At 70.9% G+C, this 56,989-nt stretch carries 49 protein-coding genes and 1 pseudogene (1 of these 50 cut by a window edge); 27 read left to right on the forward strand and 23 right to left on the reverse strand.

Annotation, left to right across the window (positions count from 1 at the left end; genetic code table 11):
* The first annotated feature begins 131 nt into the window (after nucleotides 1-131).
* Together ACLQ2S_RS17100 and groEL are read left to right on the forward strand one after the other, a co-directional pair.
* Nucleotides 132-479: a hypothetical protein gene (locus ACLQ2S_RS17100; protein ID WP_155218782.1), complete on the forward strand. Its 348-nt coding sequence runs from the start codon at nucleotides 132-134 to the stop codon at nucleotides 477-479.
* 4 nt (nucleotides 480-483) lie between these two features.
* A complete protein-coding gene (gene groEL / locus ACLQ2S_RS17105) occupies nucleotides 484-2,772 on the forward strand; it encodes a chaperonin GroEL (RefSeq protein ID WP_425702029.1) in 2,289 nt (762 codons plus the stop codon).
* A gap of 19 nt (nucleotides 2,773-2,791) precedes the next feature.
* On the opposite strand, the gene ACLQ2S_RS17110 is transcribed toward groEL, so the two are convergent.
* Genes ACLQ2S_RS17110 through ACLQ2S_RS17125 form a run of 4 tightly spaced genes read right to left on the reverse strand, consistent with a single transcriptional unit; the run spans nucleotide 2,792 to nucleotide 8,049 of the window.
* On the reverse strand, nucleotides 2,792-3,553 hold the full coding sequence (locus tag ACLQ2S_RS17110; RefSeq protein ID WP_155218785.1) for an ABC transporter permease: 762 nt from the start codon (nucleotides 3,551-3,553) through the stop codon (nucleotides 2,792-2,794).
* Nucleotides 3,537-4,544, reverse strand: a complete 1,008-nt coding sequence (locus ACLQ2S_RS17115) for an ATP-binding cassette domain-containing protein (RefSeq protein ID WP_309223398.1) — start codon at nucleotides 4,542-4,544, stop codon at nucleotides 3,537-3,539. The genes ACLQ2S_RS17110 and ACLQ2S_RS17115 overlap by 17 nt, the downstream gene beginning before the upstream one ends.
* 2 nt (nucleotides 4,545-4,546) lie before the next feature.
* The gene (locus ACLQ2S_RS17120) at nucleotides 4,547-6,280 is read right to left on the reverse strand and encodes a condensation domain-containing protein (protein WP_155218789.1); all 1,734 of its coding nucleotides are present in this window, start codon (nucleotides 6,278-6,280) and stop codon (nucleotides 4,547-4,549) included.
* Nucleotides 6,277-8,049 (reverse strand): condensation domain-containing protein, encoded by a 1,773-nt coding sequence (locus ACLQ2S_RS17125; protein ID WP_425702030.1) that lies wholly within the window; start codon nucleotides 8,047-8,049, stop codon nucleotides 6,277-6,279. Before ACLQ2S_RS17125 ends, ACLQ2S_RS17120 begins: the two co-directional genes overlap by 4 nt.
* 330 nt (nucleotides 8,050-8,379) lie before the next feature.
* On the opposite strand from ACLQ2S_RS17125, the gene ACLQ2S_RS17130 reads away from it, so the two are divergent.
* The 9 genes from ACLQ2S_RS17130 (at nucleotide 8,380) to ACLQ2S_RS17170 (ending at nucleotide 18,679) form a co-directional block, all read left to right on the forward strand.
* Nucleotides 8,380-9,339: a 3-oxoacyl-[acyl-carrier-protein] synthase III C-terminal domain-containing protein gene (locus tag ACLQ2S_RS17130; RefSeq protein ID WP_155218793.1), complete on the forward strand. Its 960-nt coding sequence runs from the start codon at nucleotides 8,380-8,382 to the stop codon at nucleotides 9,337-9,339.
* An 11-nt stretch (nucleotides 9,340-9,350) separates the two neighbouring features.
* Entirely contained in the window at nucleotides 9,351-10,742 is a 1,392-nt protein-coding gene (locus tag ACLQ2S_RS17135; RefSeq protein ID WP_155218795.1) for an ATP-grasp domain-containing protein, read from the forward strand.
* The gene (locus ACLQ2S_RS17140) at nucleotides 10,735-12,159 is read left to right on the forward strand and encodes an alanine racemase (RefSeq protein ID WP_425702031.1); all 1,425 of its coding nucleotides are present in this window, start codon (nucleotides 10,735-10,737) and stop codon (nucleotides 12,157-12,159) included. Before ACLQ2S_RS17135 ends, ACLQ2S_RS17140 begins: the two co-directional genes overlap by 8 nt.
* Before the next feature lie 95 nt (nucleotides 12,160-12,254).
* Nucleotides 12,255-12,512, forward strand: a complete 258-nt coding sequence (locus tag ACLQ2S_RS17145) for an acyl carrier protein (protein ID WP_099845203.1) — start codon at nucleotides 12,255-12,257, stop codon at nucleotides 12,510-12,512.
* A 38-nt stretch (nucleotides 12,513-12,550) separates the two neighbouring features.
* Complete coding sequence (locus ACLQ2S_RS17150) at nucleotides 12,551-13,453, forward strand: hypothetical protein (protein WP_425702032.1); 903 nt, start codon at nucleotides 12,551-12,553, stop codon at nucleotides 13,451-13,453.
* On the forward strand, nucleotides 13,450-14,052 hold the full coding sequence (locus ACLQ2S_RS17155) for a hypothetical protein (protein WP_155218800.1): 603 nt from the start codon (nucleotides 13,450-13,452) through the stop codon (nucleotides 14,050-14,052). Before ACLQ2S_RS17150 ends, ACLQ2S_RS17155 begins: the two co-directional genes overlap by 4 nt.
* A complete protein-coding gene (locus ACLQ2S_RS17160) occupies nucleotides 14,045-15,277 on the forward strand; it encodes an acyl-CoA dehydrogenase family protein (protein WP_230462649.1) in 1,233 nt (410 codons plus the stop codon). The genes ACLQ2S_RS17155 and ACLQ2S_RS17160 overlap by 8 nt, the downstream gene beginning before the upstream one ends.
* Entirely contained in the window at nucleotides 15,261-15,629 is a 369-nt protein-coding gene (locus ACLQ2S_RS17165) for a holo-ACP synthase (RefSeq protein ID WP_309223371.1), read from the forward strand. The genes ACLQ2S_RS17160 and ACLQ2S_RS17165 overlap by 17 nt, the downstream gene beginning before the upstream one ends.
* A 185-nt stretch (nucleotides 15,630-15,814) precedes the next feature.
* Nucleotides 15,815-18,679: a helix-turn-helix transcriptional regulator gene (locus ACLQ2S_RS17170; protein WP_425702149.1), complete on the forward strand. Its 2,865-nt coding sequence runs from the start codon at nucleotides 15,815-15,817 to the stop codon at nucleotides 18,677-18,679.
* Here the strand turns inward: ACLQ2S_RS17170 and ACLQ2S_RS17175 are convergent.
* Nucleotides 18,667-18,870 (reverse strand): annotated as a pseudogene (locus ACLQ2S_RS17175) (alpha/beta fold hydrolase); the annotation flags it as partial. The gene ACLQ2S_RS17170 and the pseudogene ACLQ2S_RS17175 sit on opposite strands and share 13 nt — an antisense overlap.
* A gap of 66 nt (nucleotides 18,871-18,936) precedes the next feature.
* On the opposite strand from ACLQ2S_RS17175, the gene ACLQ2S_RS17180 reads away from it, so the two are divergent.
* Nucleotides 18,937-22,200, forward strand: a complete 3,264-nt coding sequence (locus tag ACLQ2S_RS17180) for a hypothetical protein (protein WP_425702150.1) — start codon at nucleotides 18,937-18,939, stop codon at nucleotides 22,198-22,200.
* A gap of 27 nt (nucleotides 22,201-22,227) precedes the next feature.
* On the opposite strand, the gene ACLQ2S_RS17185 is transcribed toward ACLQ2S_RS17180, so the two are convergent.
* On the reverse strand, nucleotides 22,228-22,629 hold the full coding sequence (locus tag ACLQ2S_RS17185) for a squamosa promoter-binding protein 15 (RefSeq protein ID WP_425702033.1): 402 nt from the start codon (nucleotides 22,627-22,629) through the stop codon (nucleotides 22,228-22,230).
* 121 nt (nucleotides 22,630-22,750) lie between these two features.
* Here ACLQ2S_RS17185 and ACLQ2S_RS17190 point away from each other — a divergent pair, with 121 nt between their 5' ends.
* Nucleotides 22,751-23,629, forward strand: a complete 879-nt coding sequence (locus ACLQ2S_RS17190; protein WP_425702034.1) for a hypothetical protein — start codon at nucleotides 22,751-22,753, stop codon at nucleotides 23,627-23,629.
* Between the two features lie 193 nt (nucleotides 23,630-23,822).
* Entirely contained in the window at nucleotides 23,823-24,560 is a 738-nt protein-coding gene (locus ACLQ2S_RS17195; protein WP_155218804.1) for a phosphotransferase family protein, read from the forward strand.
* 42 nt (nucleotides 24,561-24,602) lie between these two features.
* Here ACLQ2S_RS17195 and ACLQ2S_RS17200 read toward each other — a convergent pair whose 3' ends face one another.
* Nucleotides 24,603-25,508 carry a helix-turn-helix transcriptional regulator gene (locus ACLQ2S_RS17200; RefSeq protein WP_155218806.1) on the reverse strand — a complete coding sequence of 302 codons (906 nt, stop codon included), beginning with the start codon at nucleotides 25,506-25,508 and terminating at the stop codon, nucleotides 24,603-24,605.
* A gap of 132 nt (nucleotides 25,509-25,640) precedes the next feature.
* Between ACLQ2S_RS17200 and ACLQ2S_RS17205 the strand changes: the two genes are divergently transcribed.
* The 5 genes from ACLQ2S_RS17205 to ACLQ2S_RS17225 all read left to right on the forward strand — a co-directional run bounded on the left by ACLQ2S_RS17205 (nucleotide 25,641) and on the right by ACLQ2S_RS17225 (nucleotide 31,027).
* A complete protein-coding gene (locus ACLQ2S_RS17205; RefSeq protein ID WP_155218808.1) occupies nucleotides 25,641-26,546 on the forward strand; it encodes an oxidoreductase in 906 nt (301 codons plus the stop codon).
* A 100-nt stretch (nucleotides 26,547-26,646) separates the two neighbouring features.
* Nucleotides 26,647-27,189 carry a PadR family transcriptional regulator gene (locus ACLQ2S_RS17210; RefSeq protein ID WP_425702035.1) on the forward strand — a complete coding sequence of 181 codons (543 nt, stop codon included), beginning with the start codon at nucleotides 26,647-26,649 and terminating at the stop codon, nucleotides 27,187-27,189.
* Nucleotides 27,186-27,911 (forward strand): ABC transporter ATP-binding protein, encoded by a 726-nt coding sequence (locus ACLQ2S_RS17215; RefSeq protein ID WP_425702036.1) that lies wholly within the window; start codon nucleotides 27,186-27,188, stop codon nucleotides 27,909-27,911. Before ACLQ2S_RS17210 ends, ACLQ2S_RS17215 begins: the two co-directional genes overlap by 4 nt.
* A gap of 1 nt (nucleotide 27,912) precedes the next feature.
* A complete protein-coding gene (locus ACLQ2S_RS17220; RefSeq protein ID WP_425702037.1) occupies nucleotides 27,913-29,676 on the forward strand; it encodes an FtsX-like permease family protein in 1,764 nt (587 codons plus the stop codon).
* Between the two features lie 301 nt (nucleotides 29,677-29,977).
* Nucleotides 29,978-31,027: a hypothetical protein gene (locus tag ACLQ2S_RS17225; protein WP_155218815.1), complete on the forward strand. Its 1,050-nt coding sequence runs from the start codon at nucleotides 29,978-29,980 to the stop codon at nucleotides 31,025-31,027.
* A gap of 14 nt (nucleotides 31,028-31,041) precedes the next feature.
* Here the strand turns inward: ACLQ2S_RS17225 and ACLQ2S_RS17230 are convergent, their stop codons facing one another.
* Nucleotides 31,042-31,887, reverse strand: coding sequence for an SDR family NAD(P)-dependent oxidoreductase (locus ACLQ2S_RS17230; protein WP_425702038.1), 846 nt, complete (start codon nucleotides 31,885-31,887; stop codon nucleotides 31,042-31,044).
* Between the two features lie 189 nt (nucleotides 31,888-32,076).
* Here ACLQ2S_RS17230 and ACLQ2S_RS17235 point away from each other — a divergent pair, with 189 nt between their 5' ends.
* Together ACLQ2S_RS17235 and uppS are read left to right on the forward strand one after the other, a co-directional pair.
* Entirely contained in the window at nucleotides 32,077-32,745 is a 669-nt protein-coding gene (locus ACLQ2S_RS17235) for a CDP-alcohol phosphatidyltransferase family protein (RefSeq protein ID WP_155218820.1), read from the forward strand.
* 18 nt (nucleotides 32,746-32,763) lie between these two features.
* Nucleotides 32,764-33,570, forward strand: a complete 807-nt coding sequence (gene uppS, locus ACLQ2S_RS17240; RefSeq protein WP_309223373.1) for a polyprenyl diphosphate synthase — start codon at nucleotides 32,764-32,766, stop codon at nucleotides 33,568-33,570.
* Here the strand turns inward: uppS and ACLQ2S_RS17245 are convergent.
* The 9 genes from ACLQ2S_RS17245 to ACLQ2S_RS17285 form a co-directional block, all read right to left on the reverse strand.
* On the reverse strand, nucleotides 33,478-34,398 hold the full coding sequence (locus tag ACLQ2S_RS17245; RefSeq protein ID WP_155218822.1) for a phosphatidate cytidylyltransferase: 921 nt from the start codon (nucleotides 34,396-34,398) through the stop codon (nucleotides 33,478-33,480). The two genes, uppS and ACLQ2S_RS17245, sit on opposite strands and share 93 nt — an antisense overlap.
* Before the next feature lie 66 nt (nucleotides 34,399-34,464).
* A complete protein-coding gene (locus tag ACLQ2S_RS17250; RefSeq protein WP_155218824.1) occupies nucleotides 34,465-35,181 on the reverse strand; it encodes a hypothetical protein in 717 nt (238 codons plus the stop codon).
* A gap of 64 nt (nucleotides 35,182-35,245) precedes the next feature.
* Entirely contained in the window at nucleotides 35,246-36,457 is a 1,212-nt protein-coding gene (locus ACLQ2S_RS17255; protein WP_155218826.1) for an iron-containing alcohol dehydrogenase, read from the reverse strand.
* Between the two features lie 102 nt (nucleotides 36,458-36,559).
* On the reverse strand, nucleotides 36,560-38,020 hold the full coding sequence (locus tag ACLQ2S_RS17260) for an NAD-dependent succinate-semialdehyde dehydrogenase (RefSeq protein ID WP_155218828.1): 1,461 nt from the start codon (nucleotides 38,018-38,020) through the stop codon (nucleotides 36,560-36,562).
* A gap of 206 nt (nucleotides 38,021-38,226) precedes the next feature.
* A complete protein-coding gene (locus tag ACLQ2S_RS17265; protein ID WP_425702039.1) occupies nucleotides 38,227-39,297 on the reverse strand; it encodes an ABC transporter ATP-binding protein in 1,071 nt (356 codons plus the stop codon).
* Nucleotides 39,297-40,364 (reverse strand): ABC transporter ATP-binding protein, encoded by a 1,068-nt coding sequence (locus ACLQ2S_RS17270; protein ID WP_155218832.1) that lies wholly within the window; start codon nucleotides 40,362-40,364, stop codon nucleotides 39,297-39,299. Before ACLQ2S_RS17270 ends, ACLQ2S_RS17265 begins: the two co-directional genes overlap by 1 nt.
* The gene (locus ACLQ2S_RS17275; protein ID WP_155218834.1) at nucleotides 40,364-41,278 is read right to left on the reverse strand and encodes a carbohydrate ABC transporter permease; all 915 of its coding nucleotides are present in this window, start codon (nucleotides 41,276-41,278) and stop codon (nucleotides 40,364-40,366) included. The genes ACLQ2S_RS17270 and ACLQ2S_RS17275 overlap by 1 nt, the downstream gene beginning before the upstream one ends.
* Entirely contained in the window at nucleotides 41,278-42,210 is a 933-nt protein-coding gene (locus ACLQ2S_RS17280; RefSeq protein WP_309223374.1) for a carbohydrate ABC transporter permease, read from the reverse strand. Before ACLQ2S_RS17280 ends, ACLQ2S_RS17275 begins: the two co-directional genes overlap by 1 nt.
* A 14-nt stretch (nucleotides 42,211-42,224) precedes the next feature.
* The gene (locus tag ACLQ2S_RS17285) at nucleotides 42,225-43,610 is read right to left on the reverse strand and encodes an extracellular solute-binding protein (RefSeq protein ID WP_309223375.1); all 1,386 of its coding nucleotides are present in this window, start codon (nucleotides 43,608-43,610) and stop codon (nucleotides 42,225-42,227) included.
* Nucleotides 43,611-44,037: 427 nt separating this feature from the next.
* Between ACLQ2S_RS17285 and ACLQ2S_RS17290 the strand changes: the two genes are divergently transcribed.
* The 6 genes from ACLQ2S_RS17290 to ACLQ2S_RS17315 all read left to right on the forward strand — a co-directional run bounded on the left by ACLQ2S_RS17290 (nucleotide 44,038) and on the right by ACLQ2S_RS17315 (nucleotide 51,459).
* Nucleotides 44,038-44,778 (forward strand): GntR family transcriptional regulator, encoded by a 741-nt coding sequence (locus ACLQ2S_RS17290; RefSeq protein ID WP_155218838.1) that lies wholly within the window; start codon nucleotides 44,038-44,040, stop codon nucleotides 44,776-44,778.
* A gap of 91 nt (nucleotides 44,779-44,869) precedes the next feature.
* Nucleotides 44,870-45,433 (forward strand): DJ-1/PfpI family protein, encoded by a 564-nt coding sequence (locus ACLQ2S_RS17295; protein ID WP_309223376.1) that lies wholly within the window; start codon nucleotides 44,870-44,872, stop codon nucleotides 45,431-45,433.
* Nucleotides 45,434-45,447: 14 nt separating this feature from the next.
* Entirely contained in the window at nucleotides 45,448-46,299 is an 852-nt protein-coding gene (locus tag ACLQ2S_RS17300) for an alpha/beta fold hydrolase (protein WP_309223377.1), read from the forward strand.
* Between the two features lie 70 nt (nucleotides 46,300-46,369).
* A complete protein-coding gene (locus ACLQ2S_RS17305) occupies nucleotides 46,370-47,209 on the forward strand; it encodes an SAM-dependent methyltransferase (protein ID WP_230462652.1) in 840 nt (279 codons plus the stop codon).
* A gap of 266 nt (nucleotides 47,210-47,475) precedes the next feature.
* A complete protein-coding gene (locus ACLQ2S_RS17310; RefSeq protein WP_425702040.1) occupies nucleotides 47,476-50,352 on the forward strand; it encodes an ATP-binding protein in 2,877 nt (958 codons plus the stop codon).
* Between the two features lie 300 nt (nucleotides 50,353-50,652).
* Nucleotides 50,653-51,459 carry an AfsR/SARP family transcriptional regulator gene (locus tag ACLQ2S_RS17315; protein ID WP_425702041.1) on the forward strand — a complete coding sequence of 269 codons (807 nt, stop codon included), beginning with the start codon at nucleotides 50,653-50,655 and terminating at the stop codon, nucleotides 51,457-51,459.
* Nucleotides 51,460-51,506: 47 nt separating this feature from the next.
* On the opposite strand, the gene ACLQ2S_RS17320 is transcribed toward ACLQ2S_RS17315, so the two are convergent.
* The 6 genes in view from ACLQ2S_RS17320 to ACLQ2S_RS17345 are tightly spaced (at most 24 nt apart) and all read right to left on the reverse strand, a layout consistent with a single transcriptional unit that may run on beyond the window.
* Complete coding sequence (locus ACLQ2S_RS17320) at nucleotides 51,507-52,556, reverse strand: zinc ribbon domain-containing protein (protein WP_155218845.1); 1,050 nt, start codon at nucleotides 52,554-52,556, stop codon at nucleotides 51,507-51,509.
* The gene (locus ACLQ2S_RS17325; protein ID WP_155218847.1) at nucleotides 52,543-53,121 is read right to left on the reverse strand and encodes a phage tail protein; all 579 of its coding nucleotides are present in this window, start codon (nucleotides 53,119-53,121) and stop codon (nucleotides 52,543-52,545) included. Before ACLQ2S_RS17325 ends, ACLQ2S_RS17320 begins: the two co-directional genes overlap by 14 nt.
* Nucleotides 53,122-53,145: 24 nt before the next feature.
* A complete protein-coding gene (locus ACLQ2S_RS17330) occupies nucleotides 53,146-55,095 on the reverse strand; it encodes a putative baseplate assembly protein (RefSeq protein WP_155218849.1) in 1,950 nt (649 codons plus the stop codon).
* Entirely contained in the window at nucleotides 55,095-55,514 is a 420-nt protein-coding gene (locus ACLQ2S_RS17335; protein ID WP_155218851.1) for a GPW/gp25 family protein, read from the reverse strand. Before ACLQ2S_RS17335 ends, ACLQ2S_RS17330 begins: the two co-directional genes overlap by 1 nt.
* 5 nt (nucleotides 55,515-55,519) lie before the next feature.
* Nucleotides 55,520-55,864 carry a PAAR domain-containing protein gene (locus ACLQ2S_RS17340; RefSeq protein WP_155218853.1) on the reverse strand — a complete coding sequence of 115 codons (345 nt, stop codon included), beginning with the start codon at nucleotides 55,862-55,864 and terminating at the stop codon, nucleotides 55,520-55,522.
* A gap of 18 nt (nucleotides 55,865-55,882) precedes the next feature.
* A protein-coding gene (locus ACLQ2S_RS17345; protein WP_155218854.1) for a VgrG-related protein crosses the window boundary here: on the reverse strand, nucleotides 55,883-56,989 show its 3' portion. It continues 708 nt past the right edge of the window; the window shows 1,107 of its 1,815 coding nt (coding positions 709-1,815); its start codon lies off the right edge, out of view; its stop codon occupies nucleotides 55,883-55,885.

Here is a 56,989-nt window from a genome sequence, read left to right on the forward strand (position 1 = left end):
CCGCGCCACCCTGCCCGCCCCAACGGTGCATGTCACGCCGCCACGCCGTCCAAAACAGACCTTCTCAAACACGCTCTTAGCATGTTGGTGCCGAAATCCTTGATCGATGCGGGCCGGAAGGTTGGTTCCACATGATTCAGCTCGTCATCGAGGACGGTCCGAGCGTCGACGCCGCGCGTGCTGCCACAACGCTCGGCCGGGAGCTGACCCGCAAAGGAGTGCCGCTGGAGACCAGCGCTGCGGCTGATCCCGACGGCAGCAAGAGCGGTACGGCCGTAGCTGCTGGGACGCTGTTGCTGGGCGGGGCACTCTCGGTGCCCGTCATGCGGGCAGTCGCTCAGGTCGTCATGGCGGCTATGCGGCGTGGGCTGGCCGGGAGGATCAAGCTTCAGGACGGCGAGCGGTCGATCGAAATCGAGAACGCCAGCCGCGACACCGAGCGGGCGCTCGTCGAGTGGCTGACGCGATCGGAGAGATAGCGACATGGGCCGGTACGCGCTGCTGATCGCGGCGGGGGAGTACGAGGATCCGGGACTCAGCCAGTTACGGGCGCCGAGCCAGGATGTGAGCCGACTCGCCGCGTTGCTCGAGGCGCCCGAGGTCGGCGGGTTCGACTCGGTCGAGGTGTTGCAGGACACCACCGACGCGGATGTACGGGCTGGCATCGAGAACATTCTCGCTGACCGGCTCCGGGACGACCTCGTTCTCATCTACTTTTCCTGCCACGGCATCGTGGACCGGCTGCACCGGCTCTACTTCGCGGCCACCAACACCCGACGTACTCGACCAGCCAGCACGGCCGTGTCGCGATCTTTCGTCAACGAGCAGTTGGAGTCCTTACCCGCCCGGGCGAAGGTCCTCATCCTCGACTGCTGTTTCAGCGGGGCGTTCGCCGAGGGGTTCAAGGCGTCCACCCGGAACGCGCTCGACGATCAGCTCGGCAGCGGCTACGTGGTCCTGACCGCATCCGACGCCTATGAGTACTCGTGGGAGGGCGACAGCATCGCCGACTCGTCACCGCACGCCTCGGTTTTCACCGACGTGCTGATCGAGGGACTGAGTGGTGCGGCCGATCTCGACGGCGACCACCGGATCGGCATCGACGAGCTCTTCCGATACGTGAAGGACGGCGTCGGCATCCGGCAACCCAACCAGTCGCCGAAGTTCTGGGCGCACGACGCCGAGCTGAATATCTACCTGGCCAATGTCGCGGAGCGGAAGCTGGCCGGCATCCCGGGGCAAACGCAACCGGCCGCGGTCGCCAAACGGCCCAGCAACTACAACCGGAACCAGGTCGTCGTGGCCCGCGGGTTGCACCGCGTGTCCGAGCGGCTGCGGCTGATGCTGGGACCACTGGGCCGTCGCATCGTCTTCGAGAACGAGGACGGCAGCTTCGCCGAGACCGACGATCCGTCGGTTTTCGTCACTCGCTACAAGGCTGCGGACCCACGGGATCAGCTCGGTGCCGAGTACGCCACCGAGATCGTTCAACAGGCACACCAGCGGGCTGGCGACGGAGCGGGGACGGCGATCGTGCTCGCGCAGGCCATGGTCGACGGCGCGGTGGAGGCGCTGAAGGACGGAGCCCACCCGATGGCGCTGGCTCGCGGCATCGAGGCGGGGGTCGCCCGCGCGATCGAGGCCCTCGCGCCTCTGGCCAGGCCGGTGGAGTACAAGGAACAGATCGCTCGGGTCGTCGGGCTAGCCGCTGGCGACCCGGCAGCCGGCGAGATAGTCGCCGAGGCGATGGACAAGGTCGGGGCCTACGGCGTCCTCACGGTCGAGGAGAGTAACACCGTCGGTCCGGAGCTGGAGATCACCGAAGGCATGCGCCTCGACCAGGGTTACGTCTCGCCCTACCTGGTGACCGACGTGGAGCGGCAGGAAGCCGTTCTCGACGACGCGTACGTGCTGATCGTCGATGGCAACCTGTCCGGCGTGCAGATCCTGCTCCCGATCCTGCAGAAGGTGATGGAGGCCCAGAAGCCGCTTCTCTTGATCGCGCACAATATCGACGGGGAGACACTGGCCACGGTCGTCGTCAACAAGGTGCGGGGCACGTTCTCGTCGGTCGCCGTCAACGCACCCGAGTCGGGAGCGCAGCGCGAGGCACTGCTCGGGGACATCGCTGCCCTGACCGGCGGGCAGGTCCTTGCGACCGACGCACTGCCGGGCGCGACACTGGAGTTGCTCGGAAGGGTCCGCAAGGCCGTCGTCACGGCGGACCAGACCACACTGATCGACGGCGCGGGCGACAGTCGGCGGATCCAGGACCGCATCAACCGGATCCGAGCCGACATCTCACAGGCTGGCCATCGCTATGACCTGGCGAAGCTGGAGGAGCGGCTGGCCAGGCTCGGCGGTGGGGTGGCCGTCATCAAGGTCGGCGCGTCCACCGAGGCCGCACTCAAGCAGCGTATGGAGCGCTACCGCCGGAGTGTCCAGCTCAGCCAGGTCGCAGTCGCCGACGGTCTCCTACCCGGTGGAGCGACCAGCCTCTGTGGCATCGCCGACGAGGTCGCTGTCGCAGCCGGCACCGGCGACGAGGGTGTCGGCGTGCGGATCGTCGCCCGGTCGCTGAGCGCGCCCTACCGGCAGATCTTGACCAACGCCGGCATCCCGGTCGACGGGCGGCTCGATTCACCGATCGACGTCACGACCGACCAACCCACGGACCTGTTCGCGGCCGGTATCTACGACGGCTGCGGGGTGCTGACCTCAGCGCTCGAGGCAGCGAAGACTGCCGCCGTCCGTTTCCTCAAGGTCGCCTGAGAGCACCTCCGTGTCGAGCTCAGGCGCTCTGCCGCAGGTAGGTGCGTACGCCGAGCAGCACCGACAGCACGCTGATCGACAGGGCGACCAGGACTGTCGACAGCACGGTTACGGTGAAAACCTCACCCTGGAACGCGCTGCGCATGCCGTCCACGATGTACCGGAACGGGGTGAGCCGGGAGACCAGGTCCAGCCAGCGCGGTGCGAAGGACATCGGTAGCAGCACGCCGGACAGCAGCAGCAGCGGCATCAGGCCGGTGTTGAGGGTGGGGCCCAGCGTGTCCTCGCTCTTGACGGTCAGCGCGAGAGCGCAGGACAGACAGGCCAGGCCGAGCGAGAGAAGCGTGACCACGCCGAGTGCCACCAGCACACCCGGCACCGACGCGCGCAGGCCCAGCGGCAACGCCACCAGGACCAGCATCACCGCCTGCACCACCAGCAGCGCGACGTCCCGCAGCACCCGACCGAGCAGCAACGCCACCCGGCTCACCGGGGTGACCCGGAGCCGCTCGATCACGCCTCCGCGCCACTCGGCGATCACTCCGAATCCGACGAAGGCGGAGCCGAAGAGGCAGAGTTGCACGAGGACGCCCGGCACGTACGTCTGCCAGGCGCGCTCCGGTGCGACGCCGGTGATCGACAGGGTGCTGGTCATCAGTGGGCCGTAGAGCACCAGGAAGGCCACCGGCTGGGAGAGCCCGATGACGATCCAGAGTGGATTGCGCAGGGAGATGCGTAGGTGGCGCTGGAACACCAGCATGATGTCAACGAGCAGGGACATGGTCCGCCCCCTCGGTGGTCGGGATGGAGGAGTGCCGGCCTTGCGGGTCGTCGCGCAGTTCGCGGCCGGTGAGGCTGAGGAAGACGTCGTCCAGGCTGGCCCGCGCCAGTTGCAGGGCACGCACGCCGATGCCCGCGCCGGACAGGGCGGTGATCACGTCGGTGATCCCCTGTTCGGCGTCGGCCAGGGTGACCTGGATCCCGCCCGTGCTCGTCACCGCGGCGTGCCGGACGCCCGGCAGCTCGGCCAGCAGCCGCTGGCCAGCGGCCGGATCGCCGACCACCTCCACGGTGAGCACGTCCGAGGCCAGTTGGCGTTTCAGGTTCGCGGGGGTGTCCTCGGCGACGATCCGCCCGTGGTCGATGACGGAAATCCGGTCGCAGAGCGCGTCGGCCTCGTCGAGGTAGTGGGTGGTCAGGAAGACGGTGGTGCCGAGGTCCTCGCGGAGCCGGCGGGTGTGTTCCCACAGGTTGTTGCGGCTGTGCGGGTCCAGGCCGGCGGTGGGTTCGTCGAGGAAGACGACCTGCGGATCGTGGACCAGGCCGAGCGCGATGTCCAGGCGGCGACGCTGGCCGCCGGAGAGCGAACCGACCCGCCGCTTACCCAGCCCGCCGAGGTCCAACCGTTCGAGCAGGTCGGCCACCCGGCGCCGGGCGGGTGCGACCGGGATCCGGTAGAGGCGCGCCTGGAGGAACAGTTCCTCCTCCACCAGGGCGTTGGGGTCGGTGCCGCCGTACTGGGCGACGTACCCGATCCGGCGGCGTACCTCGCGGGGCGCGGTGGCCAGGTCCGCACCGGCGATCCGGGCCGTGCCACTGGTCGGGCGGAGCAGCGTGGTCAGCATCCGCAGGGTGGTGGTCTTGCCGGCGCCGTTGGGTCCGAGGAAGCCGACGATCTCGCCGGCCTCGACCCGCAGGTTGACGCCGCGGACCGCCTCGACGCTCTGCCGGCCGGACCGGAACGTACGGGTCAACTCGTTCGCTTCGATGATGCTCATGTCCCTGCCTCGCTTCCCGCATCCCGGCCGTCACCGTCGGCCAGCACCGGCAGTTCCCGCCACGCCTGCGGGTCAGCCGGATCGGCGGGTGCGCCCCGGTGCAGGACGTATCGGTGTGGGGTGATGGCCGTGGGTGAGTCGACGACTCGTCGTAGGCAGGCCAGGTGTGCCTGCACGGGGTCGGTGATCTCGGCTACGGCGGTCAGGTGGGCGACGACGGTCGCGCCTTCGGGGCCTTCGTCGGTCACGAAGGCTCGGACCGGCCCGGGTAGGGCTGCTTGCAGTACCCGGTTGACCTCGCTGAGCTGGATCCAGCTGTGGTCGACGAAGTGCCAGTCGCCGTCGCGGGGGATCGGGTCGATGCCGGCGAGGGTGCCGAGGTCGGCCAGGGCGACGTTGCCGGTGGCCGCCACGGTGAGTACCCGTTCGGTGCCGAGCAGCAGCGCCTCCATCTCCGCGTCGGGAAGGTACCGGTTGTCCCCGGTGATGAGTTCCAGGATCAGCGCCTGTTCGGTCCGGACCAGGTGGAACAGCAGCAGGTTGGTGAAGCCGGTCGGGGTCCACCAGTCGATGAAGGTCTCCGTGGTGGCTACTGTCGGCAGATCCGGCGGGGCATTGCCGGAGATGTTGTTGAAGACGCCGTCACGGTCCATCGGCATGCCGCGCTCGTGGGCGATGCGGTCGTGCGCGCGTTGCAGCGCCTCGGCGTCGAAGACGCTGTTCCGGTTGGCCCGCAGCAACGCGGTCCCGGCGTGCCGCACCAGCGCGTCGTAGTCGGGCTGGTCGACGTCGAGGCTGATCAGGCCGTCCTGGGAGATGGTGCCGACATAGTCGCGCAGCGGCACGCCGAGCCGGTTGGCGGCGGGGGAGTAGAGCACCACGTGTCGTTGGCCGGTGCGGATGGCGAGCACGGCGGCGAGCGCGGCGAGCACCGCCATGGCCCGGCTCGCGCCGGTGCGGACGGTGATCCGGTCCAGCGCGGCGGCTGACCGTGACGAGTTCAGGTCCGCGCTGCGTGGCGTGGGCGTCGTCGACGCCTCGGCACCTGTGGTCGGTCGGGGCAGTACGCACCGGGGGCGTCGCCGCAGGATGTCGGACCAGTACCGCAGCGCCGCGTCCGCCTGCCGCAGGCCCTTCGGCGAACGTTCCCGATCCGCCCGGTCCAGCGGCTGGTGCGGTGGCGCGTCCCCGTCGGCCACGGTCCCGGTGAGCAGCCCGGTGAAGCGGTCGCCCAGCACCGTCATGCTCACGTAGTCGGCGGCCATGTGTGAGTAGACCGCGACCACCGTGTGCACCAGGTCGCCCTCGACCGCCACGGCGAAGCGCAGCGGCAGATCCTTGGAGAGGTCGAAGGGGTGCGCACGCAGCTGGGCGATCAGCTCTCGGGCCAGCGTCGTGCCGTCGGGCTGGGCCGGTCGTTGGTGTATCTCGATCGGCAGGTCGACGGTACGCGCGACGCGCTGCACCGGACCGTCCGGCCCGTCGTGGTAGGTGGTGCGCAGCGACTCGTACCGGCGGACCAGCTCGCCCAGGGCGGCGCAGGCGCGCTCGAGTGTGGTCCCCGCCGGAACCGTGAAGATCCACTGCACCAGGCTGAGGAAGTGGTCGTCGGTGAGCGCGGAGATCCATTGCAGCGCGTTCGCCTGGCCGAGGGTCAGTGGGCCTTGCGCCTCGCGGTCGCCGTCGACGCGGAGGTGGATGGTACGGATGGTCTCGCTCGGGGCGGTCATCGGTGGTCCTCCGTGGATGCGCGGCCGTCACCGTGGGCCAGCACCGGCTGGGTACGCCAGGCCGCCAGGTCGGTGAGGTCGGTCGGAGCCGAGTCGTGCAGGACGTAGTGGTGCGGGGCGGACACCGCGTACCGGCCGGCGAGGCGGGCCATGCACGCCGTGTGCGCCTGGCGCGGGGTCCGTACGCTGTCGGTGGCGAGCAGGTGCGCGGTCAACCGATGCCTGTCACCGTCCGGTTCGGCGGTCACGTACGCCGGGGTGGCCAGTGCGTCGCGCAGCAGGTGCTGAACCTCACTGAGCCGCACCCAACTGACCCCCACCCGCACCCAGTCGCTGTCGCGGGGCACCGGGGTCAGTCCGGTGAGGTCAGGCACGTCCGCTAGGGGCAGTGGCCCGGCGTCGGAGGCGACGAGGACGGTTTCCATCCCCTGTAGCAGTCCGGCGATCTCGGGCGGGGGCACGTGTCGGGTGTCACCGGTACTCAGACCGACCACGAGCGCCGGTTGGGCGGCGATCAGCTGGAGCACCAGGCGGTTGGGAAAGGCTGGCGCCGGCATCCAGGTGAGAGTGCTGGGCTCGGCGGCCCCGGCCGTGGGCGACCAGCGCAGATCGGGGGGATCCAACGGGGGCAACTGGACGTTGGTCGTCTCGTCGGTACCCGGGGGCAGGTGGGCGCTGATGTTGTTGAAGACGCAGTCGCGGCTGAAGTCCATGCCCTGCTCGTCGTTGATCTGTACGGCATGGGTGACCAGTTCGGTCACGTCGAAGATGCTGCTGCGGTTGGCTCGCAGCATGGCCGCGCTGGTCTGCCGTACCAGGTCGTCGAAGGTCGGTCCGGTCACGTCGACCACCACGAGACCGTCCTGGGCCAGGGTGCCGACGTAGTCACGCAGCCGGGAGGTGAACCGGTTGCTGGACAGTGAGGCGAACACGCAGCGGGACTGGCCGACCCGGACCGACACCACGGCGGAGAACGCGGCGAGCACGGCGGCCGCCGGACTGGCCTGTGTCCGGGCGGCGATCCGGTCGAGGGCGACGGTGGCGGCCGAGGAGCGCAGGGCGGCGCTGGCCGGGCCGTCACCGTCGCCGACCGGCGGCAACGCCATCAGGCACTGGGGTATCTGGCGTAGGTGTTGGGTCCAGTACCGCAGGGCCGCCGCGGTTCGCCGCCGCCCGCGCGGCGAGGCCTCCTCCGCCGCCTGGTCGAGCGGTTGGTGTCGAGGGGCTCCGACGGACCGGTCGCCGGTGGCGCCGATCAGCTCGGCGAACTCCCGACCAAGAATGGCCATACTTCCATAATCGACCGCCATGTGCGAATAGACGGTAACCGCTGCTAGTGCCTTATCCCCGGTCAGCGCGATCGCCAGGCGTACCGGTAATTCATTGGCCAGGTCGAACGGTTTCTGGCGGAGCTGGTCGATCATCCGCTGGGATGTCAGTTCCGTATCGGCGGAGGCGTCCACCTGGTGCATTTCGGCCACGAGGACCCCGCTGCGCAGGACCCGTTGACGCATCTTGCCGTCGTGCTCGTGAAAGGTGGTACGCAGCGACTCGTGCCGGGCGAGCAGGATGGCGAAGGCGTCCACCACGTCTGCGACGGGGGTGTCGGCCGGCAGCGGAAGCTTCCACTGCAGAGTGGCCATCGGATTGGCCACGTCTGTTCGCATCCACTGCCAGGTGTTGGTCTGGCCGCAGGTGAGGGGTCCTTCGCCGGCCCGCAGACCCTCGAACGCGATCTTCATCCGGTCGGCCAGCGTGGGACTGGACATCGGGTCTCCCGTTCGTCGGCGGTCGGCGTGACTGTCGCCCACCCTCGCCCGCGCGGCTGTGTCGTAGGTAGTCGGGAAAACCCCATTGTTGGCCGGGTACGGGGTGCGAACGCGGTCCGTACGTCCCGTTCGGTACGAATTGCCAGGGGTTTGGCGATGAATGGTCGGCAAAGCGAGTGAATTGTCTGCTCTGGATTACGATCGGCAACGTCTCTTTTCGTGGGCCTTCTTGGGGTCCTGAGATACTGGGGATTCCCCCATTGCTCGCCCTGTGACCGGCTCCTAGCGTAGTGGCGTCTGACGATCAATAAATGACCGGAGGATTGCCCCATGACCACGCTGGCACCGACCCGGTCCGATGTCGTGCTGCGTCGGATGGAGGCGTACGCACCGGAGCGCTCGGTCACCGTGGAGGAAATCGCGGCAGGGCTGGGCCTGAACCGCTACCAGACCCGGCTGTTCCGCCGCATCCGCGGGCTGGACCGGTTGCGCATCGACCCCGATCTCGGGCTCTTCGACCTGGTCTGCCCGCCGGCCGAGGCCCTGCTGTCCACCGTCGAGGAGCGCGACCGGATCCGTTACCTGATCTTCGCGCACACCGCGCAGGACCTCACGCCCACTACTTTGGTCGCGGCCGACACGCTGCGTGAGCGTCTCGGCCTCGCCGACGCCGAGGCGTTCGCGGTGACCCAACACGCCTGCGCCAGCGGCCTGCTCGCCGTCGAGGTCGCCGGCGAGCTGTTACGCGCCGACGGGGATCCCGCCGCCCTCGCGTTGGTGCTCACCGGCGAACAGCCGTTCACCAAGGCGGTCCAGGTGCTCTGGAACACCTCGATCATCGGCGAGGCGTCCTCCGCCTGCCTGATCGGCCTCGGTGGTTCGGGCACCCGGGTGCTGTCGTACGCCTCCCGCACGGTGGGCGAGTTCTTCGACGGGTACCAGCTCGCCGGGGAGGCACTGCACCGCTTCGGCAGCACATACCACACCCACCTGGCCGAGGTGATCCGGGAGGCGCTGGACGACGCCGCGCTGGACCTGGACGACATCACCATGGTCATCCCGCACAACGTCAACGTCTCCTCCTGGATCACCATCTGCGCCACCCTGGGGCTGGACCGGGACCGGGTCTTCCTGGACAACGTGGGCGAGTACTCGCACTGCTCCTGCGCGGACCCCTTCCTCAACCTCGCGACGCTCGCCGGCCGTGGCGCGCTGGTCGCGGGAGGCCGTTACCTGGTCACCGCCGTCGGCCTGGGCGCCACCTATTCCGCCATGGTCGTCGAGTGCTGAGGGAGCCGAGCATGTCCACCGCATACCTGCGCAAGCTGAAGCGCGCCCTGACGGGGTCGGCCGATACACCGCTGGTGCTGCTGTGCAACTTCGAGGCCGAGGCTCAGTGGGCCCGCCACCACGTGGGGCTGCCCGTACCGTCTGGTGGCCCCCGCCCGGTGGTCGCCGCGATGGAGGAGCTGGGCGTGCTGCTCGCCGGCGCGGACGACGCGATTCTGCTCAGCCGCCCACTCGACCCGGACTACCGGGATTACCTGACGCGGCAGGGCCTGGCGTTGCCCACCATGCTGGTGCCCGAGAACAGCCGGCCCGATCGTTCCACCACCGCGAACGTGCTGGACTCACCGGTCCTGCTCGACCGGCTGCGCCAGCTCGGTGCGGCCGGTGCCCACCTGCTGCCGATGGGCACCACCTCCGACGAGGAGGAGTTGGCCCGGCGCAGCGGCCTCACCCTGGCCACCCCGGCCGCCGCGGTGGTCGAGCGGGTCAACAGCAAGATCTACGGTCGGCGGCTGACCGAGGCGGCCGGCCTACGACCCGTCCCCGGAGTCTGCTGCGAGACCCGGCAGGAACTGGCCGAGGTGCTGTCCCACCACCGGCTCCGGCTGGAGTCGGGCGAACCACTGGTCGTCAAGGACGCCTACGGTGTCTCCGGCAAGGGACTGCTGGTGCTGGAGAACCCCGCACGGGCGGCGCAGTTGCTGCGCATGGTGGACCGTCGGGCCGCGCGTACCGGCGACGACCGGATACACGTGGTGGTCGAGGAGTGGCTGCCCAAGCGGTGCGACCTCAACTACCAGATCACCATCGCGCGGGACGGGCGGGCCGAACTCGACTTCGTCAAGCAGGCACTGACCGCGCAGGGTGTGCACCAGGGCCATCTCATGCCGGCGGAGCTGAGTGACACGCAGTACCGGCAGATCGAGCACGCCGCAGGTGCGGTCGCGGAACGGTTGTCCGCCGACGGCTACCACGGCGTGGTGGGTGTCGACGCCATCGTCGGCGCCGACGAGACGGTCTACCCGGTGCTGGAGATCAACGCCCGACTGAACATGTCGACGTACCAGGGTGGGGTCACCGAGCTGTGCCAGCCGCCCGGGACCGTCGCGCTGGCCCGGCACTACCCGTTGCGGCTCGCCGCGCCCCTGGAGTTCGACACCGTACGGCGGGCACTGGCCACGGTGTCCACCACGCGGGACACGGAGCGGGTGCTGGTCACCTGCTTCGCCACCGTCGCCGCGAACGCGCTGCTGCCCGTCGGTGCCGGCGGCCCACCGGAGCCGTTCGACGGCCGGCTGTACGCCCTGCTGGTCGCCGCTGACCGTGACCGGCTCCATGACCTTGACCGCGCGGTGCAGGCCGCCGTCACCACCTTGTCCGTTGTGGAGGAAAGCCATGCCTGAAGCGGCCGTCGAAGGCCACACCGTCCAGGGCCTGCCCGTCGCCGAACTGGCCGAACGGTACGGCACGCCGCTGTACCTCTACGACGGTGAGGTGATCCGCGAGACGTACCGGCAGCTGCGGGATCTGCTCGACTCGTCGGTCGAGATCTACTACTCGCTGAAGGCCAATCCCAACATCAGCGTCTGCGCGTTGCTGCACTCCCTGGGCGCTGGCGCGGAGGTGTCGTCCCTGGCCGAACTGGTGACCGCCCGCCGGGCCGGGGTGCCGGCGCGGGACATCATCTTCCTCGGTCCCGGCAAGTCGGCGGAGGAGCTGGCCGCCTGCGTCGAGCAGCGCATCGGCGCGATCGTGTGCGAGTCGCTCGAAGAGGTCAGCACCGTCGACGCGATGGCGGCGGCGCTGCCCGACGGCCCTGGCGAGCCGGTGCCGGTCATGTTGCGGGTCAACCCGTCGTTCGCCACCAAGGGCTCGCGGCTGGCCATGGGAGGCAAGCCCCGGCAGTTCGGCATCGACCAGGAACGTGTCGCCGAGGCGGGCTCGACCCTGCGCGCGCTGCGCCACGTACGGGTGATCGGTCTGCACGCCTACATGGGTACCCGGATCCTCGACGCCGCTGACATCGCGCACAACACCCGCAGCGTGCTCACTGCGGCGGCGGAGCTCGCCACCGCGCTGGACCTGCCGCTGGACGTGGTCGACGTCGGTGGCGGTTTCGGCGTTCCCTACTTCGACAACGAGTCTCCCCTCGACATCGAGGCGGTGGCCGAGGGGGTCAACAACGCTGTGGCGCGATTCCGCGCGGAACACCCCGACACCCGGGTCATCACCGAACTGGGCCGCTATCTGGTCGGCTGGGCGGGGACGTACGTGGTCCGGGCGCGCTACGTCAAGGCGTCGCGCGGCGAATGGTTCGTCGTCGCCGACGGCGGCACCAACCACCACATGGCGGCGGTCGGCATCGGCAGCTTCGTCAAGCGGAACTTCCCCATCCGGTCGCTGAGCCGTCCCGCCGACCCGCCGGTGCGCGACTACACCGTCACCGGTCCGCTCTGCACCCCCAACGACGTCATCGGCAAGAAGGTGCCGCTGCCCGAGGTACGCCCAGGCGACCTGATCGGTGTCGAGCGCTCCGGCGCGTACGGGCCGAGCGCGTCGCCGGTGCTCTTCCTCAGTCACGGCCACCCGTCGGAGGTGCTCGTCGTCGACGGCGTGGCGCACCTGGTCCGCCGCGCGGACACCGTCGAGGACCTGCTCCGGCCGCAGCACCTCGTGGTGCCGGTCGCACCGGTCGCGAGCGCGTCGCCGCCGGTCCCACCGTCAGCCGCTGCCCAACCGGAGCCGACGTCCGTACCGGAGTCGTCGTCCGTACCGGAGTCGTCGTCCGCGCCGGTGCCCGCCGGACGGGCAGCGACCTGAGCCCCCTTTCCCACCGCCGTCGGGGTGACCGCCGCCGACCCCAGCAGTCCCGCGTCACCCGGTCCGCGGACCGGGTATCCCGAGAGGAAGAAGACATGGAACGCCACGAGATCGTCGAGAACATCCGGGCCGCGCTGACCGAGGTGCTGATGCGCGACTTCGGTCCGCTCGCCGAGGGAACCCGGCTCTTCGAGGACATGCACCTGGACTCCACCGCCATTCTCGAACTGCTCATGGCGCTGGAGGACAACATCGGTATCGAGGTGGATCCCGAGAACCTGGACATGGACGACTTCCGCACGGTGGGCACCCTGACGGACTTCCTGGAGCGGGCGCGGAAGGTGAGTTCCTGACCGCCGCGCCCACCGCCCCCCTCACCGAGGACGTGGTCATGTCCCTGACCCTGCGCGGCGCGGCAGCGCTCGTACGCCCCGACGGCCTTCCCTACGAACCCGACGAGGCTCTGCTGACCTACCACCGGGACCTGCTCGCGCCGTACGGCATCGAGGTCGACGAGGACCTGCTGAAGCAGTCCCGGAACATCGGGTTCCGGGAACTGGCCGAGGAACTGATGGACCGGTGCCCGAGCCCGTTCGGTCCGCCGGATCTGCTGATCCTGGCCTATGCCCTGCCCGACCGATATCCCGTCAAGACCGTCACCACGCGGCTCAACGCCCTGTTCGGCGGGCGCAGCCACAGCTTCGCCCTCTCCGAGCAGGGCCTACAGGCGCCGTTCACCGCGTTGCGCGTCGCCGACGCGTACACCCGGTCCGGCAGGAAATCGAGCCTGGCCCTGTTCGTCTGCGAGCAGACCACACTGCCGTACCGGGATCCGCTGGTGCACGACACCCCCTTGCTGGACAGCGGCGTCCTGCTCTACTTCGACACCGACACCGACACCGACACCGACACCGACACCGACACCGACACCGACACCGACACCGACACCCGATCCGGTTTCCGGTTCACCGCGACCCGGGCGGCCGGCGCGGACGTACCGCTGGGTGACCTGCTGGCCGACCACCGCGCGGCGCTGCCGCCGGGGCCGACCCTGCTGGTCGTCGGCCCGTGGCCGGCGGACGATCAGCTCAGCGGCGTCGATCTGCCGGTGCACCGCTGCCAGCCCGGCGGCTACTGCACCAGCGTCTGGCTGGACCTGGCCCGTCACCACGAGGAATGGGCCACCCGCTACGCCAACCTCGTCCTCTGTGACACCGATCCGCGGACCGGACGCAGTCAACTCGCCGTACTGTCCAGCGCCGGCGCGCCCGAGCGCAGGGAGGCCCGACTATGAAACCCGCACCCCCCGCGTCGCCGCAGGCGGCGGGGACGCCCTACCCCCTCGTCCTGGACGCGCTGCACGGTCGGGCGGCACCCGGCCGGCTGGTCGCGTCTCCCACCGGTCATGTTCTCGCCTCCACGGTGGCGCTGCCCGACGCACCGGCCGGGCCGCTGACCCGCTTCGGCCTCGCCGTCGCCGAAGCCACCCCCGAGTCCGCGTTCGGCGAAGGACCGGCCGCCGACCGCTTCGCGGTGGCCCTGTTGGCGGCGCACCGCGAACTGCTCGACGCCACCCTCACCCACACGTTGCGTCACCTCGAAGGACGCACCTCAGGGGACACCACGCTGTTGGCCAAGCAACTCGTCGCCGGACAACTGGCCGACATCGCGCTGCGGCTGGCCGAGGACACGGCCGTTCCCGAGGCGCGTCGGCACGCCGACCGGAACGCCCGGTGGCGCTGTCACCTGCGCCTGGTCGACATCGGCCGGGACCTGCTGCGGTTGCTCGGCGCCAGCGGTTTCCTCGCCGACGGACCCGCCGGCGACCTGCACCTCGCCGAGGTGGTCGGCAACGTCTACCTGCACGCCGACACGGAGGACGCCGATGAATGAGCTTCGTGAGGCCGCCGCGCCCGCCGGGACGGACCTGCTCGACGAACGCACCCGGGAGCTGGGCGACTACTGCGCGGCGATGGCCGGCCGGTTGCGCGAGATCGGAATGCGGCTGGACCAGGATCCGGACGCCATCACCGAGTTCCTGCACGAGCCGGAGGTGCGCTTCCCCGTCCAGGGGATGCTGCCGCCGGAGTACCGGTCGGCGGGGGAGTTCCCGGAGCGGCTGGTGGAGGTGAGCGGCACCGTCCTCGGTCAGGTGGTCGCCACCGAGCAGGTGTCCTACGGCGATCCCAATGTGCTCCTGGCCAGCCCCGGGCCGTCGCTGTCCGGCGGGGCCGTCCAGGCGCTGGCCGACGAGCAACAGCGCAAGCGGTACTTCGGTCGGCTGACGTCCGGCCCCACCCACACGTTCTTCGCCCTGACCGAGCCGGGAAAGGGCTCGGCCGCGACGGAACTGGAGACGACGCTGACCCCGGCCCCGGGTGGTGGGTGGCTGCTCAACGGGGTGAAGTGCTACATCGGCAACGGCGCCCGCGCGCAACTCGGTGTGGTGTTCTGCCGTCGAGCACCCGGACCGTGGGGCATCGAGGCGGTGCTGCTGGACACCAGCTCGCCGGGGTTCAGCGGCGAACTGCTGCCCACCGTCGGCCTGCGCGGGGCGCGGATCAGTCGGCTGCGTTTCAAGGACGTCGCGGTGGCCGACGAGGACGTGCTCGGGGCACAACGGTCACCCAGCCGCCGGGGGCTCTACGGTGCGACCTACATCCTCTACCGGTTCCGTCCGGGTATCGCGGCGATGGCGATCGGTTGCGCGCAGGCCGCCTGCGACTACCTGGTCGCGCACCGCCCGTCGCTGCCCAGGCGCGACCGGCACCGGCTCGACGGCATCCTGGACCGCATCGCCGCGGTCCGACACCGGACGTACGCGGTGGCCCGTGACATCGACGCCGGTGTCGTCGACGTGGCCGGCATCGGTGCGGTCAAGGCGCGGGCGGCGCGGGTCGCCGAGGACGCCACCCGGCTCGTGGCCGAGCTGCTGGGTCCGGCCTGTCTGATCGAGCACCCCTGGGTCGAGAAGACCTACCGCGACGTGCGGGCGTTCGAACTGATGGAGGGGACGACGAACCTGCACGCGATGTCGGTCTTCCACCGACTGCTGCGGGACCGGGCCGCCCCGCAGTCGGTGCCGGAGCAGGCGGTCGACGGTGCGGCTCGGCATTGACCTCGTCGCCCTGGACGAACTGGACCGCCTCCTGTGCCGGGGCTGGTTCCTGCGGTACTTCTTCGCGGCCGAGGAACTGGCCCAGGCCGAGGCGCTGGGCGACAGCCGACGCCGGGAATACCTGGTGGGGCGGTTCGCCGCGAAGGAAGCCGTGCTCAAGGTTCTGGGCACCGGCCTGTTCGAGGGGGTCGCCCCCCGCGACATCGCCTTACCGCGTCAGCCCGGCGGGTCGCCCAGCGTCACGTTGCGGGGCAGCGCCGCTGAGGCGGCGCGGTCGGCCTCGATCACCCACGTGACCGTCTCCGTCACCCACAAGCGGGACCTGGTGGCCGTGGTCGCCGCCGGATGGTGACGCCCGCTCGGTGACCAGCACCGCAACCCCGCCGTACCGTCCCTGAGGAGCACACATTGACCCGGTCCTCGATTCGTCTCGGCCATCGGCACCAGCGGAGATCGGAGCCGTCCCGACCGGCAGGTTGGGCGCTGTCCCTGCCGCCAGGCCCGCCTGCGGTGGCTGACGAGCACCGCCGACCGTTGGTGGGCCGGGAGCGGGAGAGTGCGGCGCTGGCCACGGCCGTGGCCGCCCTGCTCGACGGCACGGGACGGATCGTCGAGGTGACGGGGGAGCCGGGGATCGGCAAGAGCCGGCTGTTGGACCAGGTGGCCGCGGTGGCGCGGGAACACGGCGTACAGGTGCTCGCCGGTCGGGCACCGGTACCCGGTTCGGACGTGCCGATGGCGGCGATCGTCGACGCGCTGGACCCGTACCTGCCCCAGGTCTCCCCGGCCCGGTTGGCCGAACTCCGCTCCGACCACGCGCAACTGCTCAACGACACCTTTCCGTCGCTGCGCCTGCCGGGCGCCCGTTCCCTGGCACCGGCTGGGGTGCCGGCGGGTGCCCGGCAGTTACGCGCCGTGCGGGTGCTGTTGGAGACACTGGCCGCCGAACGGCCGCTGCTGATCACGATCGACGACCTGCACAACGGCGACCGGGCCACCATCGACCTGATCTGCCACCTGCTCGACGCGCCTCTGCGTACGCCGTTGCTGCTGGTCATCGCGCATCGTCGCCGCCAGTCGCCGGCCCGGCTGCGGCTGGCGTTGGACACCGCCGGGCAGGTGACCCGCATCGAGGTGGCGCCGCTTCAGCGGGCGCACCTCGACGAGCTGTCCGAGGTGCCGCTGTCGGCCGGGCAGCGTGCCGTGTTGCACGAGCTGTCGGAGGGCAACCCGCAGTACCTGTCGGCGTTGCTGGCCGGCGCGCTGCCACATGGCCCGGCGAGTGAACACGTGGAACTGGGAGCGCTCCCATCCGAAGTGGAGGCCGCGCTGGCCGCCGAACTCGAACTGCTGTCCCGCCCAGCCCACCTGGTGGCCTCGGCCGCAGCGGTGCTCGGGCCCGAACCGGTCGACACCGGCCTGCTGGCCGAGGTGGCCGGGATCGCCGCCGAACAGGTGCCGGCCGCCATCGACGAACTCGTCGCCGCCGACCTGCTTCGCCCGGTGACCGGCAGTGGCTGCTTCGCCTTCCGACATCCCGTGGTCCAGCACGCGGCGTACCTCACCACCGACGCCGGCTGGCGGCTGACCGCGCACGCCCGTGCGCTGGCGGAGCTGCGTCGCCGCCGGAGCAGCGCCGCCGCCCAGGCACCACACCTGCTGCGGTTGGCGGTGCCGGGCGACATGGTCGCCGTCGAGGTACTCCGCGAGGCGGCCACCGCCGTGCTCGACCGGGCCCCGCACACCGCCGTCCGATGGCTGGGCGCCGCGATCCGGCTCTCGCCGAGCAGCGCGAACCCCAGCGAGTCCCGCGTGATGCTCACGGTGCGACTCGGCCAGGCGCTGGCCGCAGCAGGCCACCCGAGAGCCGCCCGAGCGGTGCTGCACGACGCCCTGCGGCTGCTCGACAAGCGCCCGTCCGCGTACCGCACCACGGCGACCTTGCTCTGCGCCCAGGTCGAACGCCAGCTCGGCCGGCACGGGGCAGCGGCGGCGTTGCTCCGCACCAACCTGACGCGCCCCGACGAGGCCCAGCCGGCGGACTGGGCGGCGCTGGCACTCGCGCTCGGCGCGGTGGAACTGATCAGCGGCCGGGCCGGGCAGGCCCGCCGGTGGGCGGCCGCCGCGCTGGGTGCCGCCCGCCGCGCCACGACCATCCCGGGGGCGGTACGGGCGCACGCGTTGGGTCTGCTCGCGGCGGCGAGCCATCTGCGGGGCAACCGCGCCGCCGGGGGCGAGACCAACCAGGCCGCGCTGGAACTCAACACCACGTTGGACGCCGAACTCCGTGACGAGCCGGAGAGCGCCCTGTGGGTCGGCTGGAGCGAAATCCTGCTGGACCGCTCCGATGCCGCAGTGCACCACCTCAGTCGGGCCATCGATGTCTCGCCCGGGGCCCGGAGCTACTTCTCCCTGCTGCACCTGTTGTGCACCCGGAGCCTGGCCCACCGGTGCGCCGGGCGGCTGGCGGAGGCGTCCGCCGACTGCGCCGAGGTGCTGCGGCTGGCGTCCGGCACACAGTTCCGGGAACTGCACGTCGCGGCCGAGGCGATGGGTCGACTGCTGACCGTCTGGAGCGGAACCGAAGAGGTCGAACCAGCTGCTGTTCCGTACACCCTTGATCTGCCCGCCACCAGTTGGCCGGGCAGGCTGGCGTTGAGCGCGAACGCCGAGACGCTGCTCGCGCTGGGGGACCCTGCCGGGTGCCTGGCTGTGGCCGCGAACGCCGGACTGCCCGACCTCGAACCCTGGGCGCAGGTCGGCTGGTACGAACTGTTGACCCGGGCCGCCCTGGCCGAGGACGATCCGGAGGCGGCGGCGGAGTGGGCGCAGCGCGCGTACCAGGTGGCCGAGCGACTCGACCGGCCGGGCCGCAGTGCGCTGGCCGCCTCCGCGCAGGCCCGGGTGCTGGCGCTGCGGGACCCCGCCGCCGCAGCGGAGGAGGCCGCAGCCGCCGCGGAGACCCTCACGCGGGTCCAGCTGCCGCTGGACGCCGCGCAGGCCCACATCGTGGCCGCGCGAGCGCTGGTCGCCGACGGCGACCCGGATAGGGCCGTCGCGACGCTGCGGCTGGCCGAGGAGATCTTCGACCGCTGCGGCGCCGGCCTCTTCGCCCGCCAGGTCAACACCGAGCGACGGCGGCTGCTGGCGGGCCGCTCGGGCGGCGCCCGGCGGGCCCGCCGCCAGGGCGGCTCGCCGACCCTGACGCGGCGGGAGACGCAGGTGGCGGCCCTGGTCAGTGAAGGGCTGACCAACCGGCAGGTGGCGGCCCGCCTGTTCGTCACCCAGAAGACCGTGGAGATGCACCTGTCCCACGTGTACGCCAAGATGGGCGTCACCAACCGGGCCGCCCTGGTACGCCGCTTCCACCTCGGCGGGCTCGCGTCAGCCCAGTCCTCCTGACCCACTCGAACGGTGACTTCGGGGTCGATGCCGGTGCCGGAGACGTAGATCAGATGGCTGACCCGTTCGGGGTGCTCGATGGTGTAGCGCAACGCCAGGTGCGCACCCCACGAGTGGCCCAACAGGGCCTGTCCCACCCTCGCCGTCGTGGATCTGCACCCGGTAGTGCGCCGTACCCTGTGCGCCGTCACCTGTGGCCTACTGCCGTCGAGGTGGGCGGATGCGGCCTGCCGCTACGCTTCCGCGTTGTGATCACCATGCTGACCGCCACCCGCAGGCTGCTGGCGTCGCTCGATCCGCTGCCGTATCCCGTGCGGATGCGCCGGTTGGTCGAGTGGGCGCGTACCGCGCCTGATCGTGTGCAGGTCTGCCGGAATCTGCGCGAGCAGGGCCCCTATGAGCGGCATTTGGCCCTGGTCGCGGCGATGGCGACCCGGGATGCCGAGGGTATCGCCGCGGCGGTCCGCGATCCGCTGCCGTCGATCAGGGGTGCGGCGCTCACCGCGGCGCTGCGCGCCGACATCCCGGTCGGCGACATCACCGACCGGTCGGCGATGGAACGGCGTCGTATCTATCGAAGTCTGCGCCGCCGGTACGCGCCGACTGTCGCCGACGCGCTGATCGGCGAGGTCCGCGCCCAGTTCGGCGACGAGGAGGCCGCCGCGCTGCTACCAGCCTGCGGCGATGCCACGGTACGGGCGTTGCTGCCGGAACTGGAGCACGCGCTGCGCCTGGAGCGGCTGGTCCGGTGGCACACCGGTCCGCTCCTGGAGCGGGTCCGCGAGCGGCTGGCCGAAGCCCCGCCCGAACTGCGGGCAAGGGTCTGGGGTGACGCCGCCGTCGCGGTGCTGCGGTGCGACCCGGCGCAGGCACTCGATCTGCTTGAACGGTACGCACCGGAGGAGTCGCTACCCGGCCCGCTCGACGCGTACGGACGACTCGCGGCACACGATCCGGGCCGTGTCGTCCGGCTGCTCACCGCACCCGGCCGGGCGGCCTGGTTGCGCCGCGACGTGCTTCCGCCGGCCCTACTGCGCCGCCTCGCGGTGCTGTCCACCGCCGAGCTGGTGCCCCTGGCCAGTCGGTACCGGGAACACAGCCCGGCGCTGGCGGCGCTGCTCGACGCCGTCGCCCCGGCCCGACGCGCGGAGCTGTACGACCGGGCACTGTCCGAGGTCGACACGGCGACGCTGATCCCGACTGCCGAGGTCATGGAGGTGCTACCGGCTGCGCTCCGGATCCGCGAGGCGAGGCGGGTACTGGGCCTGGCGACGATTCAGGAGCACGAGGCGGCGGTGCGCCTCTGGAGCGCGTACCTGGCCTGGCCGGACGCGTCAGCGGCGCTGGACAACGCGCTGCGCTCCGGTGACGCCGACGAGCGGGCACACGGGTACACGCTGCTGGTGCAGGCCGCCCGTCGCTCCCGTGACCCACGGGCGGTGGCGGAGACGGTCCTACGGCTCGGCCGGCTGCGCAACGAGCAGGACCCGGTACGCGCCGCTGCGCTCACCGCGCTCGCCAAGGCGGCGCCGCTGCTCACCGTGGAGACGGCAGCCGGGCTCACGCAGCTGACCACCGACGCGGTCGACGCCCGCGACGCCTCCGCCGCGACCTCGACAGCGCTGAGTTCGCTCGCCGCCGACGTCCTGCAACACCACGTCGCAGTGCCGCAGCTCCGCGAGTGGGCGCTTCTGACGATCGACCTGGTCAGCACCGGCGCGGCCGTGCCGGTACTGCGCCGCTTCGACACCGTCCTGCGCCGTGGGCAGGAGACACTGGTCTTCGAGCGGCTACGCGGCTGGGTCGAGGCGGGCATCGCCCGTGGCCGGTACGGCCCGCTCTTCGCGCTCACCCACGCGCTCGGCAAGCGGGCTCGGCGGCTGCCGCAGTTGCAGGACCTCCTGCGTCAGGCGATCGGCCCGCGCACGCTGGCGTCGGTTGCCCGCACCGCGATCGGGTTGTGGCTCGATGATCCGCGTACCCGCTCGGAACGCGTCGCCGAGGTGCTCGCCATCGATCCGACGGCGGTGACGCTCCACGAGGTCTGGGTGATCATCTCCGCCTCCCGCACCGACCTGCTCGACCGGGTGTTCAAACGCCGCCCACGCGGCCGGTTCGTGGAACCCGGGATTCGCTGGGTGCCCGTCTGGGTGCCGCACGCCGAGCGTTGGCTGCCCCGCCAGCAGGCCCGTTTCGTGGAGCAGTTGGGGCTGATCCTCGCCGACACCGAGCAGGGAGTGTGGCAGCGCGCGGCGGCGATCCGAGCCGCCGCCCACGTGCCCGGCGTCGGCCGCGAGCTGGTGCTGCGTCACCTCGATGCCCCCGAAGTGGCGATCGCCGAGGCGGCGATGGGCGCGTTGGTCTGGACCGACCGGCCCGACGAGGCACTGCCGGTGCTGGTCCGCTACGCCGACAGCGACCGGGCGCGGGTCGCGATGTACGCGGCCGGTCGGGCCGCCCGGCACGTCGCGCCGTCCCGGCTGGTCCCTGTCCTCACCGAGGTGCTGACCGGCCCGACGAAGATCACGAGCCGGAAGGAGGCTGCCCGGCTCCTGGCCCGCTACGGGCCGCCGCAGGTCATGGCGACCCTGCTCGACGCGTACCGCCACCCGGACGCGCACCGCGACGTACGAGCGGCGATCGTCGCCGCCGCCCGGCAGCGCGTACCGGCCGAGGAGAGCTGGACCATCCTGCGGGCCGCGGTCGACGCTAGCCGGGAGGAACGGCGCGCGGTCCTGGACGCGACCCCGGACACGATCTCGCACCGACACCGCCCGGCGTACGGTGCGCTCATCGTCGAAGCCTGTCAGGCCACCGACCGGGAAGTTCGACGCGCGGCCTTCCACCGGCTCGGCGACTGGTCACCGTGGCTGGCCGGTCTCACCGACCTGGTCGTCGACCGGCTCACCGACCTCGACGAGACGATGGTGTCCATCGAAGTCCCCCACCTGCTCAAGGCCGGTGGCGACGACGTCCTCGGCATCGCGCTGGCCCGGCTGGTGGACCGCGACTCCCATGACGACCACCCGGGCGACCCGGCCTCGGATCGCCCGGCCCGACGCCGCATCGCACTCCTCGCGCACGGTGCGATCGTCCGGACCGGTCACCATCCCACCAGCGCCGACCGGACCGCGCTGATCGAAGCGGCGCGGTGGCTCGCCACCCGCCCCGCCTTCACCGGCACCGCGACCGGGCTGCTGGTCGACCTCGGCCGACTCGACAACCTCGACGAGATCGCCGCGCTGTGCGCGGGACGGCCCGTCCTGGCCACTCGCACCGCCGAACGTGTCGCCACCCGGCTGCGAAGCCTCCGCGAGTGGCCCGACCCGGCGACCCTCACCGACACCATCACGCGGCTGACGGAACGCGGCGACCTCACCAGCGGCCTGTTCGCCGTTGCCCTGGTCCGCCACGGGGCCGGCTTCGGGTGGAAAACCCCGTGGCGGGACCTGCTGATCCGGCTGCGCCGACACCCCGACGCCGACGTACGCGAACAGGCGTACGCGATCGACATGAGCTGAGCGTCCTTGACCGCCGTCACGGCTGGTTCACCACGCGTGCTGATCGTCGGCGTCGGGTGGTGGCGGCGGCGGGGCGTACTGGTTCCAGGTGCCGTCGCGGAACATGTACAGCCGGAAGTAGGACTCCTCCTGGTCCATCAGGAACACCTGCACCCGTTGGGGATAGCGCCAGGGGATCGCCCGAAGCTGGGCGAGTAGCGCATCCAGGTCCGCGTGATTGAGGGCACCGGCCCAGACGTCGCACTCCGGGTTCTTCCAGCCACCCCACTGGTTGGTCTCCGGGTCGGTCAGCGTCTCCAGCGTGCCGACTCCGTGAGCAGGGTTGCCGTGCACGTCCAGGCCGGTTTCGGCTCTGCGTGGCGCGTCGCGTTCCAGCCAGCCACTCAACGACCGGACATTGTCGTGGTCGGCCATGTCAGCCTGAACCATCAGATTCGCTACCCAGCTCACCCCGGCATGATCCACCAACGCGTGTTGCCGGACCAGCACATGCGCAGGGCTGGACCTGCCGGTCGGCGTCCTCGGCGTCGATCATGGCAGTATCGCGGACATGTCCGAACCGGGGAACCTGGTGCCGTTCCGGTGGGACCTTGTCTCGCCGGACGAACTCGGGTCGCTGTTGACCGGCACGAGTACGCCGGATCTGTGGTTCCTCGATGATTTGACGGCCTGCGCGGGAAAGGTGCTGGCCCGCAGCGGCAACGGTGACCTGGTCTTCGTCGGCAGAAGCCTGGACTCGATGTTCGACCTGCTCAGCGGCGCTGTCGACAGTGACAGCGAACGTCGGTTGTGGCGGCTGCCGCTGTCCTTCCAACGCACCGGCGTCGGCGCCGGGCGTCGGTGGCGACGACGTGCCTTGACACCAGCCGAACGTGCCCGGGCCCGGGAGATCCTCACGGGCGTACAGGTGACGCCGCACAACCTGGCGCGGCGGCGACGGCCGGTGACGTTCGTCGACGTGGTCGACGGCGGGAACACCTTCACCGACCTGTTCCACCTGCTGCGGGACTGGATCGACGAGCAACGCGAACCGTGGCCGGTGATCCGGCGCAAGCTGCGCTTCGTGGGCGTGACCGTCCGCCACAAGACCAGCCCGAACACCTATCGCTGGCAGCAGGAGGCCGCCTGGACGCGGCAACTACCGGCGCAGGCGGTGGTCAACGTGTCCCTCGACGGAACCGTCTGGTCGTACTTCGGTGACTACCAGACCAAGTTGACCCGCTCGTGGCGGCCGGACCGCTGGCTGGCCGAGGTCGACGGTCCCGGCCGTGACGAACGCACCCGGCAGGCGCTTGCGGAGGCTGCGGCGCTGGTGGCCTATGGCCGCAGCCGTTCCGGCCGCCACGCCCTGGCCCGCGCGATCGGCCGGGAACCGGCCCTCGCGCAGTCCTGGCTGCGTACCCTCGTCACCGACCTCAACGCCGGGTGAGTCGTTCCCGCCTTCTCTCCAGCGGCTGTGGCGCCCGATCGACACCTGAGCAGCGAGCCGTTCGCACCTGACCGCCGTCGGCTGACCTCAGGCTGATCCACGAGCTTCCGGAACAGTGGCCGCCGGCGGCGACGTGCTGCGTGCCCTCTTACAGGTAATCCATGATCATGCTGAGCCTCCGACAATGGTCGGCATGGATGAGGTCGAGGTCGTCGTAGCCCACAGTGAGCGCGCGACCCTGCGGGTCGGCGATGTGTTCCTGAAGGTCGACAGTGATCAGGCCCGCATCGATGTGGAGGTCGAGGCGATGCGGCTGGCGCCCGTCCCGACCCCCGAGGTGCTGTGGCGCAAGCCGCCCGTCCTTGCCATCGCCGCCGTCCCCGGCCAGGCACTCGGCTGTCTCGGTGAGCCGTCGCCCGTGTCACCGGCGGCGTGGGCCGCGACGGGCGAGGTGATCCGGACGCTGCACGACGCGCCACCGCCGCCGTGGGTCGGCAAGAAGCTGGTCGGGCTGGACGCGGAACTCGACCGCGAATGCGCCTGGCTCGTCGACAGCGGTGTCCTACCGACCGACCTGGTCGACCGCAACCGCGAGATCGCCGAGGCCGCCCTTCGGCCGTGGACGCCGGTGTTCATGCACGGCGACCTGCAGATCACCCACATCTTCACCGACAACGACGAGGTCACCGGTGTGATCGACTGGTCCGAGGCGGCGCCCGGTGATGCGCTGTACGATCTGGCCGTCCTGACCCTCGGGCACGAGGAGCGCCTCGACGATCTCCTCATCGGTTACGGCACCGACGTCGACCGGGACGTGATTCGCGCCTGGTGGTCGCTGCGCAGCCTGCTGGCATCCCGCTGGCTGATCGAACACGGCTTCGACCCGGACGCGCCGGGCTGCGAGTTCGACGTGTTGAGATCGCGGATGTGAGCCGGCGGCCACGAGGTGGCACCGAGGGCGCGGCCGGACCTGTCACCGTACGCCGGGATCACCGGACACACCCTGCCGTGCGGGGCCCACGCCCACCGGCGTCGCGTGCAGCGACGCCAGGAGCTGTAGGCGGTCCGCGTCGGCGCTGCCCGGCTCGGCGGTGAAGACGAGCATGACGGGGCCGGGGTTTCCCGGCAGCGGGTACGTGTCCCAGGCCAGGACGATGTCGCCCACCTCGGGAACCCGGAAGGTCTTCGTGCCGCTGACCGCCTCGCGTACGTCGTGCTGGGCCCACAGCCGCCGGAACTCGGCGCTGCGGATGCTCAGCTCGCCGACGATCGCGGTGGCGCGCGGATGGGTGGGGTCGGTGGCGACGGCGGCACGCATCATGCCGATGTAGTCCAGGGCCTGCCGTTCCCAGTCCGGGCAGCTGCGCTCGCCGGTCAGCGTGTCGTCGAACAGCAGCAGGAGCATGTTGAGCCGGTCGGTCGGGTAGACGTCGGGGTCGCCGAGCAGCGCCTGCGCCATCGGGTTCCAGTCGAGCAGGTCGAGGTGCCGACCGAGGACGACCGCAGGGGTGTCCATCACCCGCAGCAGGCGCCGGGTGCCCTCCGGCACCCGCTCCGGATCGCGGTTCACCCGGGCGGGCACCGACCGGCGGGCGGCGTGGGCGAGGGTGAACAGGTGCCGGCGTTCCCCGTCGTCGAGGCCCAGCGCGCCGGCGATCGCGTCCAGGACGTCGTCGGACGGGCGTACCTCCCGGCCCTGCTCGATCCGCTGGTAGTAGTCGGTGCTCAGCCCGGCCAGCAGGGCCAGCTCCTCGCGCCTGAGCCCGGTGACCTTGCGTCGGCCGCCCGGTTCCAGGCCGACGTCGTGCGGACGCAGCCGGCTGCGCCGAGCACGCAGGAAGTCGCCGAGTTCGCGAGCGTACGGCTGGAGGCTGTTCATGCCGCAAGTGTGCAGCGGCCCGGACCGGCGAAGGTAGGACCCGCAGACCTAGGCAGCCGAGAACGATCGAACCGGAGTGGACCGGTCCTAGCGTCGGTGGCCCAGCGCACCGACACCTCCCAGGAGCAGCAGATGACCGGATGGACCGCCGACCGCATCCCCGACCAGCGTGGTCGGGTCGCCGTCGTGACCGGCGCGAACTCGGGCCTCGGCCTGGTCACCGCGACCGAACTGGCCCGCCACGGCGCGCACGTCGTGCTCGCCGTACGCGATGTCGCCGCCGGTGCGGACGTCGCCCGGCGGATCGGCGGCGACGTCGAGGTGTACGAGTTGGACCTCGCCTCGCTCGCCTCCGTGCGGGCCTTCGCGGCCAGGCTGACCGGCGACCATCCGGTTATCGACCTGCTGGTCAACAACGCGGGCGTGGTGTTGCTCGGCCCGCGCCGGACCACCGTCGACGGATTCGAGCTGCACCTCGCCACCAATATGCTCGGCCACTTCGCGCTGACCGGCCTGCTGCTCGACAACCTGGCTGCGGCGCGGGAGGCCCGCGTGGTGAGTCTCAGCTCGATCACGCACAAGAACGCGCACCTGGACTTCGACGATCTGATGTTCGAACGTGACTACCGGGCAGCGTCGGCCTACGGCCGGTCCAAGCTCGCCACCACGATCTTCGGCGTCGAACTGGACCGCCGTCTGCGCGCGGCCGGAGTGCCGATCGTCAGCGCGTTGGCCCACCCCGGTCTCACCCGCACCAACCTGACTCCGCGTGCGTGGGAGCACCGTGGCCGGTTCGGGCGGCTGATCGCGTGGGCCGGGCTGCTGGCGACCCAGCCGGTGCGGCAGGGCGCACTGCCGCAGTTGCGTGCCGCGACCGAGCCCGGTGTGCGCGGCGGCCAGTTCTTCGGCCCCTCCGGGCTGTGGGAGACGCGGGGCCGGGTCACCGAGGCCCGGCTCAGCCGGGCCGCCGCCGATCCGGTCGTCGGCAAGCGGCTGTGGGCGGCAGCCGAGGCCCTGACCGGCGTCGACTACCGCTGATCTGATGCCACCGCCCCGCAGCGGTACGGCGCGGCTCGGGATTGACAACCCTATAGCTAACGGCTATCTATTAGCGGTCTGGAGCGAGGGGTGTGCTGGGGTGCAGGACGTGGTACTGGCCATGCTGGCCAAGGAGCCGGCGCACGGGTACGAACTACGCCGCCGCCTGCGTGACGCCCTCGGTCCGCTGGGCGACACGATGAACGCCGGGCAGATCTACGTGACGCTGGCCCGGCTCGGTAAGGCCGGACTGGTGACCTCCGAGCGAGCCGACGGGCTGCCGGACCGGCCCGACCGTCGCGTCTACGCGTTGACTCCGGCCGGACAGCAACGGGTCGCCGGCTGGCTGGCCGAGGTGAGCTGGCCGAAGCCCGACCTGACGGAGTTCCATCTGAAGCTGGTGGCTGCTGCGGCTGCCCGGCTGGCCGATCCCGTGGCACTCGTCGACGCACAGCGGCGCGAGGTACTGCGCCGGCTGCGCGACACCCAGCTCGCCGCACTGGACAGGTCGGTGGATCCGATCGCCGGATTGCTGCTGGAGGGTGTGGTGCTGCGGCTGCGGGCCGACCTGGAGTGGCTGGAGGCATGTGAGCGGATGTGGGCCGATCGTGATCGGACGGGGCGGAAGGCGCAGCAGGCATGACCGGTTCGATGGCGTTGCGGGCACGCGGGCTGACCAAACGGTACGGCTCGGACAACACCCTCGTACGGGCGGTCGACGAGGTCGACCTGGACGTGCCCGCCGGGCAGACGTTGGCGGTGATGGGCCCCAGCGGGTGCGGCAAGTCCACCCTGCTGCACCTGCTCGGCGGCCTGCAACGCCCGACCGGTGGGCAGGTGTGGCTGGCCGGGGACCGGATCGACACGCTCAGCGAACGGGCGCTGGCCCGGCTGCGGCGGGACCGGGTCGGCTTCGTCTTCCAGTCGTTCCACCTCATGGACGAGCTCACCGCGGTCGAGAACGTCGAGTTGGCGGCGCTACTGGCCGGCCGTGCGCCGGGACGGGCCCGCAGACGGGCGATGTACCTGCTGGACCGGGTCGGGTTGGCCGACCGGGCCGCCCACCTGCCCTCGGCGCTGTCCGGCGGGCAGCGCCAGCGGGTCGCGATCGCCCGCGCGCTGAGCAACGAGCCGCTGGTCGTACTCGCCGACGAGCCCACCGGCAACCTGGACAGTGCGGCCACCCTGGAGGTGCTACGGCTGTTCGCGGAGTTGCACAGCGCCGGGCAGACCCTCGTGGTGGTCACCCACGACGCCCGCATCGCCGCCGTCGCCGACCGGGTGATCTCGATGCGGGACGGGGCGTTCGCCGACGACAGCCGCTTCGCCACCACCACTGGGAACGTCTACGACGGGCGGCGCTGACATGTCCGGTCGCCTCCTGCTCATCTGCCGGCTGCTGATGCGAAGCCTGCGCCGCCGCCGGACCGAGACCCTGCTGCTTTTGGTCGCCATCACCGCCACCACCGCCACGCTGACCCTCGGCCTCAACCTCAACGAGATCGCCGATCGGCCGTACCAGCAGACCCGGGCCGCCACCGCCGGACCGGACGTGATCATGACGCCCCTGGCCACCGGTCAGGCCGCGTTGGACGAACTCGCACCGCTGCCCGGCGCGGCCGGCGTCGCTGATCACAGCGGGCCGTTCCCGATCGCCTACCTGACCATGACGGCTGCCGGTGGGTCCGCGCACGCCGTTGTCGAAGGCCGGGACGTCGTACCGGACTCGATCAACCGGCCGGCGGTGACCGACGGCACCTGGGTACGCCCGGGCGGCGTGGTCGTCGAGAGCGCCTTCGCCGACGCCCTCGGCATCCGCGTCGGCGACACCGTCGACATCGAGGGCCATCCGCTGTCCGTGGCCGGGACCGCGGTCACCGCCGCGAGACCGACGTATCCGTACGCCGGGTGGCACTACTCCGGCAGCGTGCTGGTCGAGCGCGGCGGCCTGGTCTGGGTCGAGCGCGGCGACATCGCCACGCTCGCCGACGGCAAACCGCTGTCGTACACCCTGAACCTCAAACTCACCGACCCGGCGGACAGCGTCAACTACGGCGATCGCCCCCACGCGACAACCTGGCAGGAGATCGGCCGGCTCAACGGTCGGCTGTACCGGGACGCGCAAATGACGCTGCTCGTCGGCAGTTGGCTGCTCAGCGGCCTCGCGTTGGCCGGTGTCGCCGGCATCGTCGCGGGCCGGATCATCGGGCAACGCCGTCGGGTGGGGCTGCTCAAGGCCGTCGGTGCCGGACCGGCCGTGATCGCCGCCGTCCATCTCGCCGAGTACCTGCTCATCGGGCTCACCGCCGCCGCGACGGGCGTGGCCGTGGGCTGGTCCGTCGCACCCGTGCTGATCCGCCCCAGCGTGGGGCTCGTCGGCTCGGTCAACGCCCAGCCGCCCGCGCTGCGTACCGTGGTCGCCGCCACGCTCCTCGCCCTGACGATCGCCGTGGCGGCGACCCTGGTGCCGGTCGTACGCGCCGTCACCACCAACACCGTCCACGCACTGGCCGACGCCGCGACGCCACCGCACCGTCGACGGTGGCGGATCCGGCTGTCGCGGCTGCTGCCCACCGCCCTGTTGATCGGGGTACGGATCAACGCGCGCCGGCCGCGCCGTGCCCGGCTGGTCACCGTGAACGCCCTGATCACCACGACCGCACTCGTCGCGGTACTCGTGGTCAACGGCCAGGTGGAGCGCTTCGACCTCGGCTACACGGAACTCGCCAACCCCCGTAGCGAGCGGATGAAGCAGGCGCTGCTCGTCGTCATCGTCGTACTCTGCCTCCTCGCGCTCATCAACGCGGTCGTGAGCGCCTGGACGGCTGTCCTCGACGCTCGGCAGCCACTGGCCGTCGCGCGGGCGCTCGGGGCCACGCCCGCGCAGGCCGGCATGGGCCTGGCGGCAGCGCAACTGCTTCCCGCCCTACCCGGCGTCGTGGCGGGGATCCCGTCCGGCCTCGGGCTGCTCACCTTCCTCAGCCGGGACGAGGTCCATTACCCGCCCACCGTCTGGCTGCTCGGCACCGCGCTCGGCGTCCTACTCGCCATCGCCGTGCTCGCCGCCATTCCCGCAATGATCGCCGCACGGCGCCCGGCCGTGGACGCGCTGCGATCCGCGCTGACCTGACAGCCGCCACCCGCCGACGGTAAGCAGGCCGCCGGCTACCCTGCTCCGATTCGGCGTCGCGCTACGAACGCCGTCGAGGATTAGATCGAACTCGGGGCGGCATCGATCACGGATACGACCTCGACGAGCGCCGGCACGGACAAAGGCCAGCCCTTGGCGCTGCCGCAGATGCCGACCAATACCGCCAGTCCCGCCGGTGCAGGGCGCGGTCGAATTGATCGAGGATTTCGAGGGACTGACGTTTGACGTCGCGCTCTACGCTCGGGCCAGTCACGTGCGTCAGTCTGCGAACGGATGTGATATGACCATCACACGCCAGGTGCCGACTCTGGTGACGCCGGTAGAGCGGGGCTTCGACCGCATGTTGGCGGTGCGTCTCGCGCGGATGGGTCATCCCGGAGATCGGCAGTGGCCCGGTCTGCTGCGGGCGTTGGGCCCGTGCGCGCTCGCCGCGAGTCTGCCGCTCTACATCGAGGTGACAGCGCGACTCTTCGCCCCCACGTACGCGTTGCACACGTTCGAAGCCGTCTCCTGGGTGGCGATTCTGTCGGCCCTCAGCGTGTTCGGTCTGCTGTGCGCGTGGTGGGTGTGGACCCTCCTGGCGGAGACGGCTCCCCACCTCGACGACCTGATTCGGGATTCTTCGCTGCGTGCGGCGCTGGCCGACGCGCTGATGCGGTTCATGTCGGTCCGGCGTCAGCTCGTGGTGACGGTGGCCGGTTCGGTTGCCTGTTGCCTGCTGCTGCGGTTGATCCAGCCGTACATCGTGGACAACCTCGAGATGGGGCCGGTGTCGTACCTGGCGATCTTCTGGTCGACGCTGATCGGCGGCAACTGCGCGTACTGGATGGCGTTCTTCGTCTATTTCGCCAGCCGCATCCTGCGCTCCAGCGACCTGAACCTGGTCTGGCACTCACCGGCCAGCACTCCCGCCATCGCCCGGATGAGCACCGGGTACGCCTTCACCACGACGGTCACGCTGATCGCCCTGCTCGCGGTGGAGTTGCTCTCCATCAGGGCTTCGACCTACGGCTCCAGCGCCGTGCTCGACTCGGTCATCAGGGCCGTTCCGCCGATCGCGGCGGTCTGCGCGCTGGCTACCGGAATCATCCCGCACATGCTGTTGTTCGTGGCCGTCCGCAATGCCCGCCAGGCGACCCTGTTGGCGATGCTGCCGCTGACCGGGGCGGAGCCGCCGACGACCGCCCAGGAAGTGAAGTCCGTCCAGGAGAACATCGCGCTGTATCGACTGGTGGAGACGAGCCCGGGGCTGCCGTTCAACACCGCGGCGATCGTGCAGTACGGTGCCGCCATCTTCGGCTCGATCGTGGCCTTCTTCCTGAGTACGTGATCGTGGCTCACCCGTCAGCGCTGCTCGTTGTGGCCCTGATGGCCGGCGATCTGCTTGTCGATCCGTGACTGGTAGCTCGACCGGGAGGAGGCTTGTGCCTCCAGGCGTACCGCCCGTCGGGCGGCGTCGCGTGACCAGCGGGGGGCCATGGTGTCCAGGGTGGCGAGGAGGCCGGACCATCGTGGTACGGCGACTCGGGCCGGGGGGCGACGTCGAGTGAGCGCCCGTGCCACGGCTGCGCTCACCAACTCGGTGCCCTGGGTCGGCATGCCGCCGAGGGTCAGGCCGGCAGCCATCTCCGTGCGGACGAAGGTGGGCAGCACGGCGGTGACGCCCACACCGTGCCCGGCGAGTTCGAATCGCACGGCGTCGGACATCGCGATGACGGCGGCCTTGCTGCCGCTGTAGACGGCGGCGCCGGGGCAGGGCATCCGGCCGGCTATGGAGGCGATGTTGACGATGTGGCCGGAGCCGCGTTCCACCATCTCCGGTATCACCAGTCGCATGCACCGTACGACGCCGCCGAGGTTGACCCCGATCTGTAGGTCGTGCTCGACGGGGGAGAGCGTGCGGAACTCGCCGGGAATGAGGACGCCGGCGTTGTTGACCAGTACGTCGATCGCGCCCAGTCGGGTTCGCGTCTCGGTGAGGAATTCCTGCACCGAGTTCTCGTCGGTGACGTCGAGGGGCAACCCGAGCGCGCCGAACCGGGCGGCCTGTTCGCGGGCCGACTGGGTGTCGATGTCGCCTATCGCGACGTGCGCGCCCATTGACGAGAGGCGTTCGGCGATGGACCTTCCGATGCCTTGTGAACCACCGGTCACGACCGCGACGAGTCCGGCTATGCCTCGACGGCGCATCCGCACCACATCCGACGCGTGGAAGCTGACAGCGGCGATTGTGCTGCTGTGACCTTACCACTCTGCGGCGGTGGGGTATGCCATTCTGATCTTGGTAATCGGCACGGTTGTACGGGATTCAGCCATGGCGGTCGCTCCACTCGGACGCTACCGTGAGCGGGACAATTGCAAACCTGTGGGAGGCCGTTGGTGGCTGAGCCCGGAATCGGCGCGCGGGTGGCGACGTTCTTTCGTCATGACATCTTCTCCTCAGGGGCCCGCGGTGGCACGACGCCCACCGCGACCGACCAGGTATTCACCTGGGCGAATGGCATCACCTTCATCCGCCTGGCCGGAATGCCGGTCATCGTCTATCTGATCATCGGGCGGGGTGCGTACGGCGTCGCCTTCGTTCTGCTCTGGACGTTCGCGGCCCTGGACGTCCTCGACGGATATCTGGCTCGCCGGCTGAACCAGGTGACCCGCGTCGGCACCTGGCTCGACCCGATCACCGATCGGGTGACGATCGCGGCTCTGGTCGTGTCCCTTCTCGTGGTGGACCTGCTGCCTTGGTGGGTGGCGCTCGGTGTGCTGCTGCGCGAGCTGACCCTGGCACTCGTGGTCGGCGTGATCACCCGAGGCGCGATGGCCAGGCCCGTCACCCGCAGCGGAAAGATCGGGACACTGGCACTGCTCGTCGGCCTTCCCGGGTACCTGCTGCCGGCGATCGACCTGCCGTGGGCGTCGGTCCTGCACGCCGGCACGCTGGCCCTCACCGTGCTCGGCCTCGTGCTCTACTACGCCTCGCTCGTTCAGTACGCTCGGGCCGCCCTCGCCATCCGACCTGGTCGGTCCCGGCGGCAGCCAGAGCGCGTGTAGCGGGCGTCGAACGTCGACGTGGGAGAGTTCCGGCCGACGGGGGAGTTGCCCCGGCACGTCGCCTGCATCATGGACGGCAACGGCAGGTGGGCGACCCGGCGGGGGCTGCCCCGGTCAGCCGGGCACGCGGCCGGTGTCGCCGCCGTGCTCGGCTGCGTGGACGCGGCGCTCGACCTGGGGGTGCGGTGGTTGACGCTGTTCGTGTTCTCCACCGAGAACTGGAGTCGGCCGAGTCCCGAGGTCGCGGCGATCATGCGGCTCAATGCCGAGGCGATCCGGCAGTACGGCGAGCTACTGCTCGCCCGGGGCGTACGCGTGCGGTACATGGGCGTGGAGGACGCCCGCATTCCGCCGGAGGTGCTCAACGAGATCATCGCCATCGAGCGGGTGACGGCCGCCAACACCAGGCTCACCGTGACGTTGGCCTTCAACCACGGTGGCCGATCCGAACTCGTCAACGCCGTTCGCGCGATCGTCCGGGCGCAGGTGTCGCCGGACGACATCACCGAGCAGCTCCTCGGCGAGTTCACCCAGTACCCGGACATGCCTGACGTCGACCTGTTGATCCGCACCTCGGGCGAGCACCGGATCTCCAACTTCATGCTGTGGCGCGTGGCGTACGCGGAACTCATGTTCGTCGACACCCTCTGGCCCGACTTCACCGGTGCGCACCTGACCGAGGCGGTTCGGCGCTACCAGCGGCGGTGCCGGCGGTACGGCGCTGTCGGTGACCTACCGGGTGAGCAGCAGGACGACGGCGAAGGCCAGTGGGATGCTCAGGAGGAACGAGTCGAACCGGTCCAGCAACCCACCGAAGCCGGGTAGCACGGTGCCCGCGTCCTTCACTCCGGCGTCCCGCTTGACGACACTCTCCACGAGGTCGCCCCACACCGCGCCCACGCTGAGCGCGACGGCAAGCGCGACAGCCACCGCGAGCCCCCAGCGATCGGGCACCAGAGGCCATTGCAGGGCGAGCCCACCGGCGACGCCCAGGACGGCACCGCCGACACCACTCCAGGTCTTCTGTGGGCTGACACTCGGGGCGAGCCTGGGTCCACGGATGGCGTTGCCGAACAGGTAGGCACCGGCGTCGGCGAACACCACGGCGGTGCCGGCCACGACCAGGAACCGCAGCCCCCACGGTTCGGCCTGACGGGCGAGCACGACGACGGAGAGGCCCAGGCCGATGTAGAGGTGGCCGAAGACCACCGCGCCCAGCTGCCGGTGCGCGTCGGCGACCCGGCCGGTCAGGATCGGCACGGCGGCGACCACCAGGACCAGCGCCGGGGGGAGCGCGAGCAGCAGCGTCGGCTGTCCGGCCAGCGCCACCACAAGGGTGACCAGGCAGTACGCGGTCAGCAGCACGCGGTACGGCCGGTCGAGTCGGGCCAGCACGGCGTACTCGCGTACCGACTGCGTCACCACCACCGCGACCACCAGGGCCAGTGGCACCGCCCCCGCGAAGACGGCGAGCAGGAGAACGGGCGCCACCCACACGACAGTCAGCGCCTTGGCCGCGAGCGGTGAGTGTGCTCCTCGCCGTACCGTTCGCCAGTGCCGCCACAGCAGTGCCGCGACGACCACCGCGAGCACGGTGCCGAGCCGCCAGGCGGTCCCCGGCAGATGGGGGTTGGCCAGTGGATTCTCGATCATCCGACGGGCTCCTTCGAGGCGTACGGCCGCGACCCGGCGTCGCCTGTGGCCGCTGGCGGCGCAGCCCTAGACGACATGGGTGTAGACCGCTGTCGACAGCAGGCCGAACCAGTAGACGACCAGGTAGTAGACCAGCAGGGGCTCCCGTCGCCGACGCCACCACAGAGCCAGTGCCGCCACCGCCAGCGCGGCCACCACGTACAGGTCGAGCCCGATCGGTTCGAAGGACAGGTTGGCGAAGACGGCCAGGCCGAAGACGATGCCGTTGCCGAGCAGCGCGGGTACGTGCCAGCCGACGGCCGGCCGGGTCGTGGGGTACAACGGCACCGTCAGCAGCACCGCCAGGTTGATCAGGAGGAAACCGCTGAAGAAGACCCAGTGGGAGAACTCGTCGTCCTGGTAGACGATGATGGCGCACATCTGATCGAGGTCAGCGCCGCAGAAGCGACTGTGCAGATAGTTCGTCACCTCGTGGCTGCCGTAGCCGGCACCGAGCAGGTAAACCCCCACCACGAAGACCACCGACAGCGCCCGGTCACCGGACCGCCGGGTCGCGCCGCTGCGGGTCACCTCGCGCAGGCCCATCGCGACCAGCACACTGACGACCGGCAGGACGAGCATGTTGAGTAGGTCAGTCCAGCGCAGGAACTGGTTCGGTGCGACGTAGCCGGTGGTGATCCCACTCAGCCGGTTGATCGACAGCAGCACCACGACCAGCGACTGCACGCTGAGCAGCGTGTGGATTCGCCGGATCCGGACAGCCGCGTCGGCAGCGATCGGCACTCCGTCATGATGACAGGTGAGGTGCCCGCTCGTTCCTCGACGAGGCCGGGCACGGAACCCGGCGTCAGATGATCCGATCCCCGGTCCAGGCCGCTTCGAGGATCGCGGTCAGGCTGGCGGTGTCGTTGGGGCCCGGATGGTTCTGGATCAGGCGGGTGACGCCACTGGCCATCTGCGCGAAGCGTGGGAGGTCGGCGCGGGCCACGCCGATGTCCGCCAGGGTGGGCGGGATACCGATCTCGGCGAGGAACCCGTCGAGCCAGGTGAGGAAGGCGTCCGTGGCCTCGGCCTCCGAAGCATCGGTCACGTCTAGCCCACACACCCGGGCGAGGACGGCCAACCGGTCGCCGATGGCGTCCCTGGCGGCGTCCAGCGCGTAGGGCAGGAGCAGCCCGACGCCAAGGCCGTGTGGCGTGTGCGTGGCCGCGCCGATCGGATATTGGAGGGCGTGTGGGGCTCCGGTGCCCGCGTGGGAGAAGGCGATCCCGGCGAGCATCGAGCCGTAGGACATGTCCGCGCGTGCCTCGGTGTCGCCGCCGTCGCGGACCGCGCGAGGCAGGCTACGGGCGATCCGCTCGGCGGCCAGGAGCGCGTAGTGGTCGGTGACCCGGTTGCGGCCGAGGAACACCTGCTCCACCGGGTCACGCGGTCCGTGGGCCCGGGGCCGCGCCGTGTAGCTCTCCACGGCGTGGCAGAACGCGTCGATACCGGAGTGGGCGGTGACGGTCGTCGGGCAGGTGTATGTGAGTTCGGGGTCGACGATGGCGAAGTCGGGCACGATGTGGACGCTGGAGACCCCCACCTTGAGTTCGCGGTCCGGGTCGGTCAACACGGAGACGGGGGTGAGTTCGGAGCCGGTGCCGGACGTCGTCGGGACCGCGACGAGGGGGATCGTCGGCCCCGGCACCTTCGCCTCGCCGTAGTAGTCGCGCGGCGTGCCGCCGTGCCGCCGGATGACGCCGACGATCTTGGCGAGGTCGATCACCGTGCCGCCGCCGATGGCGAGGGTCACGTCGGCGTCCACCTCGGCGGCGACCGAGACGGCCCGGTCGACGTCGGTGAGCGGCACGTCTGGAGTCGCCTCGGAGAACACCGCGACGACCTCGACCCGCTCTCGCACGGCGGCCACGATCTCGGCCACACCCGGCTGGTCCAGCAGGACCCGGTCGGTGACGATGAGGACTCGCGAGCCACTCTCGGCCACCACTCGCGGGATGTTCTGTGCGACCCCTTCGCCGACTATCAGCTGGCGCGGTCCGCGGACGGTCTCAAGCATGTCTGTGCCTCTCCGGAACGTCGGCGGCGTTGTGCGTGGGGGAGGTCCGGGCCACCCGCGTGACCCACACGGCGTCGGCGGGTGCCCGCAGCGGTGGGCCGGTCACGGTAGGTCGATCGCCGCGTAGGTGAGGTCGAGGTACTCGAGGATGCCCTCGTGCGACCCCTCCTTGCCGAACCCGGACTGCTTCACGCCGCCGAACGGAGCTGACGGCTCGGACAGCAGGCCACGGTTGACGCCGACCATCCCGGTTTCCAGCCCTTCGGCGAACCGTAGCGCCCGCTGGAGGTCACGGGTGAAGACGTAACCGACCAGACCGTGCTCGGTGTCGTTGGCCTTCGCCATCACCTCGTCGTCGGACGTGAACGAGACGATCGGCGCGACCGGCCCGAAGATCTCCGCCCGGAGCATCCGCGCGTCCTCGGGTACGTCGGTGAGGACGGTGGGCGGGTAGAAGTGACCCGGCCCGTCCGGCCGCTCGCCGCCGACCACGACCCGGGCACCGCGACCGACCGCGTCGGCGACGAGTTCGTCGATCGTGGTGACGGCGGTGTCGTCGATCAGCGCCCCGACGTCCACACCGTCGTCGAGACCGTGGCCCACCGAGAGCGCGCCCATCCGCTCGGCGAAACGTGCGGTGAACTCCTCGCGTACCGGCTCCTCCACGTAGATCCGGTTGGCCGCGATGCAGGACTGCCCGATGTTGCGCATCTTGGCCACCATGGCGCCGTCGACCGCGACGTCCAGGTCCGCGTCGGCGCACACGATCAAGGCCGCGTTGCCGCCCAGCTCCATGGAGGTACGCAGCACGTTGTCGGCTGCCTGGCGGAGCAACAGGCGTCCGACCTCGGTCGACCCGGTGAACGAGAGCTTGCGGGTCCGACTGTCGGCCAGCAGTGCCGAGACCACCTTGCCGGACCGGGTGGTGGTCACCACGTTGACCACGCCCGCCGGGACGCCGACCTCCTCCATCACGCGGGCCAGTAACAGCATGGTCAGCGGGGTCTGGGCCGCCGGCTTGGTGATCGTCGTGCAGCCCGCCGCCAGCGCGGGAGCGATCTTTCGGGCGCCCATGGCCAACGGGAAGTTCCAGGGCGTCACGAAGACGCACGGTCCGACCGGCTTCGGCACGGTGAGGATGCGGTAGCCACCGGCGGGAGCGGTGCGGTAGCGCCCCTCGACGCGTACCGCCTCCTCGGCGAACCAGCGGAAGAACTCGGCGCCGTAGGCCACCTCCGCCCGCGCCTCGACCAGCGGCTTGCCCATCTCCAACGTGATCAGCCGGGCGAACTCCTCGGACCGCTCGGTCAGGGCCTGGTACGTCGCGGTCAACAACTCCGACCGTTTCCGTGGCGGGGTCGCCGCCCACTGCGCCATGGCCCTGCTCGCCGCGTCCAGCGCGGCGAGCCCGTCGCCGACGTCGGCGTCCGCCACCTCGGCGATGGTCTTGCCGGTAGCCGGGTCCTCGACGGTGAAGGTGGCTCCGGTTGTGGCGTCGCGCCAGGCGCCGCCGATGCGCAGCCGCCGGTGCTCGGGGGCCAGGACGTTCGTCGGGTCACTCATTGCGTCGCCTCCTGTGATGATCTCCGGCGTGCCTCAGCGATCGCGTACGCGTAGACGGGCGGGTCGGTGGTGGTGGTCCGGTCCCCAGGCGACGCGGGCCGCCGGTCGCCCCGGGCCACCGGCGGTCGCCACGTCGTCGGATCGAGCCCCGGGGTGACGGTCCGTCGAGGTTCGGCTGCCGGGGCGTACACCGCCACCCGGCGCGGTCACCGCCCGGCTAGCGACAGCCCGGTGTCCGCGTCGAACAGGTGGGCCCGGTCCAGGTCGACCGTGACCTGCCGCCGTTCGCCGGGTGTCGCGGTGACGGTGGGTCGTGCCTTGACCTTGAGGATCTCCGTACCCACCTGGACGTCGACCACCGTCCGGTCACCGAGCGGCTCAAGTCCGTAGAGTTCCCCCGACAACGACGCGCTCCCACGCTGCTCGACGGACAGGTCCTCGGCGCGTACGCCCAGCAGCAGCGCACGGCCGTCCTCGACGGTGGACCAGCGGGGCCGCGGCAGCGTCCAGCCCTGCGCACCGACGAGCCGATCTCCCTCGGCGCGGCAGGCGAGCAGGTTGATCGGCGGGCTTCCGACGAACCCGGCGACCCACGTGTTGGCGGGACGCTCGTACACCTCGGTCGGCGTTCCGACCTGTTGCACCTTCCCCTCCTTCAGCACCGCCACCTGGTCGGCCATGGACAGGGCCTCGACCTGGTCGTTGGTCACGTAGATGAAGGTCGCCCCGAGGCTGCGGTGGATGCGGGTGAGTTCGGTGCGCATCTCGACGCGGAGTTTGAGGTCGAGGTTCGTCAGCGGCTCGTCCATGAGGAATGCGTGCGGGCTGCGGACCAGCGCCCGGGCCAGGGCGACCCGCTGCATCTCACCGCCGGACAACTGCGCGGGACGCCGCTGTAGCAGACGTTCGATGTGCAGCAGGTTCGACATCCGCTCGACGGCGGCGGCGATCTCGCTCGGCGAACAGCGGCGTGCCCGCAACGGCGACGCGATGTTCTCGTACGCGGTGTGGCGGGGGTAGAGGGCGTAGTTCTGGAAGACCATGGCCAGGTCGCGTGCGGCCGGGGAGTCACCGGTCGCGTCCCTGCCGTCCAGATGCACCGACCCGGCGTCGAGTTTCTCCAGGCCGGCGATGGCTCGCAGCGTCGTCGTCTTGCCGGCCCCGGAGGGCCCGAGCACGACGAAGAACGAGCCGTCCGGCACCTCCAGGGTCACCCCGTCGAGGGCCTGGACCTTGCCGAAGGACTTGCACAGCCCGTGCGTTGCCACGGTTCCCATCAGGCCACCAGTTCTTCCGTGCTCACGTCGTAGACCGTCGGGTTGCCGCCGGTGTGCCGCAGCCCGACCGGTGCGTCGGCGGCGAACCGGACCGTCGGTGGCATCCGGACCCGTACGTCGTGCCCGCCGCCGTGGTCGACGACGTAGATGATCTCGTCGCCCAGCCACTCCGCCGAGACCACCCGGGCCGGGACCGACCCGTCCGCCCCCGGTTCGGTGACCTCCAGCGCCTCCGGTCGGACCCCGGCGACCAGGCGACGGTCGCGCGGCAGGCCCGGCGGTGGCGTGAGGGCCAGCCCGCCGGGACTGCGTAGCTTCCCGTCGGCCACCTCCACCTCGATGAGGTTCATCGGCGGAGAGCCGATGAACGCGGCGCAGAAGAGACTCGCCGGACGGTCGTAGACCTCCAGCGGTGTGCCGATCTGCTCGACGCGGCCCTTGTTGAGGATGGCGATCCGGTGACCGAGGGACATCGCCTCGACCTGGTCGTGGGTGACGTAGACCATCGTCGTGCCCAGTTCCCCCTGTAGGTGCTTGATCTCCGTGCGCATGTCCGCCCGCAGTTCCGCGTCCAGGTTGGTGAGGGGTTCGTCCATGAGAAAGGCACGTGGTCGTCGCACCAGGGCGCGGGCCAGCGCGACGCGCTGCTGCTCGCCGCCGGACAGTTGGCGCGGTCGCCGGTCCAGCAGCGGGCCGAGCCGCATCAGTCGGGCGGCCTCGTCGACCCGTTGGCGGACCTCCGCCTTGGGTAGTCCCTCGGCCCGCAGCGGGAACGCCAGGTTGTCCCGGGTCTTCAGGTGCGGGTAGAGGGCGTAGAACTGGAACACCATGGCGATGTCGCGTTCGGCGGGCGGCAGGTCGTTGACCAGCGTGTCGCCGATGTGGATGTCGCCCGTCGTCTGCCGCTCCAGGCCGGCTATGGCCCGCAGCGTGGTCGTCTTGCCGCAGCCCGACGGGCCGAGCATCACGAACAGTTCACCGTCGCCGATGGACAGGTCCACGTGCTTGACCGCGACCGTCCCGTCCGGGTAGCGCTTGTGCAGCGCGGTCACCTCGATGCCCGCCATCAGCGTCGCACCGCCCCGAGCGTCACACCGGCGACGAGGTGCTTGCGGACCAGGTAGGCGAATATGAGCACCGGTAGGGCGAACACCACGGAGGCGGCGGCCACCAGTCCCCAGTCGACGGTGGTGCCGCCGATCAGACCCGCGATGGCGGGTGGGGCGGTCCGGACCTCGTCGCTGGAGGTGAGGAAGATGGCGAACACGAACTCGTTCCACGAGAAGATGAGGGCGAAGACCGCCGTCGCGGCGATGCCGGGTACGAGCAGGGGAAGGGTGAATCGTCGGAACGCCTGTAGACGGGTGTAGCCGTCGAGCATGGCGGCGTCCTCGTACTCCGCGGGCACCTCGTCGACGAAGCCCTTCATCATCCAGATGGTGAAGGGGAGGTTGAACGCGGCGTAGATGAGGATCAGGCCGAGCTTGGTGTCGATGAGGCCGACCTGGCGGTACATGAGGAAGATCGGGATCACGACCACCACGGGCGGCATGAAGCGGGTGGACAGGATGAAGAACAGCTGGTCCTTCTTGGCCTTGACGGCGAAGCGGGAGTAGGCCCAGGCGGCCGGAACCCCCAGCACGGTGGCCAGCGTCGTCGAGACCCCGGCGACCAGTACGGAGTTGAGGAACGCCACGGACAGGTCCGAACGACCGCCGCCGGGGGCGATGAACACGTCCCGGAAGTGGTCCATGGTGACCGTGAAGCCGAAGAACTGGGCCGGGACGGCGTAGACGTCCCGGTTCTCCTTGATGGATGTCTCGATCATCCACAGCACCGGGAACAGCATCACCACGGCCAGCACGGCCAGCAGCGCGACCTCCACCACGGATCGACCCCGGCCGCCGCCGAAACGACGCGTGGCGGGCCGGCGTTGCCGGGTAGGACCCGGGGACACGGCCTCGTCGACGGAGACGGCCATCAGCCCTCCTTGAGTTTGTTCAGGTAGCGCAGGTAGAGCTGGGTGAGGACGATGACGACGAGGACCATGAGGATCCCGTACGCCGAGGCGGTTCCGGTGTTGAAGCCCAGGAACGCGACCTTGTAGACGTGGAACGACAACGTCTCGGTGGAGACACCCGGGCCTCCGTTGGTGAGGATGTAGACGAGGTCGAACAGCCGGAACGCCTCGATGGCCCGGAACAGCACGGCGATGAGCAGCAGCGGCCACACCAGCGGCAGGGTGATGGTGCGGAACCGGAACCACTCGGACGCCCGGTCGATCGAGGCGGCCTCGTACAGGTACTTGGGAACCGCGGTGAGACCGGCGAGGGCGATGAGCATGATGAACGGCGTCCACTGCCAGGTGTCGACCACGATCAGGGAGATCAGCGCCGTTCGCTGCCGGGTGAGCCATTCCACCTGCCCGATGCCGAGCGAGCCGAGCATGCTGTTGATCACGCCGAACTGCGCGTCGAGCATGAACCGCCAGAACAGGCCGACCACGACCGGTGAGAGCATCATCGGCACCAGGAACAGGGTGGTCAGCACTCCTCGCCCACGGGTACGCCGGGAGATCAGGTAGGCGATGGTGAAACCGAGGACCGTCTGCAGGGTGACCGCGCCGACCACGTAGATCAGCGTGGTCAGGGTGCGTTGGTGGACCTGCGCCGACGTCAGAACTGCGGTGTAGTTGCCGAACCCGACCCACCGGGCGGGCCCGCCACGGGTGGCCGAGTAGTCGGTGAAGGACAGGTACAACGCCCACAGCAGTGGGAACACCGACATGGCGAGCAACAGCAGCAGCGCGGGGGAGATGAAGGCGACGGCGAGCCCACGGTCGCTCAACCGGCGGAACCGCCCCCGGGCAGGCGGCGTCGTGGACACCACCTGCCCGGGGTCCTCGGCCGTCACAGGTACGGGGTCACTCACAGTCCGCCGCCGCCCTTGCGGTTGCTGGAGTCGAGCACGGCCTGCTGCTCCTTGGCGATGTCGTCGAGCGCCTGCTGCGGGCTCTTCGCACCGTTGAGGGCCGCGTTCACGTTGGTGTTCTCGATGTCGACGAGGCGGGCGTACTCGGGCACGTTCCACATGTCCCGCATGCGCGGCACCGAGTCGGCGTACACCTGGTTGAACGGCCCGGCGTTGAGGAACTCGGGTGATTCCAGGGCGTCGGTACGCGACGGCACACCACCGGCGGCGGCCCACTTCTTCTGGATGTCGGCGCGCTCGAACCACTTCATGAAGTTCAGGGCCTCAGCCTGGTTGTCCTTGGCGGAGTAGGCGGACACGTGCATCCCCATACCGCCGAGCGGGACCAGGTCGGTCTTCTGGCTGGGCAGAGTGGCGAAACCGAGCTTGTCGAGGATCTGCTCCCGGGTGCTGCCGAGGGTCGACTCCTTCGGATCGAGCAGGCCGCCGCTGGCGGCGATCCAGTTGAACGCGATGCAAGCCTTGCCCTGGGCGACCGCCGCGTTCACCTCGTCGATGAACCAGTTTCCGGAGCCCTTGGCGGTCAGCGGCTTCATCTTGTTGACCAGGACGTCCATCGCCTCCTGGCCGGCGGCGTCGTTCAGGACGCCCTCGATCTTGCGGTTCTTGGCGTCCCAGAGGTTGCCGCCGTAGACGCCGTTGACCGTGTTGTAGGTGACGGCCGCGGCGTCGGAGCCGTTGGCCTGGTGGAAGGCCAGCCCGCTGACGCCGGGGTTGTCCGCCTGGCACTTCTCGGCGACTGAGATCATCTCGTCCCAGGTCTTGGGTGGCTCGTCGCCGATCAGATCCTTGCGGTAGATCATCGTCCAGGTGTCGCCGAGCAGCGGCAGCCCGTACAGGCTGGCGTTCTCGTCGCGCTGGCCGGTCTCCGCCTGGGGGAACTGGCCGTAGGCGGCCAGGAGGTACGGGTTGTAGGCGTCGACCTCGATGTTGTTCTTGACGAACTCGGTGATGTCGAGGATGTTGCCGTTCGTCACGGCCTCGCCGATGTGCTGCGAGTCGAGGATCGCGATGTCGAAGTCGGTCTTCCGCGCGGCGAACTGGGTGAACATCGCGTCGTGCCAGTTCGCGTTCGGCACGGTGTTGACCTTGATGGTGACGTTCGGCCGTTCCTTCTTGTACTCCTCGTTCGCGAAGGCTTCCAGCGCCTGGGCTGGCGGCCATTCGAACCAGATGAAGCTGAGGGTCAGCGGGTCCGTGGTGAGCTCCGGGATGGTCGCCGGCGCGGCGGGGGCGCTCGTCGTGGCACCGTCGTCCTTGCCGTCACCGCAGGCCGCCATGGTCGTGGCCACCAGCAGCATGGCTGCGGTCGCCAGCTGCACCTTTCGGCCGGGACCGGACAATCGTCCTGTTCGCTTCGGATGTCGCATCTTCTCGCCTGCTTTCTGCCGGTGGGGAGTTCTGGGACCTCGCTATGTGCTTCGCCGACCAGGTGCTGGTTGTTCGGGGCGTGTCGTGCGGGCCGGGTCGCGGCCCGGTGTCCCGCGTACGCCGCGCTTTACTGGATCTTGTCGTCGAAGTCCGTCGGCCTGTCTGTGGCCCGGGGCCGGACCGAGCAGGGCGTCGCCGCACGCTCGTGGGAGCTCCAGGCGATCGAAGGAAAGCGATCGCGGGCCGGCTCCGCGACGTTGCAGGACGGCGAGCCACCGCTACATTTCCTATACGATCCGGTTGGGGCGTCAGCATGTCGCAGAGTTGTGACTGATGTCAACAGGTACGCGAAGGCGCAAGAAGGGACCTCACGTCACGATGGGCGACGAAGGAAAGATCGTGCGGGGCCGTCGGGCCGTGACGGGCGCAACGGCGTCGGGGCGATCCGGCGGCCGGCTCGCCGACGAGGTGTACGACACGCTGCTCGGACAGCTGATGTCGCTGCGGATCGAGCCCGGCTCCCGCGTCACGATCGACGTCCTGGCGCGGGAGCTGGGGGTGTCGCAGACGCCGATCCGGGACGCGCTCAACCGGATGGAGGCCGAGGGCCTGGTCGTACGCGTGCCCCACGCCGGCTACCGAATCCCACCCCAGATCACCCGCCACCGGTTCGAGGACATGCTGGAGGTCCGCCTGCTCCTCGAACCGGCGGCGGCGCGCAGATCGGCCGAACGGGCCTCTCCGGAGCAGGTGGCCGGGCTGCGCGGGATGTTGGAGGAGATGGCGGAACTGGAAGGAGGCAGCGGGCCTGCGGCCTACGGCGCGTTCGGGCTGCGCGACGCCGCCTTCCACGATCTGGTGGCCTGTAGCGCGGAGAACCAGGTCATCCGGGAGGCGCTCGCGCGCCTGCACAGCCACGTGCACCTCTTCCGGCTGCACCACGACGCCCAGGTCACCCACCAGGCCATGGCCGAGCACGAGGAGATCGTGGCCGCCATCGCCGCACGTGACCCCGACGCCGCCGCCTACGCGATGCGTCGGCACATCCTGCGCTCCGGTGAGCGTTTCCGACGGTTGTTCGAGGTCACGGACGCGGACGCGGTGGCGGGGGAGGGTTGACGGGCGGGCCGGGTCGAGGAATGCTAACCCCAATCGGATCGTATTGGATTTTTGATCTACTTCACCCGTCCCCCAATGCGAGGAGAAGCAGGTGCCCAGAGCGCTGCTCCTGACCGGCGACGCCGCCGAGGAACTCGACACCATGTATCCCTACTACCGCGTGCAGGAGGGCGGCTGGGAGGTCGACGTCTCGTCACGGACGACGCGTGACGTGCAACTGGTCATCCACGAGTTCGACCCCAACTCCGACGCCTACGTGGAGAAGAACGGCCGGAAGTTGCCGGTCGACGTGACCTGGGCCGAGGTCGACGTCGAGCGCTACGACGCCCTCATCATCCCCGGCGGGCGTGCTCCCGAATGGATCCGGGTCGACCCCGACGTCCGGCGCATCACCGAGCACTTCTTCGCGCGTAACCTCCCCGTCGCCCTGGTCTGCCACGGCGCTCAGGTGCCGGCGGTGTACGGGCTGCTGAAGGGTCGGAAGACCGCGTGCTTCCCGCCGATCACCGGTGACATGGAGAACGCGGGCGCGACGGTCATCGACGCGCCCGACGTGGTGGACGGCAACCTCGTCTCCTGCCGGGGCTGGCCGGACATGCCGCAGTTCGGCCGGGCGATGATGGATCTCTTCACGAAGTCCGTCAAACCCGCGTGAGCACCCCTGGCCCGGTGACCACACACCGGACCATCACCGTCGACGGTTCCCCCGTCCACGTCTTCGAGTGCGGCACCGGGCCTGCGGTGCTGATGCTGCACGGCTCCGGGCCCGGCACGACCGGGTCCGGAGCCTGGGCGACGACGGCGCGGGCACTGGGCACCTCCTGGCGGCTGGTGGCTCCTGACCAAGCCGGTTTCGGCCGTACGCCGATCCCGGCGGGCTCCCGGGGCGGGCTCCGGCTCTGGTCTGAGCAGGCCGCTGGCCTGATGGACGCCCTCGGTGTCGACTCCTACGCGGTGGTGGGTCACTCCATGGGCGGTGCCGTGGCGTTGGCGTTGGCGGCCGCGCGTCCCCACCAGGTCACCGAGGTCGTGGCGGTCTCGACGATGGGTGCTCCCGGGGCGCCGCTGTCCGCCGCACTCGACGCGGTCTGGGCCGCCCCGCCCGACCTGCACGGGGCACGGGACATGCTGAGTCGCCTCGTCTTCGACCAGACGCTGGTGACCGACGCGGCCGTCGAGGCCCGTGCCGCCGCGATGCGGGCGGGAGCGACCGCGTACGCCTCGCTGTTTCCGCCGCCCAGGGCGCGATGGGCCGCCGGGCTCGCCCTCTCGGCGCAGACGCTGGCGGCGATTCGCGCGCCCGTGCTGCTCGTGCACGGCGCCGAGGACCTGCTCACTCCACTGGGGACGGCTGTCCAGCCGTTGATCGAGCATCTGGCCGACGTCCGGCTGCACGTGTTCGGCAGGTGCGGGCACGTGCCGGCGGTCGAACATCCGCACGAGTTCCGGCGCCTGCTGTCGTGCTTCCTTCGTCGCCAGGGGCGCTCCGCCGGGAGCGCTACCAACGGGTCCACAATCTAGACCGTCCGATCGCTACACTCACGGGCAGGTTCGGGACTACCCACCCAGCCCGGTGCGCGATCGAAATCGGATGGAGATGCCATTGACCCGCGACAAGGCCGCACCCCCCGGAATCGACCCCACCATTCCCAGCGTGGCCCGGGTCTACGACTACTTCCTGGGCGGTAAGGACAACTTCGAGGCCGACCGGAAGGTCGCCGAGCACGCCATCCGGATCACCCCGGACGGGCCGGCCGCCGGCCAGGCGAACCGCGCCTTCCTGCGCCGGGTGATCCGCCACCTCGTCACCGAGTCCGGCATCGACCAGTTCCTTGACATCGGGTCAGGGCTGCCCACCCAGGGCAACGTGCACGAGGTCGCCGCCGAGCACAACCCGAACGCCCGGGTGGTGTATGTGGACAACGATCCGATCGTGCTGGCGCACGGGCGGGCGCTGCTCTCCGCCGAGGGCACCGCGACGGTGATCCAGGCCGACATCCGGCGACCGCAGGAGATCCTCGACGACCCGGACGTCCGCCAGTTCCTCGACTTCGACCGGCCGATCGGTCTGTTGCTCTTCGCGATCCTGCACCACCTCGGCGACGACGAGGAGCCGGGCACGGTGGCGGCGAAGCTGATCGACGCGCTGCCGTCGGGCAGTTACGTGGCGATCTCGCACTTCCGTGATCCGGGGGAGCGGGATCCGGAGGGCTCCCGTAAGGCCCGTGAGGTCGAGCGGGTCTTCAACGAGTCGCTGGGCACCGGCCGCTGGCGTACCGACGAGGAGATCCTCTCCTTCGCCGACGGGCTGACGTTGGTGGAGCCGGGGCTGGTGCCACTGCCCGAGTGGCGTCCGGATCCGGGCGCGGACGAGCCGAAGCAGACGGACACCTACCACACGTTCGTCGGACTGCTCGCCCGTAAACCGTAGGCCGCCGCCGCGACCGGCCGTCCGCACACCGACGGCCGGTCGTCGCGCTGCCGTGCCGCGCGCACACGGCTACATTCGCGATTACCACAATGGTGGTGTCGACAACCTCCTACGTCGTCTATCGCCGGTGGGATTTGCTCACGTGGGCTCCGCAAAGAAGAGGAAAACATTTCGTGATGCGGGGGCTTCCGGGCCGCCACGATGCGTCGGCTAATATGCACCGGTGAATGTCGCCCGTCCTGCCATTCCGCTTCTGTGCCGTCAGCATGTTTCCCGTTGAGCTGCCACCTGTTCTGGCCGGGCGGGAGAAGGAACTGTCCGTGCTGCGTAGGGCCGTCGAAGCCACCGGCCAGGGCCGTGGCGCGGTGGTCTGGGTGGAGGGCGAGGCCGGCATCGGCAAGTCGTCGCTCGTCGCCGCCGCGCTCGACGAGGGCAGGGACGGGCCGCACAAGGTGTTGTGGGGCACCGCGGATCAGCTGTCCCACCGTTTTCCGCTGCGGGTGATGCTGGACTGTCTCCAGGTGCGGGCGCGTTCTCCCGACCCCCGTCGGGCGCGAGTCGCCGAATTCCTACGGGACCGGCGACCGGGGCTGTTCGCCGGGGACGACATCACCTACACCGCCACCGAGATGCTCGTGTCGCTGGTCGACGAATTGTGCACCGAGGCGCCCACGGTGTTGATTCTCGACGACCTGCAATGGGCCGACGAGGCATCGCTGATGCTGTGGCACCGCCTCGCCCTGGCCGTCGACGAACTTCCGCTGCTGCTGGTCAGCGCCACCCGTCCGGTACCCGCCCGCCAGGACGTACAGACGTTGCGGGCGGCCACTCTGCGTCGCGGTGGCGTCCTGCTTCCGCTCGGCGCGCTCAGCGCGGAGGACGTGCGTACGGTGGTGGCCGGAACGCTCGGGGTGCCGCCCGGGCCCACCCTCGTCCGTCTCCTCGGGCGTGCCATGGGCAACCCGCTGTACCTGCGGGAGCTGCTCGACGCGGTGACCCGGGAGCAGGCGGTCGGCGCGGCGCTGACCGGCGGGGATATCTCCGACGACGCGTTCGACCGGGTTCCCGCCTCCTTCGCGGCTGCCCTCAGTGACCGGCTCAGCGTGGTGTCGGCCCCCACCGCCCAGATGCTGCGGACCGCGTCCCTGCTCGGCGGTGAGTTCGCCGTGGCCGACCTGGCCGCGTTGCTGCGCCAGACGGCCTCCGACCTGGCCGAGGGTCTTCAGGACGCGGTCGCGGCCGGTCTCGTCGTCGGCGTCGGCGACCAGCTCGCCTTCCGGCACCCGCTGATCCGCCAGGCTCTCTACGACAGCGTCCCGGCGGCGCTGCGCGCGGCGTTGCACTGCGAGGCGGCGAAGACGCTGGCTGCCGCCGGTGCCGAACCACTGCGGGTGGCGCAGCAGTTGCTGGCGGCCGGTCGCCCCGGTGACGAGTGGAGCCGCAGCTGGGTGGTCGAGGCGGCACCGGCGCTGACCACCCGGGCCCCGGACATCGCGATCGAGCTGCTGCAACGCGAACTGGAAGCGAGTCACCCCGACCGGGCCGACCGGGCCGTGCTGACCGTCGAACTGGCCCGGGTGCTGCTCGGCGCGGGTCGGCACCCGGAGGCCGCCGACCGGGCCCGGCAGGCGCTCGCCCTGGCCACCCGCCCCGAGCATCGGGCCGAGATGTCCTCGATCCGGGCCCGTGCCCTGTTCAGCCAGGGTCGTAACGAGGAAGCCGTGGAGGTCGTGCGCGGCGCCCTCGGCAGCCCCGACGTGCCAGCGGTGTGGCGGGCCTGCCTGCTGGCCTCACTGTCGATGTTCGAGCGGGCCAGCACCGGTGACCTGGAGGCCGCCGACAGCACCGCGCGTCAGGCGCTGCGGGTAGGGGAGGAGGCCGGGGACGCCTTCGCCATCGCGTACGCGTTGACCGACCTGTGGTTGACCCACTCGGTGCGACGCGACCACGACGCCGCCCTCGGGTACGTCGATCGGGCCTTGACCGTGCTGGGCGACGCGCCGGAGCACAGCGACCTGCGGGCCTTCGCCTTCGACGGCCGGATCTTCACCCTGCAGAACCTGGACCGGTGGCCGGAGGCGGAGGCGACCCTGCGCCGGGCGCGTGAGCTGGGCCAACGAGCCGGCGGGACGGGCCAGGGCACCTCGGCGCTCACCGCCGCCGTGTTGCTGTACTGGCTCGGTCGCTGGGACGACGCCCTGGCCGAGTTGGCGGCCGTCGACCGGGACACCACCGGCCTGACGTACTCCGGGCTCCGGGAACGGGGACCGGCGCTGCTCCGGCACGGCGTCGCCGCCCTGATCGCCGCGCACCGTTGCGACAGCGGCACCATGACCGACCACCTTCGGGCCGGTCTGGCGCTTCCGGTCCGGACCGTCGCCGACCGGGAGAACCGTGACTTCCTGTTTGCCGCCCGGGCGCTGGCCGCCGAGCAGGAGGGCGAGCCGGCGCGGGCGTTGGCACTGCTGTCGGAGGTCCTCGACCGCCGATCCGGCGAGATGACCCTGCTCCACCAGTGGGCACCGGAACTGGTGCGACTCGCCCTGGCGGTGGACGACCAGTCGGCGGCCCGAGCGGCCCAGCGTGCCTGCCAGGCCGAGGCGGCGGCGGAGTCCCGGGAAGGTCGGGCCACCGCCGCGGCACGCCGGTGTCAGGGCCTGCTCGACGGCGACCCGGCGCCGCTGCACGAGGCGGTCGGGTACTACCGGTCGGTCGGCGCGCCGGTCGAGCTGACCGGCACCCTCGAAGACCTGGCGGCGGTGCTCGCCCTGGCCGGCGAGCAGACCGAGGCGAGGGCGCTTCTCGGCGAGGCGGTCGACCGGTACGACGCCCTCGGCGCGGTGTGGGACATCCGTCGCGCCGAGGGACGGCTGCGGCGTCACGGCGTCCGTCGCGGCGTCCGTGGCCCCCGACCCACTCGGGCACAGGTCGGCTGGGAGGCCCTCACCCCGACGGAGACCCGGGTGGCCGCGCTGGTGGCGCAGGGTCGCTCGACACCGGACATCGCCCGGGAGATGTACCTCTCCCGCCGTACCGTGCAGACCCATATCTCGCACGTGCTCGGCAAGCTCGGCGTACGGAGTCGGGTGGAGATCGCCCGTGAGGCGTTGCGCCGCGAGGCGGTGTCCGGCGCGGGATCCTGACCCTCACCGACCGGGTGGCGGAATCGCGCGGCGCGGTGGACATCGGCCAGGTGACGTAGCGGAGTCGGCGAAGGCGTCTCGACCACGCGTCCTGCCCGGGGCGTACGGGCGGTGAAGGGCCGCAGCAGGCCGGATTCCGGGGGCAGGTCGTGCAGCCCGGGGCGGTGGTGGTGACCGTCGGTAGGAGATCCGGGGCCCGGAATCGGATCTTCCGCGTCAACTGACCGATGTCCGTCAGGACCGGCGGGTCCACCATGTTCCGCAGGATGTCGTCCATGGGGGGACGGAGGAGTTCAGGTGATGACCCAAGCCAACCACGAGCCGATCCGGGTACGGGCGTCCGGGCCGACGGGACCGGAGGCGGCGTACGTCGGTCAGCCGTTCACGGTGCGCTGCTTCGGCGGGTTCCAGCTGCACATCCCGGGGCGACGGTTGGACTGGACGAACGTACGGCCACGGGTCCGCGCCCTGCTGCGCTTCCTGGCCGTCCACGGCGGTCGGCCGGTGCACCGGGAAGTGATCCTGGCGGCGCTCTGGCCCGAACTGCCGGTCCGCTCCGGCATCCGTAACCTGCACGTCGGTATCTCGACGCTGCGGGCCTTCCTGGAACCGGGTGTGCGGCGCGGTGCGTCCCGGTTGGTGCGGCGCGACGGCGAGTCGTACCTGCTGGCGCTGCCGCCCACCGCGTACTGCGATGTGCGTTCGTTCGACGAGGCGATCACCGCCTGGCGTCGCACCGCCGGTACGGGGCAGCGCGGCGCTGCGGTTGCCGCCCTTCGGGAAGCCCTCGCCCAGTACACCGGTGACCTGTTGCCGGAGGAGGGACCAGCCGAGTGGATCGTCGCCGAGCGCGACCGCTATCGCACGCTGGCCGCCGAGTCGGCGGCGACGTTGGCCGCGCTCGAACTGGAGGCGGAGCGACCCGCCGCGGCGGTCATGGCGGCTCGGCGCGGACTGGAGATCGACGGATTCCGGGACGACGCCTGGCGGGTGCTGGCCGAGGCGCATCAGCGTTCCGGTGACGTGGCGGCGGCAGCACGCGTCTGTAGCGCGTACGACCAGGTGTTGCGGACGCTCGGGGTGCCCGGTCCGGCGCGGGCGGCGTGAGCGCGCTCAGCGCGTGGGTGAGGAGGCGCGGCCCCTCACACGCGCGCTCAGGGACGCCGGAAGACCTCCACCTCGCCGATCGCCGTACGGCGGCCGGGCGCGTTGCCGTAGCTGTTCCGGACGGTCAGCCGTAGCCGCACCACGTCCTCGACGACCCAGTGGAAGGTCTGCGGACCGGCCTGGTCGGTGAGCCGCAGCGTCGTGCTCTCCGAACCCCGACTGGTCCAGGCGGTCAGTTCCAGTTCCGCCGGCCGGGCCTGCCGGAGGAACTCGTCACGTTGCGCCGACACCCCCGGATGGATGATCAGGTCGAGTAGCCGGAACGGGTCGGCGAAGGTGAGTTCGACGTACTCGTCGCGTCCCGCGCCGCCCGTGGCGGGAGCCCAGTGACTGTTGCTGATCCCGTCCGCGACGAGTTCGGGTGGGTGGTCGGCCGCGTGACTCGACGCGCTCACCGACACCGGGCTCACCGGCTGTGGATCGGCGAGCCGGTCCCGAATCGCGTCGCTGGCCCGGCTGCCGAGCCGCACCGCGCCGTAGCCGAGACCGGCGAGCAGGGCGGCGGCGAGCAGCACGGCACCGACGCGGCGGAGCAGGCCCCACCCGCCCGGCCGGGGCCGGAACAGCCAGCGTGCCGCCCGCAGCAGGAAGCGGCAGAACCGACGCCACCAGGAGAGCCGGACCGGGGGTGCTGCCGCGCTGCCGAGCGCCGTGCCACACCGTCGGCAGAATCGCCGCTGCGGCGGGTTGCCGGTCGCACAGGACGGGCAGACGACATCACCGGAGCCGTCCTGCGACCCGAGGGGCTGCTGCCGTACCAGGGGTCGGCGCTCCCGTGGGCGGGCCGGCTGGACCGCGCTGATCGTCGCCTCCGGCGCGTCGACGGGCACCGGGTCCCGTCCGGCCGCCGGTACGTCCATCGCGGGTTCCGTCGGCGGCGGTGACTCGGAGTGGACCGGGGTCGCCGCTGCGGGCTCGACGGAGCGGACCGGTGCGGCGGCGTCGTCCCCGGGCTGTTCCCAGCCGAGGAACGACCCGCAGACCGCGCAGAAGGCACCGCCCGGCTCGGCCGGGGCACACCGCTCACAGCGCTGCATCGTCGTCGCCCTCCGGCTTCTCGTCACCCTCGACGACCACCCGAAGCACGCAGGGCACGTGCGCCGGCCGGTTCGCCTCCACCAGTTCTCGTAACCGCGCCGTCGGAATCAGCCCGGCATCGGGAACCCGCACCGTCACCGTCAGGGCGGGCACCGCCGAGCCGGGAAGTGCTCCGCCCGGCGTCGACGACCAGGCGGCTCCGCCGCTTTCGGTGATCTCCGGCCACACCCCGAAGACCGTCCGCACCTGCTCGGCGAGGCCCCGTGCGGTGCCGCGCATCCGGTGCAGCGCCACCGCGTTGGCGACCGCCGTGCGACGCTGCTCCAGCGTCCAGCCCGGCGCGGTCTCGGCCGCCACCCAGCTGGCGAGCCAGTCGACGAAGTCGGCCGGCGCCAGCCGCGGATCCAGGTAGGCGGCGAGGTTGTCCAGCGTCGCGTGCACCGGGGCCAACACCTCGTCGAACGCGGCGAGCAGCCGGCCGGTCAACTCGTCCGTGCCGTAGATCGCCGGTAGCCGCCGACCGAACGGCTGTGGTGTGCCGAGGCCCGCCAACGCGCCACGCATCAGACGCTCCCTTCTCCGTCCGCGTCAGCGTTCCTCGACCCGGACCTGGTGCTCGTAGGAGAAGACCAGCGCATGCCGGTCCAGTTCGACCCGTGATGCCGCCGCGCCGCGTTGCCCGGTGATCGGGTCGGCGGGAAACAGCAGCACCTCCTCGACCAACGCGACGCCGGTCAACCGCTGGAGCACCCCGAAGAGTTCCCCGGACTGCACCGGTCGGCCGAACGGCCAACCCGACCCGTCCGGGCCGCCGCGCAGCGGGTTGAGGTAGCCGTACAGCGCCTCGAGGGCGGCGGTACGCAGCCGCTCGGCGGATGCGCCGGGCCGGGCGGTCAGCCGGGCGGCCACGGTGACCCCCTGGTAGAAGGGCGGTTCCACGACCAGCCGTACCCCGATGGGTCGGCGGGCGTCCAGGTGCTCGGCGACGGTGGCGAGCATGTCGTCGGGTGGGATCAGCTGCTCGAAGCGGAGCCGTTCGCCGCTGTCCGCGACCGCCTCGGGCACGACGAGGACGCGTACGCCGCCCGCCTCGGCGCCGTCTCCGGCGGCCAGGCACCGGATCCGGGCCGCCGCCGGCACCGCCTGCCCGGCGATGAGTTCGTAGTCGCGGGCGGTCACCGCCCGGTCCTGGGCCCGCAACTGCACCGGGCCGCGCTGCCGGGCGCTCTGCACCGACTCGCCGTCCACCCCGCCGGCGGCGGCCTCCCGGTTCTCCACCCGGCTGACGTACGGCACCGAGCTGCGCAGGGTGGAGATCGCTCCTCGGGCCACGTTGCCGCGTCGCCCGCCTCCGGTGCGGTACCGGCGTACCCGCATCCGGGCACCGTTCGGCGGCACCGCGCCGTACCGGCGCAGCGAACCGTCAGGCTCGCGGACCGCGGGCCCGAACGCCACCTCGCCGGTGCTGCGGTCCACCGTCACACACCGGTCGTCCGGGCCGGTGGCACCGAACGCGTCCACTTCGGTCCACTCCTGCCAGCCGGTGCCGTCGGAGACCTCGACCACGAACGGCTCGTCGTCGGGGATCACCGGTGGTCGGGCCACCCGGAAGCGTTGGCCGGACACCCCCTCGGACTCGCCGAGGAACTCCTCGGTCACCGTCTCGGCGTGCACGGCGGTGACCGTGCCGCCGAGGGTGAAGGCGGAGGCGGCCCGGATCGTCGGTGACGCGGAGTAGAACGGTTGGCCCGCTTCCGCGGCCACCAGCCGGCACCGCAGCCAGCCCGCCCGCTGACCGCCGATGACCGAGTCGGTGTGTCCGGACGGTACGTGCAGCACGACGTCGCCGGGTCGGTTGAGTCCGCCGGTGGAGTCGCTGTCGACCTCGCACGCGACCCAGTCGGCGCCGTCCCACGCCTCCCAGCGCAGCGGCGGCTGCCGTGGGTCGACGCCGATGCCCTCCACCCGGCTCTCCAGCCGCAGCACCACCGCACAGGACGGCACCGCCGTGTCCAGGCCGAGCAGCAGGGCGTCGCCGACCGTGGGCGGGGTGGTGAAACAGGGCACGTCCCGGCCGTTGAGCAGCTGGTCGGTGCGGTCGGCTCCCGGGCCGTCGGCGGGGTGGACCCGCAGGTGAGTCAGTTCGCACGGCACGATCGCCAGGTCGCTGACGGTGCCGAAGACGATGGCCTCCTCGGTTTCGGTACGGACGGTGCCGGCTTCGGTGCCGGCGCGCAGCAGTACCGTCTCGGGCTGCGGAGCGGCGAGCCAGAAGGTGAGGTCGACCCGGGCGGCGGTCGGCGGGTAGAGCCGGACGCCGATCAGGTCGAGAAAGGCGAGGTAGTTCTTCTCCGGCACCCGGTTCAGCCGGTACAGCAGCTCGTCGGTCATCTGGGCGAACGCCTCGATCAGGGTGACCCCCGGGTCGGAGACGTTGTGGTCGGTCCACTCCGGGCAGCGTTGCTGGATGAAGCGTTTGGCGTCGTCGACGAGCTGCTGGAAGCGGCGGTCGTCGAGGTTGGGCGCGGGTAGGGCCATCAGTCGATCTCCGCTTCGGGGCCGTCGTGCGACGGGATCACGTAGAACGGGAACACCAGGTTGCGGGGATCGTTGGTGCCCCGGATGAGGTAGCGGATGTCGATGTAGAGGGTGCCCTCGGCTTCCGCGTCGAAGCCCACGAGCACGTCGGTGACCTCGATGCGGGGCTCCCAGCGGTCCAGCGCGGCCCGCACCTCGAAGGCGATCTGCCCAGCGGTGTTCTCGTCCGCCGGTGCGAAGACGTAGTCGTGCACCGCACAGCCGAACTCGGGGCGCATCGGCCGTTCGCCGGGTGCGGTTCCGAGGATCAGCCGGATCGCCTCGACGATCTCGCGCTCCCGGCTGACCAGGGCGATGCCGCCACGGGCGTCGACCCGCAGCGGGAACGCCCAGCCCGCGCCGATGAACTGCTCCGCCATCGGGGTCAGCCCCCGATGAGGACGTTGACGGCCCCGGTGAGGATCGTCGCCGAGCAGGTCGTCCGGTCACCCACCCGGGCGGCGGGGAAACCACCGATCAGCACCTGCCCCGACGGTGGTGGCGGGCCGGGCAGCACGACGTTCCCCGGCCCGAGCGCCAGGTGCGCCGGTGGGACCGGGCAGGTGCAGACGGTGCCGACGACGGCGGCCGGTCGGCCACCGATGAGCACGCTGCCGACGCCGAGCGTCGGACCACCGCCGGGTGTCGCCGGGACGACGCCCGGCGGGCCGACGGTGCCGGTGGGCGCGCCGTGACCGACCCTGTCCCCGATCCGGGCTGCTGGTGGCATTGCCTCTGTCCTTCCTGCTCAGTTGATCCGGACGACCTTGCCGGAGATCGCCACGCTGGCGCCGGTGAGGTTCAGCTCGCCGAGTCCGGCGTCCACGGAAACGCCCCTGCCCGTGACCGAGACGGGCCCGCGTGACTCGACCGAGACACCGTCGGCCCCCTGGACGGTGACCTCGGTCTTCGCCTCGATCACCACGCTTCCGTCGCTGCGGACCAGCACCGAGGTGCCGGCGCGGTCGAGGTGCAGCAGCAACTTCTCGGCACCCTTCTCGGTACGCAGCCGTACCCCCTGGGTGGCGCTGGTGGTGGGCCCGTCGAGCAACTCGACCCAGTTGCCGGTGCTGCCGCGACCGGTCCGACGTTGGCGGGAGGCGAACGACAGCCGGTTCACCGAACCGCTCGTCGGGTCGACCAGCGGGCCGTCGTGCTCCGACGGCTTGGCGACGCCGTTGTACAGGCCGCCGATCACGTACGGCCGGTCCAGCAGGCCCTGCTCGAACCCGACCAGCACCTCGTCGCCGGCCTCCGGGCAGACGACGCCGCCGCCCTGGCCGCTGCCCACCTGCACCGTGCGGACCCAGTCGGTCTCGTAGTCGAGGTCCAGCCACGGGAACCGGAGTTTGACCCAGGCCCGGTCCAGCCGTTCCGGGTGCTCGCGGTCCAGCCCGGCCTTGACGTTGGTGACCACACCGATGGCCAGCCCCGGCATCCGGGCCGACCGGGCCGGGGCCGGGGCACCGGCGGCCAGCCCGGTCAGCGAGCGGTCCTGGCCGCCGCTGACGGTCAGCCAGGTCTCGTAGAAGCGGGCCGGGCCGAACACGTGACGGCTGGCGGTCACGGTGTACTTCCCGGCGAACGGTCGCCCTACCCCGGTGAGCGCGAACGGCACACCGGCCCGCAGCCGGGGGTTGCCCCGCACCGCCACCTCGAGTTCGGCGAAGCCGACCGCCACCTGGGCGGCCAGGGCCCGCGACACCGTGTCGACCTCGGCCTGGGTCTCGTACGGCACGTCGGCGACCAGCATCGTGGACTTGCCGAACCCGGCGGCCAGCTCGCCGGCGGTCACCCCCGGAAGCTGCACCTCGGGGCTGTCGCGTACCGGGGTGCGGCCCACCACTGGTTGGCA

The organism is Micromonospora sp. DT48, assembly GCF_049844495.1.
Classification (GTDB): domain Bacteria; phylum Actinomycetota; class Actinomycetes; order Mycobacteriales; family Micromonosporaceae; genus Micromonospora.

Coding starts and splice junctions, on each gene's coding strand:
- ACLQ2S_RS17125 (WP_425702030.1), bottom strand. CDS start 8,049: ATGTCCAGTCCCACGCTGGCCGACCGGATGAAGATCGCGTTCGAGGGT.
- ACLQ2S_RS17140 (WP_425702031.1), top strand. CDS start 10,735: ATGCCTGAAGCGGCCGTCGAAGGCCACACCGTCCAGGGCCTGCCCGTC.
- ACLQ2S_RS17100 (WP_155218782.1), top strand. CDS start 132: ATGATTCAGCTCGTCATCGAGGACGGTCCGAGCGTCGACGCCGCGCGT.
- ACLQ2S_RS17135 (WP_155218795.1), top strand. CDS start 9,351: ATGTCCACCGCATACCTGCGCAAGCTGAAGCGCGCCCTGACGGGGTCG.
- ACLQ2S_RS17110 (WP_155218785.1), bottom strand. CDS start 3,553: ATGTCCCTGCTCGTTGACATCATGCTGGTGTTCCAGCGCCACCTACGC.
- ACLQ2S_RS17245 (WP_155218822.1), bottom strand. CDS start 34,398: ATGATCGAGAATCCACTGGCCAACCCCCATCTGCCGGGGACCGCCTGG.
- ACLQ2S_RS17185 (WP_425702033.1), bottom strand. CDS start 22,629: ATGGTTCAGGCTGACATGGCCGACCACGACAATGTCCGGTCGTTGAGT.
- ACLQ2S_RS17190 (WP_425702034.1), top strand. CDS start 22,751: ATGTCCGAACCGGGGAACCTGGTGCCGTTCCGGTGGGACCTTGTCTCG.
- groEL (WP_425702029.1), top strand. CDS start 484: ATGGGCCGGTACGCGCTGCTGATCGCGGCGGGGGAGTACGAGGATCCG.
- ACLQ2S_RS17335 (WP_155218851.1), bottom strand. CDS start 55,514: ATGGCGGAGCAGTTCATCGGCGCGGGCTGGGCGTTCCCGCTGCGGGTC.
- ACLQ2S_RS17220 (WP_425702037.1), top strand. CDS start 27,913: ATGTCCGGTCGCCTCCTGCTCATCTGCCGGCTGCTGATGCGAAGCCTG.
- ACLQ2S_RS17255 (WP_155218826.1), bottom strand. CDS start 36,457: ATGCTTGAGACCGTCCGCGGACCGCGCCAGCTGATAGTCGGCGAAGGG.
- ACLQ2S_RS17155 (WP_155218800.1), top strand. CDS start 13,450: ATGAAACCCGCACCCCCCGCGTCGCCGCAGGCGGCGGGGACGCCCTAC.
- ACLQ2S_RS17145 (WP_099845203.1), top strand. CDS start 12,255: ATGGAACGCCACGAGATCGTCGAGAACATCCGGGCCGCGCTGACCGAG.
- ACLQ2S_RS17225 (WP_155218815.1), top strand. CDS start 29,978: ATGACCATCACACGCCAGGTGCCGACTCTGGTGACGCCGGTAGAGCGG.
- ACLQ2S_RS17270 (WP_155218832.1), bottom strand. CDS start 40,364: ATGGCGGGCATCGAGGTGACCGCGCTGCACAAGCGCTACCCGGACGGG.
- ACLQ2S_RS17330 (WP_155218849.1), bottom strand. CDS start 55,095: ATGGCCCTACCCGCGCCCAACCTCGACGACCGCCGCTTCCAGCAGCTC.
- ACLQ2S_RS17305 (WP_230462652.1), top strand. CDS start 46,370: ATGGAGATGCCATTGACCCGCGACAAGGCCGCACCCCCCGGAATCGAC.
- ACLQ2S_RS17195 (WP_155218804.1), top strand. CDS start 23,823: ATGGATGAGGTCGAGGTCGTCGTAGCCCACAGTGAGCGCGCGACCCTG.
- ACLQ2S_RS17310 (WP_425702040.1), top strand. CDS start 47,476: ATGTTTCCCGTTGAGCTGCCACCTGTTCTGGCCGGGCGGGAGAAGGAA.
- ACLQ2S_RS17275 (WP_155218834.1), bottom strand. CDS start 41,278: ATGGCCGTCTCCGTCGACGAGGCCGTGTCCCCGGGTCCTACCCGGCAA.
- ACLQ2S_RS17340 (WP_155218853.1), bottom strand. CDS start 55,864: ATGCCACCAGCAGCCCGGATCGGGGACAGGGTCGGTCACGGCGCGCCC.
- ACLQ2S_RS17130 (WP_155218793.1), top strand. CDS start 8,380: ATGACCACGCTGGCACCGACCCGGTCCGATGTCGTGCTGCGTCGGATG.
- ACLQ2S_RS17290 (WP_155218838.1), top strand. CDS start 44,038: ATGGGCGACGAAGGAAAGATCGTGCGGGGCCGTCGGGCCGTGACGGGC.
- ACLQ2S_RS17205 (WP_155218808.1), top strand. CDS start 25,641: ATGACCGGATGGACCGCCGACCGCATCCCCGACCAGCGTGGTCGGGTC.
- ACLQ2S_RS17320 (WP_155218845.1), bottom strand. CDS start 52,556: ATGCAGCGCTGTGAGCGGTGTGCCCCGGCCGAGCCGGGCGGTGCCTTC.
- ACLQ2S_RS17260 (WP_155218828.1), bottom strand. CDS start 38,020: ATGAGTGACCCGACGAACGTCCTGGCCCCCGAGCACCGGCGGCTGCGC.
- ACLQ2S_RS17150 (WP_425702032.1), top strand. CDS start 12,551: ATGTCCCTGACCCTGCGCGGCGCGGCAGCGCTCGTACGCCCCGACGGC.
- ACLQ2S_RS17215 (WP_425702036.1), top strand. CDS start 27,186: ATGACCGGTTCGATGGCGTTGCGGGCACGCGGGCTGACCAAACGGTAC.
- ACLQ2S_RS17315 (WP_425702041.1), top strand. CDS start 50,653: ATGACCCAAGCCAACCACGAGCCGATCCGGGTACGGGCGTCCGGGCCG.
- ACLQ2S_RS17120 (WP_155218789.1), bottom strand. CDS start 6,280: ATGACCGCCCCGAGCGAGACCATCCGTACCATCCACCTCCGCGTCGAC.
- ACLQ2S_RS17180 (WP_425702150.1), top strand. CDS start 18,937: ATGCTGACCGCCACCCGCAGGCTGCTGGCGTCGCTCGATCCGCTGCCG.
- ACLQ2S_RS17200 (WP_155218806.1), bottom strand. CDS start 25,508: ATGAACAGCCTCCAGCCGTACGCTCGCGAACTCGGCGACTTCCTGCGT.
- ACLQ2S_RS17325 (WP_155218847.1), bottom strand. CDS start 53,121: ATGCGTGGCGCGTTGGCGGGCCTCGGCACACCACAGCCGTTCGGTCGG.
- ACLQ2S_RS17265 (WP_425702039.1), bottom strand. CDS start 39,297: ATGGGAACCGTGGCAACGCACGGGCTGTGCAAGTCCTTCGGCAAGGTC.
- ACLQ2S_RS17230 (WP_425702038.1), bottom strand. CDS start 31,887: ATGCGCCGTCGAGGCATAGCCGGACTCGTCGCGGTCGTGACCGGTGGT.
- ACLQ2S_RS17160 (WP_230462649.1), top strand. CDS start 14,045: ATGAATGAGCTTCGTGAGGCCGCCGCGCCCGCCGGGACGGACCTGCTC.